The sequence below is a fragment of the uncultured Ruminococcus sp. genome, from assembly GCF_937915125.1.
Taxonomy (GTDB): domain Bacteria; phylum Bacillota; class Clostridia; order Oscillospirales; family Ruminococcaceae; genus Ruminococcus_C.
Map to the genome: position 1 here is coordinate 1 of NZ_CALDMP010000034.1, position 55,472 is coordinate 55,472.

General features: G+C 51.4%; 52 protein-coding genes. 2 read left to right on the forward strand and 50 right to left on the reverse strand.

Annotated elements, in window-relative coordinates; all coding sequences use genetic code 11:
* Window positions 1-201 precede the first annotated feature (201 nt).
* Entirely contained in the window at window positions 202-1,860 is a 1,659-nt protein-coding gene (locus tag Q0418_RS03785) for an RNA polymerase sigma factor (RefSeq protein ID WP_298482371.1), read from the forward strand.
* 76 nt (window positions 1,861-1,936) lie between these two features.
* Here the strand turns inward: Q0418_RS03785 and gpmI are convergent, their stop codons facing one another.
* The 7 genes from gpmI to Q0418_RS03820 all read right to left on the reverse strand — a co-directional run bounded on the left by gpmI (window position 1,937) and on the right by Q0418_RS03820 (window position 11,664).
* The gene (gpmI, locus tag Q0418_RS03790; protein WP_298482372.1) at window positions 1,937-3,454 is read right to left on the reverse strand and encodes a 2,3-bisphosphoglycerate-independent phosphoglycerate mutase; all 1,518 of its coding nucleotides are present in this window, start codon (window positions 3,452-3,454) and stop codon (window positions 1,937-1,939) included.
* Between the two features lie 85 nt (window positions 3,455-3,539).
* Window positions 3,540-4,307 (reverse strand): triose-phosphate isomerase, encoded by a 768-nt coding sequence (tpiA, locus tag Q0418_RS03795; protein WP_295215380.1) that lies wholly within the window; start codon window positions 4,305-4,307, stop codon window positions 3,540-3,542.
* A 23-nt stretch (window positions 4,308-4,330) separates the two neighbouring features.
* On the reverse strand, window positions 4,331-4,540 hold the full coding sequence (locus tag Q0418_RS03800; protein ID WP_298482374.1) for a hypothetical protein: 210 nt from the start codon (window positions 4,538-4,540) through the stop codon (window positions 4,331-4,333).
* A 79-nt stretch (window positions 4,541-4,619) separates the two neighbouring features.
* Window positions 4,620-5,834, reverse strand: coding sequence for a phosphoglycerate kinase (gene pgk, locus Q0418_RS03805; RefSeq protein WP_298482376.1), 1,215 nt, complete (start codon window positions 5,832-5,834; stop codon window positions 4,620-4,622).
* Window positions 5,835-6,022: 188 nt separating this feature from the next.
* Window positions 6,023-8,863, reverse strand: a complete 2,841-nt coding sequence (gene uvrA / locus Q0418_RS03810; protein ID WP_298482378.1) for an excinuclease ABC subunit UvrA — start codon at window positions 8,861-8,863, stop codon at window positions 6,023-6,025.
* A gap of 3 nt (window positions 8,864-8,866) precedes the next feature.
* On the reverse strand, window positions 8,867-10,831 hold the full coding sequence (gene uvrB, locus Q0418_RS03815) for an excinuclease ABC subunit UvrB (RefSeq protein WP_298482380.1): 1,965 nt from the start codon (window positions 10,829-10,831) through the stop codon (window positions 8,867-8,869).
* Between the two features lie 56 nt (window positions 10,832-10,887).
* Window positions 10,888-11,664, reverse strand: coding sequence for a RadC family protein (locus Q0418_RS03820; RefSeq protein ID WP_298482382.1), 777 nt, complete (start codon window positions 11,662-11,664; stop codon window positions 10,888-10,890).
* A 115-nt stretch (window positions 11,665-11,779) separates the two neighbouring features.
* Between Q0418_RS03820 and Q0418_RS03825 the strand changes: the two genes are divergently transcribed.
* On the forward strand, window positions 11,780-12,760 hold the full coding sequence (locus tag Q0418_RS03825) for an RluA family pseudouridine synthase (protein WP_298482384.1): 981 nt from the start codon (window positions 11,780-11,782) through the stop codon (window positions 12,758-12,760).
* A gap of 50 nt (window positions 12,761-12,810) precedes the next feature.
* On the opposite strand, the gene gatB is transcribed toward Q0418_RS03825, so the two are convergent.
* The 43 genes from gatB to mutL form a co-directional block, all read right to left on the reverse strand.
* Window positions 12,811-14,247: an Asp-tRNA(Asn)/Glu-tRNA(Gln) amidotransferase subunit GatB gene (gene gatB / locus Q0418_RS03830; protein WP_298482386.1), complete on the reverse strand. Its 1,437-nt coding sequence runs from the start codon at window positions 14,245-14,247 to the stop codon at window positions 12,811-12,813.
* Window positions 14,248-14,264: 17 nt separating this feature from the next.
* Window positions 14,265-15,725 (reverse strand): Asp-tRNA(Asn)/Glu-tRNA(Gln) amidotransferase subunit GatA, encoded by a 1,461-nt coding sequence (gene gatA, locus Q0418_RS03835; RefSeq protein WP_298482388.1) that lies wholly within the window; start codon window positions 15,723-15,725, stop codon window positions 14,265-14,267.
* 15 nt (window positions 15,726-15,740) lie between these two features.
* Window positions 15,741-16,010 carry an Asp-tRNA(Asn)/Glu-tRNA(Gln) amidotransferase subunit GatC gene (gene gatC, locus Q0418_RS03840; protein WP_298482390.1) on the reverse strand — a complete coding sequence of 90 codons (270 nt, stop codon included), beginning with the start codon at window positions 16,008-16,010 and terminating at the stop codon, window positions 15,741-15,743.
* The gene (ligA, locus tag Q0418_RS03845; protein ID WP_298482392.1) at window positions 16,000-18,009 is read right to left on the reverse strand and encodes an NAD-dependent DNA ligase LigA; all 2,010 of its coding nucleotides are present in this window, start codon (window positions 18,007-18,009) and stop codon (window positions 16,000-16,002) included. The genes gatC and ligA overlap by 11 nt, the downstream gene beginning before the upstream one ends.
* 126 nt (window positions 18,010-18,135) lie before the next feature.
* Window positions 18,136-18,783, reverse strand: coding sequence for a sporulation protein YunB (gene yunB, locus Q0418_RS03850; RefSeq protein ID WP_298482394.1), 648 nt, complete (start codon window positions 18,781-18,783; stop codon window positions 18,136-18,138).
* 222 nt (window positions 18,784-19,005) lie between these two features.
* Entirely contained in the window at window positions 19,006-19,767 is a 762-nt protein-coding gene (locus tag Q0418_RS03855) for a hypothetical protein (protein ID WP_298482396.1), read from the reverse strand.
* A gap of 106 nt (window positions 19,768-19,873) precedes the next feature.
* On the reverse strand, window positions 19,874-20,299 hold the full coding sequence (locus tag Q0418_RS03860) for a hypothetical protein (protein ID WP_298482398.1): 426 nt from the start codon (window positions 20,297-20,299) through the stop codon (window positions 19,874-19,876).
* Window positions 20,300-20,318: 19 nt separating this feature from the next.
* On the reverse strand, window positions 20,319-20,666 hold the full coding sequence (gene hisE, locus Q0418_RS03865; protein ID WP_298482400.1) for a phosphoribosyl-ATP diphosphatase: 348 nt from the start codon (window positions 20,664-20,666) through the stop codon (window positions 20,319-20,321).
* Window positions 20,663-21,013 (reverse strand): phosphoribosyl-AMP cyclohydrolase, encoded by a 351-nt coding sequence (gene hisI / locus Q0418_RS03870; RefSeq protein ID WP_298482402.1) that lies wholly within the window; start codon window positions 21,011-21,013, stop codon window positions 20,663-20,665. Before hisI ends, hisE begins: the two co-directional genes overlap by 4 nt.
* Before the next feature lie 51 nt (window positions 21,014-21,064).
* Window positions 21,065-21,820, reverse strand: a complete 756-nt coding sequence (hisF, locus tag Q0418_RS03875) for an imidazole glycerol phosphate synthase subunit HisF (RefSeq protein WP_298482404.1) — start codon at window positions 21,818-21,820, stop codon at window positions 21,065-21,067.
* Window position 21,821: 1 nt separating this feature from the next.
* Window positions 21,822-22,553, reverse strand: a complete 732-nt coding sequence (gene hisA / locus Q0418_RS03880) for a 1-(5-phosphoribosyl)-5-[(5-phosphoribosylamino)methylideneamino]imidazole-4-carboxamide isomerase (RefSeq protein ID WP_298482405.1) — start codon at window positions 22,551-22,553, stop codon at window positions 21,822-21,824.
* Complete coding sequence (gene hisH, locus Q0418_RS03885) at window positions 22,550-23,158, reverse strand: imidazole glycerol phosphate synthase subunit HisH (protein WP_298482408.1); 609 nt, start codon at window positions 23,156-23,158, stop codon at window positions 22,550-22,552. The genes hisA and hisH overlap by 4 nt, the downstream gene beginning before the upstream one ends.
* Window positions 23,159-23,740: an imidazoleglycerol-phosphate dehydratase HisB gene (hisB, locus tag Q0418_RS03890; RefSeq protein ID WP_298482410.1), complete on the reverse strand. Its 582-nt coding sequence runs from the start codon at window positions 23,738-23,740 to the stop codon at window positions 23,159-23,161.
* 37 nt (window positions 23,741-23,777) lie between these two features.
* On the reverse strand, window positions 23,778-24,032 hold the full coding sequence (locus Q0418_RS03895) for a hypothetical protein (RefSeq protein WP_298482412.1): 255 nt from the start codon (window positions 24,030-24,032) through the stop codon (window positions 23,778-23,780).
* Window positions 24,029-25,330, reverse strand: coding sequence for a histidinol dehydrogenase (gene hisD, locus Q0418_RS03900; protein ID WP_298482481.1), 1,302 nt, complete (start codon window positions 25,328-25,330; stop codon window positions 24,029-24,031). The genes Q0418_RS03895 and hisD overlap by 4 nt, the downstream gene beginning before the upstream one ends.
* 5 nt (window positions 25,331-25,335) lie before the next feature.
* Entirely contained in the window at window positions 25,336-25,971 is a 636-nt protein-coding gene (gene hisG / locus Q0418_RS03905) for an ATP phosphoribosyltransferase (RefSeq protein ID WP_298482413.1), read from the reverse strand.
* Window positions 25,972-27,162 carry an ATP phosphoribosyltransferase regulatory subunit gene (hisZ, locus tag Q0418_RS03910; RefSeq protein ID WP_298482415.1) on the reverse strand — a complete coding sequence of 397 codons (1,191 nt, stop codon included), beginning with the start codon at window positions 27,160-27,162 and terminating at the stop codon, window positions 25,972-25,974.
* 78 nt (window positions 27,163-27,240) lie between these two features.
* Window positions 27,241-31,581 (reverse strand): PolC-type DNA polymerase III, encoded by a 4,341-nt coding sequence (locus Q0418_RS03915; RefSeq protein WP_298482417.1) that lies wholly within the window; start codon window positions 31,579-31,581, stop codon window positions 27,241-27,243.
* Window positions 31,582-31,601: 20 nt separating this feature from the next.
* Window positions 31,602-32,639 (reverse strand): flavodoxin-dependent (E)-4-hydroxy-3-methylbut-2-enyl-diphosphate synthase, encoded by a 1,038-nt coding sequence (gene ispG / locus Q0418_RS03920; RefSeq protein ID WP_298482419.1) that lies wholly within the window; start codon window positions 32,637-32,639, stop codon window positions 31,602-31,604.
* Window positions 32,640-32,679: 40 nt separating this feature from the next.
* Window positions 32,680-33,747, reverse strand: a complete 1,068-nt coding sequence (gene rseP, locus Q0418_RS03925; protein WP_298482438.1) for an RIP metalloprotease RseP — start codon at window positions 33,745-33,747, stop codon at window positions 32,680-32,682.
* Between the two features lie 18 nt (window positions 33,748-33,765).
* Entirely contained in the window at window positions 33,766-34,914 is a 1,149-nt protein-coding gene (locus Q0418_RS03930) for a 1-deoxy-D-xylulose-5-phosphate reductoisomerase (protein ID WP_298482440.1), read from the reverse strand.
* A gap of 102 nt (window positions 34,915-35,016) precedes the next feature.
* Complete coding sequence (locus Q0418_RS03935; protein ID WP_298482442.1) at window positions 35,017-35,832, reverse strand: phosphatidate cytidylyltransferase; 816 nt, start codon at window positions 35,830-35,832, stop codon at window positions 35,017-35,019.
* 2 nt (window positions 35,833-35,834) lie between these two features.
* Entirely contained in the window at window positions 35,835-36,596 is a 762-nt protein-coding gene (gene uppS / locus Q0418_RS03940; RefSeq protein WP_298482443.1) for a polyprenyl diphosphate synthase, read from the reverse strand.
* A gap of 38 nt (window positions 36,597-36,634) precedes the next feature.
* Entirely contained in the window at window positions 36,635-37,189 is a 555-nt protein-coding gene (gene frr / locus Q0418_RS03945; RefSeq protein WP_298482445.1) for a ribosome recycling factor, read from the reverse strand.
* A gap of 62 nt (window positions 37,190-37,251) precedes the next feature.
* Window positions 37,252-37,983: a UMP kinase gene (pyrH, locus tag Q0418_RS03950; RefSeq protein ID WP_298482447.1), complete on the reverse strand. Its 732-nt coding sequence runs from the start codon at window positions 37,981-37,983 to the stop codon at window positions 37,252-37,254.
* Between the two features lie 222 nt (window positions 37,984-38,205).
* Complete coding sequence (tsf, locus tag Q0418_RS03955; protein ID WP_298482449.1) at window positions 38,206-39,129, reverse strand: translation elongation factor Ts; 924 nt, start codon at window positions 39,127-39,129, stop codon at window positions 38,206-38,208.
* 102 nt (window positions 39,130-39,231) lie between these two features.
* Entirely contained in the window at window positions 39,232-39,975 is a 744-nt protein-coding gene (rpsB, locus tag Q0418_RS03960; RefSeq protein ID WP_298482451.1) for a 30S ribosomal protein S2, read from the reverse strand.
* A gap of 171 nt (window positions 39,976-40,146) precedes the next feature.
* Entirely contained in the window at window positions 40,147-40,425 is a 279-nt protein-coding gene (locus Q0418_RS03965; protein ID WP_298482453.1) for a YlmC/YmxH family sporulation protein, read from the reverse strand.
* 45 nt (window positions 40,426-40,470) lie between these two features.
* Window positions 40,471-41,031, reverse strand: coding sequence for a putative ABC transporter permease (locus Q0418_RS03970; protein ID WP_298482456.1), 561 nt, complete (start codon window positions 41,029-41,031; stop codon window positions 40,471-40,473).
* An 88-nt stretch (window positions 41,032-41,119) separates the two neighbouring features.
* Window positions 41,120-42,070, reverse strand: coding sequence for a transketolase family protein (locus tag Q0418_RS03975; RefSeq protein ID WP_298482458.1), 951 nt, complete (start codon window positions 42,068-42,070; stop codon window positions 41,120-41,122).
* Window positions 42,071-42,073: 3 nt separating this feature from the next.
* A complete protein-coding gene (locus Q0418_RS03980) occupies window positions 42,074-42,913 on the reverse strand; it encodes a transketolase (protein ID WP_298482460.1) in 840 nt (279 codons plus the stop codon).
* Between the two features lie 49 nt (window positions 42,914-42,962).
* Window positions 42,963-43,781, reverse strand: a complete 819-nt coding sequence (locus tag Q0418_RS03985) for an HAD family hydrolase (RefSeq protein ID WP_298482462.1) — start codon at window positions 43,779-43,781, stop codon at window positions 42,963-42,965.
* 14 nt (window positions 43,782-43,795) lie between these two features.
* The gene (locus Q0418_RS03990; RefSeq protein WP_298482463.1) at window positions 43,796-44,710 is read right to left on the reverse strand and encodes an RluA family pseudouridine synthase; all 915 of its coding nucleotides are present in this window, start codon (window positions 44,708-44,710) and stop codon (window positions 43,796-43,798) included.
* Window positions 44,703-45,230: a signal peptidase II gene (lspA, locus tag Q0418_RS03995; protein WP_298482465.1), complete on the reverse strand. Its 528-nt coding sequence runs from the start codon at window positions 45,228-45,230 to the stop codon at window positions 44,703-44,705. Before lspA ends, Q0418_RS03990 begins: the two co-directional genes overlap by 8 nt.
* A gap of 17 nt (window positions 45,231-45,247) precedes the next feature.
* Entirely contained in the window at window positions 45,248-48,028 is a 2,781-nt protein-coding gene (gene ileS, locus Q0418_RS04000; RefSeq protein WP_298482467.1) for an isoleucine--tRNA ligase, read from the reverse strand.
* A gap of 51 nt (window positions 48,029-48,079) precedes the next feature.
* Window positions 48,080-48,724 (reverse strand): DivIVA domain-containing protein, encoded by a 645-nt coding sequence (locus Q0418_RS04005; RefSeq protein WP_298482469.1) that lies wholly within the window; start codon window positions 48,722-48,724, stop codon window positions 48,080-48,082.
* A 13-nt stretch (window positions 48,725-48,737) separates the two neighbouring features.
* A complete protein-coding gene (locus tag Q0418_RS04010; RefSeq protein WP_298482471.1) occupies window positions 48,738-49,499 on the reverse strand; it encodes an RNA-binding protein in 762 nt (253 codons plus the stop codon).
* A gap of 20 nt (window positions 49,500-49,519) precedes the next feature.
* Window positions 49,520-50,008: a cell division protein SepF gene (locus tag Q0418_RS04015; RefSeq protein WP_298482473.1), complete on the reverse strand. Its 489-nt coding sequence runs from the start codon at window positions 50,006-50,008 to the stop codon at window positions 49,520-49,522.
* Between the two features lie 104 nt (window positions 50,009-50,112).
* Window positions 50,113-50,814, reverse strand: a complete 702-nt coding sequence (locus Q0418_RS04020; protein ID WP_317336639.1) for a YggS family pyridoxal phosphate-dependent enzyme — start codon at window positions 50,812-50,814, stop codon at window positions 50,113-50,115.
* Window positions 50,798-52,078: an HlyD family efflux transporter periplasmic adaptor subunit gene (locus Q0418_RS04025; protein WP_298482475.1), complete on the reverse strand. Its 1,281-nt coding sequence runs from the start codon at window positions 52,076-52,078 to the stop codon at window positions 50,798-50,800. The genes Q0418_RS04020 and Q0418_RS04025 overlap by 17 nt, the downstream gene beginning before the upstream one ends.
* A 20-nt stretch (window positions 52,079-52,098) precedes the next feature.
* A complete protein-coding gene (gene hfq / locus Q0418_RS04030) occupies window positions 52,099-52,338 on the reverse strand; it encodes an RNA chaperone Hfq (protein WP_298482476.1) in 240 nt (79 codons plus the stop codon).
* 57 nt (window positions 52,339-52,395) lie between these two features.
* Window positions 52,396-53,361, reverse strand: coding sequence for a tRNA (adenosine(37)-N6)-dimethylallyltransferase MiaA (gene miaA, locus Q0418_RS04035; protein WP_298482478.1), 966 nt, complete (start codon window positions 53,359-53,361; stop codon window positions 52,396-52,398).
* A 3-nt stretch (window positions 53,362-53,364) separates the two neighbouring features.
* Window positions 53,365-55,347: a DNA mismatch repair endonuclease MutL gene (mutL, locus tag Q0418_RS04040; protein WP_298482480.1), complete on the reverse strand. Its 1,983-nt coding sequence runs from the start codon at window positions 55,345-55,347 to the stop codon at window positions 53,365-53,367.
* Window positions 55,348-55,472: the final 125 nt, after the last annotated feature.

Genomic DNA, 55,472 nt, shown 5'->3' on the forward strand with positions numbered 1-55,472 from the left:
CGCAAAATATGCAAGCATATGACGTGCAAAGCCGTCAGGCGCTCTTTGTGCGGTGCTGCCTTAAATCAGAGCACTCTACAGGACGTATTCCCAAATATGGATACGTCCTGTTTTGGTTTATCTCAAACTTTGAAATATCACCCAACCATTTCCCCATCCCTCTCACTATATAGACAGAAAACGCATCCGGAGGCTTTTCCTATGGACAAAGTACAAGCAGACCGACTGATCCTGCAATACCAGACTCGCATTTTCGGCTTTGCCATGTCGAAGCTGCGCAGCTACACCGAAGCAGAAGAACTTGCCGCCGATATTGTCAGTGAGGTATACCGTTCTTTTCTCACTGCAGAGCAGATCACCAATCCGGACGGCTATGTCTATCGCATTGCTTGCAATGTCTATGCAAGGCTTATCCGACAGCTGACACATGTCAGCACAGTTGACATTTCTGATATGGTACTCCCCTGCCACGATGATACACAGGAGCATCTGGAACAGAACGAAACGATTCAGCAGCTCCGCCGGGAAATCTGTTTTCTCTCTGACCGGCAGCGCACTATTGTCTATTTGCACTACTACAAGAAAAAGACAGCAGCGGAAATAGCGGCAACATTAGGGATCTCTCCCGGCACGGTAAAATGGCATCTGTCGGACGCAAGAACCACGCTAAAGGAGGATTTGGTTATGACACAACAAACAACCGACCTGACCGTCAACCCCATCCGTTTTACTTCCACGGGGCACAATGGCTCTGCCGGTACAACCGGTGATACCCAGGATATGTTTGACACCAGACTCAAGCAGAATATTGCCTGGTGCTGTTACTTCACACCTCACACTGTAGAAGAAATTGCACGAGCCCTCAATGTGCCGTCTGTCTATATTGCAGACAATGTACAGGAGCTGGAAGAGTACGGCTATCTCGACCGCATAGACAAGAGCAAGAATCCGAAGTTCCGTACCAATATGGTAATTTATGACGATCGGATTCCGGATAAAACGCAATCCCTTTGCTTAGAGGCGGCAAAAAAGCTCTGTGATGATCTGTACCCGGCAATCTTCCATGCCTTTGACCATGCAGAGGATAACTGGGGCTTTGCCTGTGATGACAATGACAAGAACTTTATGAAGTACACCCTTGTGATGCTGTGTACACGGTATCTTTTTGACCACGGTGATTTCCAAAAATGGCAGAAGTTTTATCAGACCTATTCTGTCAAACGACCGGACGGCGGTGATTTCATTGCCCATGCAAATGTTTCTGACGACTGTCATATGACAATCGAGCCATCAGAATTCACAAATCCTTATGATAAATACCCCTATGTCATCTGCGGCTATATGCAACGATATGATACAAATAGTGATATGCTGAATGAACAGGTCAACTGTCGCTTTGCAGATCGTCTGGTGGACTGGCGTGACAATTGCTCTGAGGATTGGGAATCGCTGTACCGCTACATCAAAAACCAGAACAACAAGTCAGTCCTGACACCAGAAGAATACAAACGACTTTGTGACAAGGGCTATCTGGCAGATGACAATGTACAGGTGATGACATATGTTTGCAACGAAAAACCAACCTGGAATCACATCATACAACTGCTCCACACAAAATGCCATGTACCAGAATCTATCCGGAGTTTTAGCAAAGCATTTGATGCAAAGAAATATGCGATGCAAAAGGAACATCATCCCAAACATATTCAACCGATTATTCATCAATATTGCACGGAAGCACTAGGCAACGCCGAAATCATTCCCTATGTCATTGAGGAAATGCTTCACCGCGGTATGCTCCAGCCCCTGACGGCGGTACAGAAAAAGGCGGTATTCAGTATTCTCATTTATCAAAAGTAAAATCGATATATAGAATGCAAAAAACCTGCGAGGGAACAATTTCCCTTGCAGGTTTTCTCATATGATGTTATATCAATTATGCAAACAGGCTCTTACCAGTCATTTCAGCCGGCTGTGGCAGTTCCATTGCTTCCAGCATAGTCGGTGCAATATCTGCCAGCACGCCGCCTTCACGAAGAGGCTTGTCCATACCCACTACCACAAACGGTACTGGGTTTGTGGTGTGTGCCGTAAACGGCGAGCCGTCCTGTTCATACATCTTGTCTGCATTGCCGTGGTCAGCGGTAATGAATGCCACGCCGCCCTTTGCCAGGATGGCATCTACCATGCGTCCTACGCAAGTATCCACAGCCTCTACCGCAGCCTTTGCTGCATCGAAAATACCTGTGTGCCCTACCATGTCGCAGTTTGCATAGTTCAGGATAATGGCGTCATACTTGTCGCTTTCGATGGCTTCAACCACCTTGTCAGTTACCTCATAAGCGCTCATTTCGGGCTTCAGGTCAAAGGTCGGTACATCCGGACTCTGTACCAGAATACGGTCTTCGCCCGCAAAGGTTTTTTCTTCGCCACCGTTGAAGAAGAAGGTCACGTGGGCATACTTCTGTGTTTCCGCAATACGCAGCTGTGTCTTGCCGCACTTGCTTACATATTCGCCAAATGTCATGTGCAGTTCTTCCGGCGGATAAGCTACAGAAACATTGGGCATCGAAGCATCATACTGTGCCATGCAGACAAACTGTACCGGGAAGAAACCATTTCTGCGCTCAAAACCGTTAAATTCCGGATCTACAAAGCAGCGTGTCAGCTGTCTTGCACGGTCAGGACGGAAGTTAAAGAAGATCATGCTGTCTCCCGGCTTTACCGTACCATCCTGATCCAGGACTGTGGGCAGCATAAATTCATCGGTAACATCCTTGGCATAGCTGTCCTCAATTGCCTGTACCGGGTCAGCCTGGGTCTGTACACCCTCACCGTAAACCATGGCTGCATATGCCTTTTCCACGCGATCCCATGCATTGTCACGATCCATTGCATAGTAACGGCCGGAAATGGTAGCCACCTTACCTACGCCGATCTCCTGCATCTTTGCAGCTGCTTCCTTCATGAAGCCAGCGGCAGATGCCGGCGGCTCGTCACGACCGTCCAGGAATGCGTGTACATATACCTTGGACAGACCCTTTTTCTTTGCCATTTCCAGCAGGCCATACAGGTGAGACATATGGCTGTGCACGCCGCCCGGGGACAGCAGCCCCATCAGATGCAGAGCAGTTCCCTTTTCCTTGCAGGCATCCATTGCCGCAGAAAGCGCCGGATTGGAGAAGAAAGTACCGTCCTCGATGTCCTTTGTGATCTTCACCAGCATCTGGTAAACAATCCGTCCGGCACCGATGTTTGTATGACCAACCTCAGAGTTACCCATCTGTCCGTCCGGCAGACCCACATCCAGACCGCTTGCACCGATCAGGGTGTGTGGTCCCTTCATATATTCATCCAAATGGGGCTTTTTGGCTGCACGAATGGCATTGCCGTAATCGTCCTTGTTATAGCCGAAGCCGTCCATAATAATCAGAGCCACAGGTTTTTTACTCATGTGCATTCGTTCCTTTCCAAAGATGGGCAGCCATTCTCAGACTGCCCATGGTTGATTTTTTCAGACAAAGCTTAACCGATTAAGCTTACTTGGAAGCCTCAGCCAGCAGTACGCCGAACTTTTCTGCTACCAGAGAAGCACCGCCGATCAGACCGCCGTCGATATCTTCCTTTGCCAGCAGTTCTGCGCAGTTCTTCTCGTTCATGGAGCCGCCGTACTGGATGGTCATGCCGTCTGCAATTGCCTTGTCGTACAGAGAAGCAACTGTTGCACGGATGAAGGAGCAAACCTCCTGTGCCTGTTCTGCAGTAGCAGTCTTGCCAGTACCGATTGCCCATACCGGCTCGTAAGCGATGACAATGTTCTGTACCTGTTCAGCAGACAAGCCGTGCAGTGCAACCTTTACTTGCTTTGCAACAACTTCTTCTGTGATACCCAGCTCACGCTCTGCCAGAGTCTCGCCAACGCACAGAATGACAGTCATGCCAGCTTCAATTGCAGCAGTCGTACGCTTGTTGACAGTCTCATCGGTTTCGCCGAAATACTGTCTGCGCTCGGAGTGACCAACGATAACATACTTTACACCCATTTCGGTCAGCATGTCTGCGGAGATCTCGCCGGTGAAAGCACCGCTCTTCTCGAAGTGTACGTTCTCAGCGCCAACCTCAATATTGGTACCCTCTGTCAGTGCCAGAGCAGTTTCCAGGTTGGTGAACGGTACGCAGATGATCACGCCGCAGGTCTTGTCAGCTGCGATGGGCTTCAGAGCCTCAATTAGTTCCTTGGCTTCCTTGCGGTTCTTATTCATCTTCCAGTTGCCGGCAATAATTGCCTTTCTCAGTTCCTTATTCATTGCAAATTCCTCGTTTCTATGGATTATTTCCCATCTTCAGATTTAGAGATATAGTCTCCCTCTTCATGAGACTCTTTATTGTAGCTGCCGTTATGGCTGCCGATGACAATGCCTTTTGAGAAAGGCATGAGGAGCATTCCTACAGCGAAACCACACAGAGCACCCAGTGCAAATACTGTGACTGGATTCTGCGCAGCCTGTTCAACTGTCTTTTTCAACTCACACTTTTTCATTACGTCCATATCCTTTCTCAAAACAGCACAAACGGAGGAATGCTGATCACGCAGCACCCTCCCGTCTGTTTCTTTTCCATTAGTTCTTGTCAGCGATTGCAGCTACGCCCGGCAGTACCTTGCCTTCCAGATATTCCAGAGAAGCACCGCCGCCAGTGGAGATGTGGCTCATCTTGTCAGCAAAGCCCAGCTGCATAACTGCTGCTGCGGAGTCGCCGCCGCCGATAATGGTGGTTGCGTCTGTATCTGCCAGAGCCTGTGCCACTGCGATAGTACCCTTGCTCAGGATCGGGTTTTCGAATACGCCCATAGGTCCGTTCCATACAACAGTCTTTGCAGTCTTGACAGCATCTGCAAACAGAGCCTGTGTCTTTTCGCCGATGTCCAGACCCATCTTCTCAGCCGGGATTGCGTGAGAATCAAATGTCTCAACAGCGATTTCTGCATCAATGGGATCCGGGAATGCAGCAGCAGTTACGGTATCTACTGGCAGAAGCAGAGTCTTACCGTTTGCCTTTGCCTTTTCCAGCATTTCCTTGCAGTAGTCGATTTTTGTATCGTCAACCAGAGAAGTACCAACCTCATAGCCCTGTGCCTTCAGGAAGGTATAAGCCATACCGCCGCCGATGATCAGTGTGTCACACTTTTCCAGCAGGTTGGAGATAACATTCAGCTTGTCTGCAACTTTTGCGCCGCCCAGAATTGCAACGAAAGGACGAACCGGATCCTCAACAGCGTTGCCCAGGAACTGGATCTCCTTCTGCATCAGGTAACCAACAGCAGTTTCCTTCACATACTCAGTAACACCAACTGTGGAGCAGTGTGCTCTGTGTGCGCTGCCGAATGCATCCATAACAAATACATCTGCGATAGAAGCCAGATCCTTGCTGAAATCTTCGATGTTCTTTGTCTCTTCCTTGCGGAAACGAGTATTCTCCAGAACGATGATCTCGCCGTCCTGCATCTTGTCTACTGCTGCCTTTACAGTATCGTCTACAACAACATCAGACGGAACGAAAGTTACCTTTGCGGAAACCAGCTCTGCCAGACGTGCAGCAGCTGCCTTCAGAGAGAACTTCTCCTCCGGACCGTTCTTCGGCTTGCCCAGGTGAGAGCAAAGAATTACCTTGCCGCCGTCAGCCACCAGCTTGTTGATGGTGGGCAGTGCAGCCTGGATACGGTTGTCGTTGGTGATCACGCCGTCCTTCATCGGTACGTTGAAGTCCACACGAACCAGCACACGCTTGCCCTTTACATTCATGTCGTCTACAGATACTTTGTTTAACCCTGCCATATCATTGACATCCTTTCGTTAAATAGAAATTAACATATTGCTGGGAGATCCTGGTATATCCGCAGGTACACCCCATACAAGTCTATTATACACGATTTCACATAATTTTGCAAGCTTTTCGAAGAGATTTTCCGAAAAATCCATAATTTTATTTTCAGGTGCTCTGTTTTTATCAGAAAACACCATTTTCATCCAATATCTGCTAGCTGTTCCAGGTACGGCTTCAGATATTTTCCCGTATAGGACGCCGGACAAGCAGCCACCTGTTCCGGGGTACCACTGACGACCACTGTGCCGCCCCGGTCACCGCCCTCAGGACCCAGGTCTATGATCCAGTCTGCCACCTTGATCACATTCAGATTATGCTCAATGACCACCACGGTATTTCCCGTATCCGTGAGCCGCTGGAGTACCTCCACCAGCCGATGGACATCCGCCGTATGCAGACCTGTGGTAGGCTCGTCCAGAATATAGATGGTTTTCCCCGTGGGACGCTTGGACAATTCGGTGGCAAGCTTCACACGCTGTGCCTCACCGCCGGAAAGGGTCGTTGCAGGCTGTCCGATCTTCAGATAGCCGAGCCCCACTTCCTGCAAAGTTTTCAGCTTTCGTGCAATTTTCGGATGATTTTCAAAAAAGACCACGCCCTCGTCCACAGTCATTTCCAGCACATCATAGATGGACTTGTCACGGTATTTTACCGCCAGCGTTTCCCGGTTATAGCGTCTCCCCTTGCAGACCTCGCAGGGCACATAGACATCGGGCAGGAAGTGCATCTCAATACGCAGAATGCCATCGCCCTGGCACGCTTCACAGCGACCGCCCTTGATATTGAAGGAAAAGCGCCCGGCAGTATACCCTTTCGCCTTGGCATCGTTAGTTCGGGAGAATAATTCCCGGATGTCCGTAAATACACCGGTATAAGTCGCCGGGTTGGAACGTGGGGTACGCCCGATGGGGGACTGGTCGATATCAATGACCTTGTCCAGGAATTCTACCCCATCCATACTGTCGAAGTCCCCATGTCTGGTACGTGCACGATTGAGCTTTGCCGCCAGATATTTGTGAATGATCTCGTTGACCAACGAGGATTTCCCAGAACCGGACACGCCTGTCACACAGGTAAATGCCCCCAGCGGAATCTGCACATCAATATTTTTCAGATTGTGTTCCCTTGCGCCGTGCACCGTCAGGAAATGACCGTTTCCGGGACGGCGTTCCAGCGGCAGCGGAATCCGTCTTTTGCCGCTGAGATACTGCCCAGTAATGGACTTTTCACAGGTAAGAAGTCCCTTGACATCGCCGGAATAAACCACATTACCGCCGTTGACACCAGCACCGGGTCCGATGTCCACTACATAATCTGCGGCAAGAATGGTATCATCATCATGCTCCACCACGATCAGAGTATTCCCCAGATCTCTCAGGCGTTTCAACGTTGCGATCAGCTTATCATTGTCACGCTGATGCAGTCCGATGCTTGGTTCATCCAGAATATACAGCACGCCCATGAGATAGGAACCGATTTGTGTGGCAAGGCGGATACGCTGGCTTTCCCCGCCGGAAAGTGTCCCCGCATTACGGGACAAGGTCAGATATTCCAGACCCACATTTTTCAGGAATCCCAGGCGTTCCCGGATTTCCTTGATGATACGCTCTGCAATGAACTGTTCCCGCTCTGTCAGCTGTAATTGTTCCAGAAATTCCAGTGCGCCTGTAACGGACAATTCTGTCAGTTCAATGATATTCTTGCCACCCACAGTCACCGCAAGGATCTCCGGTTTCAGGCGCTTTCCATGGCAGACCGGACATGCCACATCGTTCATAACAGCGCTGATGTCCTCTTTCGCCCACTCGCCGCCCTCACGGAATCGGCGCTCCAGATTATGAATAACACCTTCAAAAGGCGCACGATACCCTTCACTTCTCCCGTTTGCTGTGGTACGGTGCAGAAAAAGCGCCTTTTCACCTGTTCCATACAAAAACAAGTTTAACTGTTCTTCCGTCAGTTCCTTTACCGGAACATCCAACGGAACACCATACTCCTGGGATATTGCCGTGTAATACATAGTTGCAATAGAAGTTTCATCCAGGCTGTTCCACCCGGAAGCTTTAATGGCACCTTGTCGGATACTCAGATCCCGGTTCGGCACCACCAGTTTCGGGTCGATCTCCTGAAATACGCCCAAACCCGTACAGTGGGGACATGCGCCAAAGGGATTGTTGAATGAAAACATCCGGGGTGTCAGTTCCTCCACGGAAACGCCGTGCTCCGGGCAGGCGTAGCTCTGGGAAAACAGCATTTCCTCTCCGCCGATGACATCCACGACCACCAGACCGCCTGTCAGTGCCAGAACTGTTTCCAGGCTGTCCGTCAGACGGGTACGAATGGTAGGCTTTACCACCAGACGATCTACTATAATTTCAATGGTATGCTTTTTGTTTTTATCCAGAGTGATCTGTTCCGACAGGTCATACTGACTACCGTCCACCCTGACACGAACATAGCCGGATTTTTTGGCATTTTCCAGTGCCTTGACATGCTGTCCCTTTTTTCCCCGGACAATGGGTGCCAGCAATTGGATCCGTGCGCCTTCTTCCAGCGCCAGAACACGATCCACGATCTCATCCACAGACTGCTGTTTGATCTCCCTGCCGCAAACCGGACAATGGGGAATACCGATGCGGGCATAGAGCAGGCGCAGGTAGTCATAGATTTCTGTGACAGTACCTACAGTAGAACGTGGATTTTTCGAGGTGGTTTTCTGATCGATGGATATTGCCGGGGACAGTCCTTCGATGCTGTCCACATCCGGCTTTTCCATCTGTCCCAGAAATTGCCGGGCATAAGAAGAAAGACTCTCCATATACCGCCGCTGTCCATCTGCAAAAATGGTATCGAAAGCCAGAGAAGATTTTCCCGAGCCAGACAAACCGGTCATCACTACCAGCTTGTCTCTGGGCAGTTCTACATCAATACTATTGAGGTTATTGGCACGTGCGCCACGCACCACGATTTTATCTAACATAGATCACTTTTCCTCCTCCAGCGCCTTGATCTTATCCCGCAGATACGCCGCATGTTCGAATTCCAGCAGCTTTGCCGCCTCTTTCATCTGCGCCTTCAGCTGATCAATCAGTGCCTGTTTTTCCTTGCCCTTTAGTTTCTTTCCAGTCGTCTTCTTCTCCACTTCCGCCTTGGACGTGATCTCAATGACGTCACGTACATCCTTCTGAATGGTCTTTGGAATAATGCCGTGGGCTTCATTATACGCCATCTGCTTGGCACGACGGCGCTCCGTTTCCGTAATGGCACGTTCCATGGAGCCGGTGACTTCATCGGCGTACATAATTACCTGTCCATGGGCATTCCGGGCAGCACGACCGATGGTCTGTATCATGGAAGTCTCACTGCGCAGGAATCCCTCCTTGTCCGCATCGAGAATTGCCACGAGAGATACTTCCGGAATATCCAGACCCTCACGCAGCAGGTTGATACCCACCAGCACATCGAATTCGCCCAGACGCAGATCCCGTATGATTTCCATACGTTCAACCGTATCAATATCATGATGCAGATAGCGCACACGGACGCCCATGCGTTCCAGATATGCTGTCAAATCCTCTGCCATTTTCTTAGTCAATGTGGTGACAAGAACACGCTCGTTTTTCTCCGCACGGATATTGATCTCCGAAAAGAGATCTTCGATCTGTCCCTCCACCGGCTTCACAATGATTTCCGGATCCACCAGACCAGTGGGACGTATCACCTGTTCTACAGTCTGCACAGAATGTTCCTTTTCAAAGGGACCCGGTGTGGCACTGACATAGATTGCCTGGTTCACATGACCATAAAATTCATCGAAATTCAGCGGACGGTTATCAAAGGCACTGGGCAGACGGAATCCATAATCCACCAGCGTCTGCTTACGTGCCCGATCTCCGGCATACATTGCACGCACCTGGGGCAATGTTACATGACTTTCGTCCACTACCAGCAGAAAATCCTCCGGAAAATGATCTAATAGAGTATAGGGCACACTCCCCGGAGGTCTGCCGGAGAGAACACGGGAATAGTTTTCGATGCCACTGCAAAAGCCGATCTCCTCCAGCATCTCCATGTCATACTGCGTCCGCTGCTGAATGCGCTGTGCTTCGATGAGCTTGTGATTGGCGGTGAACCACGCCACACGCTCCACCATTTCCCGGCGAATCTCCTGCACGGCTTTGGTCATCTTTTCGCTGCCTACGACATAGTGGGATGCCGGCATAATTGCCGCATACTGCATGGTCGCAGTGATCTCCCCGGTGACAACGTTGATCTCGCAGATACGGTCGATCTCATCGCCGAAATACTCCACCCGGATTGCCCTGTCCGTAGAAGATGCCGGGAAAATTTCCACCACATCCCCACGTACCCGAAACTTGTTGCGGACAAAGTTGATGTCGTTCCGTTCATACTGAATTGCCACTAGCTCATCGATCAGCTGTTCCCGGGATTTTTCCATTCCCGGACGAATGGATACCATCATGGAACGGTATTCCTCCGGACTGCCCAGAGAGTAGATACAGGATACACTTGCAACGATAATAACATCCCGGCGTTCTGCCAGTGCCGCTGTAGCACTATGGCGCATTTTATCGATCTCATCGTTAATGGACGAATCCTTTTCAATATAGCTGTCTGTGCTGGGAATATACGCTTCCGGCTGATAATAGTCATAGTAGGACACAAAATATTCTACCGCATTTTCCGGGAAAAATTCCCGGAATTCCGAGCAGAGCTGTGCCGCCAGGATCTTATTGTGCGCCAGAACCAGCGTTGGCTTATTGACCTGGGCAATGACATTGGCGATGGTATAGGTCTTACCGGAACCGGTCACGCCCAGCAATGTCTGTTCATGATCGCCGTCCCTGATTCCCTGCACCAGCTTTTCGATTGCCTCCGGCTGATCGCCGGTAGGTGCAAAGGGTGCATGTAATTCAAAATGATCCATGACAATTCCTCCCGAAACCTATAGAACCGATTCAGTAAAAGTTACTAAACAGACTCTTACGATTCTGACCAGCCCATGACCTGCCGCATGGAAATGGTATCCCCACGCTTTCCGACCACAATATGATCCAGCAGCTGTATCTGCATACTATCCAGAATCCGGCGGAGCTGCTGGGTAGCAAAGAGATCTGCATCTGAGAATTCTGCCCCCGCATTGGGATGATTATGCGCCAGAACCACTCTGGAACTGCGCATCCGGATGGCACATTCTACGATCCGGTGGACATCCAGCATGGTACTTTGCGTCGTTCCCTTGGATACGGTTTCACAGTGGAGCAGCTGCAAAGATTCGTTGAGACAGACCAGCAGTACACGTTCTTCCGTATGGCAGGAAAGCTGGGCTTTCACATAATCGCAAAGCTTCTGCACAGAATCCAGAATCGTATGCTCCCGCATCTTGTCCAGCTGATACTGCTGACAAACCTGTGGTATCAGCTTCAGAAATACTGCTGTATATTCACTGATGCCCTTGATTTGTTTCAAGTCCTGAATATCTGCATCAAATACGCCGGAAAGGGAATGGAATTCCTGTATCAGCTCATGGGCAATGGGATTGGTATTTTTCTGCGGCAGTGCGTAGAACAGCAGCAGTTCCAGGATCTCATGAGGCTGAAAATCCTCCAGACCACTTTTCTGGAACCTTGCCCGCATCCGTTCCCGATGTCCATAGTGGCTGTGCTTTGGCTTGGAAACAGACCTCGTCTCCTCCGGCATGTCCTGATGCTTGTCCGCACCAGCCGTATCCGGATCCGGTTTCTTTTTTGGCTGTCCCATGGAAATCCCTCCCGTCAAAAGCACAAAAACACTTTTCTTTTTAGTAAAAATGTGATATACTGATAATAGATCAAGAAAAGGAGTGCTGCCGCACAATGCAGCAGCAATATGGAAAATGAAAGAGTTTTACATTCAGGAAAATGACAGCGGTCAGAGACTCGACCGATTCTTGCAGAAGATCCTGCCCCAGCTTCCCAAAAGTCTGTGCTGCAAATGGATCCGCACCAAGCATATCAAAGTGAACCGCAAACGCTGTACCCCGGATCAGCGGCTTTGTATCGGTGATACCGTACAGCTTTTTGTCAGCGACACCTATTTCGAAGCAGAACAACCTGCCGCCAAAGCAAAAGCACCGGAATTCCTGCAGGCGCCGGACAAGCTAGACATTCTCTTTGAAAATGACCAGATTCTCTTGGTTTGTAAGCCCGTGGGACTTGTGGTACACTGCGACAACCGTCAGGTACCTGATACGCTGATCAACCGGGTACTCCATTATCTCTACCGTACCGGTGCCTATGACCCGGAGCAGGAACAAAGCTTCACCCCGGCACTGTGCAACCGGCTCGACCGGAACACCGGTGGCATTGTCATTGCAGCCAAAACCGCAGCGGCACTGCGTGAAGTAAATCGTCTCATCCGGGAAAACCGCATTCACAAGACATACCTCTGTGTTACTGTGGGCACACCGAAACTGCATGATGCAACGCTCCGTGCATGGCACAAGAAATCCGAAAGCCACAATACGGTCACTGTCCGTGACACGAAAGCGGACGGCTTTCAGGAGATCATCACTGCCTATCACGTCATTGCATCTAACCCACGCCATGCCCTGCTGTCCGTCGATCTGATCACCGGGAGAACCCACCAGATCCGTGCCCATCTAGCACACATCGGCACGCCCATTCTCGGCGATACCAAATACGGTAACATGAAAGAAAACCGCAGTACACACTGCAAATACCAGCGTCTGTGGGCATATCAGCTGACCTTTTCCACCGATGCCGGAACTTGTCTCGCCGATTTGGACGGTCTGACTGTCCGGACGGAGCTGCCTGCATTTGTGAAGCAGGAATTTCCGCAGGCGGTTTTATCATAACATATAAAATGTGACAGCTGTATGTCACATAAAAAATTATATATCCAGAATTATTCTGACAGCATCCGGGTAACGATCTCCTTGACGATACCCGGATTTGCTTTACCCTTGGATGCCTTCATACACTGACCTACCAGATAGCCCAGTGCATTGGTCTTGCCGTTCTTATAGTCGTTGACGGACTTTTCATTCTGTGCCAGAACATCCTTTGCCAGCTGTTCCAGGAAGCCGGTATCCGAATTCTGCTTCATGCCCTTTTCTTCGATCACGGCAATGGGATCCTTGTCCTCTTCTACGATCACGGCAAATACCTTTTTCGCAGAGGAATTGGAAATAACGCCCTTTTCTACCTGTTCGATCAGTGCAGTCAGATGCTCCGGCGTCAGTGCAGTCTCCTCAATGGTCTTGCCGGTTTCGTTGGTATACTTGGCAATATCCGAGAGAATCCAGTTGCTGATGCTCTTGGGTTTGCAGGTTCCCAGTGCCACGCAGGCGTCAAACAGCGTAGAACGGGAAATATCCTCCGCAATGAGTGTGGCATCTGTCTGGGACAGACCAAAGTCAAAGACATACCGCTGAAGCTTCACATTGGGCAGTTCCGGAATGCTTTCCTTCAGTGCCTGGATTTTCTCCTCCGGTACAACAATGGTCAGCAGATCCGGCTCCGGGAAATAGCGGTAATCCTGGGCATCTTCCTTGGAACGCATGACAATGCTCATACCCTTGGCATCATCCCAGCGGCGTGTCTCCTGTACAACGGTACCGCCTGCCTCCAGCAATTCCATCTGCCGCTTTGCCTCATACTCAATACCACGAACAGCTGCACTGAAGCTGTTGACATTCTTCATCTCACAGCGTGTACCGAACTCTGTGGCACCTTTTTCCCGGACGGAAACGTTGACATCACAGCGAATGGAACCCTCCTGCATCTTACAGTCTGAAATGTTCAGGTACTGCAAAATGGATTTGATGGTTTCCAGATATGCCTTTGCTTCGGCACTGCTGCGGATATCCGGCTCAGAAACGATCTCGATCAGCGGTACACCGCAGCGGTTCAGGTCAACCAGAGAACCAGAGAAGGATTCATCATGGAGCAGCTTTCCGGCATCTTCCTCGATATGGATACGAGTTACGCCGATACGCTTCATCTGTCCCTCCACCATAACATCCAGATAGCCCTTTCCGCAAAGAGGCACCTCTGCCTGAGAGATCTGATATGCCTTGGGCAGATCCGGGTAGAAATAGTTCTTTCTGTCCTGCTTGCAGACACCGTTGATTTCACAGTGCATGGCATGTCCCATCTTGATGGCATACTCCACTACCTTTTCATTCAGGGTAGGCAGTGTACCCGGCATACCCATACAGATCGGGCAGACCTGGGTATTGACCTCCAGACCAAAGGCGTTGCGGCAGTTGCAATAAATCTTCGACTTTGTATTCAATTCAGCGTGGACTTCCAGTCCCACGACCATTTCGTAATCTTTCATGGGTTCGCTCCTCCTGCTCAAAAGGTTTCTGGGATTACCTGAAATCCGCCTACCAGCTGTTCATAGCCATATGCGGCATTCAGGATCGTCTGCTCTGCAAACTTGTTGCCGATCAGCTGCATACCCAGCGGCAGACCGTCAGATGACTTGCCGCAGGGTACGCTGACAGCCGGCAGTCCTGCAATGTTAACAGTAACAGTGCATACGTCGCTGTAGTACATTTTCAGCGGATCGTTGATATTCTCGCCGATGCGGAATGCGGCTGAGGGTGCTGTCGGTGTGAGAATGACATCGCAGTTCTGGAATGCCTGTGCAAATTCCTGTCCGATACGGCGCTGCACCAGCTTTGCCTTTTTGTAGTATGCATCATAGAAACCGGAACTTAGCACAAATGTTCCCAGCATGATACGGCGCTTTACCTCATCACCGAATCCCTCGCTTCTGGTCTTTTCATACATATCTGTCAGTCCGTCATATTCTGCTGTACGATAGCCGTACTTCACGCCGTCAAACCGTGCCAGGTTAGAGGATGCCTCCGCAGATGCAATGATGTAGTAGGTGTTGATGGCATATTCCGTGCTGGGCAGGGAGATTTCCTTGACAACTGCGCCGTTCTGTTCCAGCAGCTTGATGGCAGCAAAAACTGCCTCCTTGACATTGGCGTCAATACCATCTCCGAAATATTCCTTGGGTACACCGATGCGCAGTCCCTGCACATTGCCGTTCAGATTGTCGTACAGGTTGGTGTAGGTGCGATAAGCCGAGGTGGCATCCATCTTGTCATGTCCCTGAATGAGACTCTGGAGCATTGCCACATCCTTGACGGATTTTCCGAAGGGGCCGATCTGATCCAGAGAGGATGCAAATGCCACCAGACCATACCGGGATACACTGCCGTAGGTAGGCTTCAGACCAACCACACCGCACAGAGATGCCGGCTGACGAATGGAACCACCCGTATCGGAGCCCAAGGTCAGAATGGCTTCTCCTGCTGCCACAGCTGCTGCGCTGCCGCCGGAGGAACCGCCCGGTACACAGTCCGGATTATGGGGATTGTGTGTCTTGTGGAAATAGGATGTCTCTGTAGAGGAACCCATGGCGAACTCGTCCATGTTCATCTTTCCTGTGATCACCATATTTGCCTTGCGTACTGGCTGCATCACAGTGGCATCAAAGGGCGGCACATAATTCTCCAGCATACGGGAAGAACAGGTGGTGCGGATACCCTTTGTAGAGATATTATCTTTAATACCGATAGGAATACCTGCCAGAGGATGCAGTTCTTCTCCTGCGGCACGGGCAGCATCCACTGCCTTTGCCTGTTCCAGACAGTCCTCGCAGCGTGTGACATATGCCCCTACTGTCGGCTCTTTGGTATCGATCTGTGCCAGAACATCCTGTGTCAGTTCCACGGCGCTGCATTCTTTCTTTTGCAGCATGGCAGACAGTTCGGCGGCATTTTTTTCAAACAGCTTCATGATCTCGTTTCCTCCTTATTCTACCGTTTTGGGTACGACCAGACAGCCGGACTGTACTTCCGGTGCATTTGCCAGCATTTCTTCCCGGCGGAATTTGTGCTCCACAGCTTCGTCCTCACGCAGACACATGGCATTCTCTGCGTCCAGCGTCAGCTCGTCCTCCACATCCGGCAGACGATCTACCATATCCACAATGGCAGCCATATCGGTTTCGAATTTCTCCATCTTGTCCGGCTCGATACGGAGTCGGGACAGCTTTGCAATATGTGCAATATCAATTTTCATTTATATCAATCCTTTCTTGGATTTTGTTACGGAATTCCTCTTCGCTAAGCACCGGAATGCCCAGCTCGTTTGCCTTGTCCAGCTTACTGCCGGCAGCTTCTCCGGCGACAACAAAGGAAGTCTTTTTGGAGACGCTGCCGCTGACCTTCCCCCCATAGCGCAGGATGAGTTCCTTTGCCTCACTGCGCTTCATGGTTGAAAGCGTACCTGTCAGCACAAAAGTCATGCCGACAAAACGTGTATCCTCCACAGTGGTGCCGTGATAGGTCATATTACAGCCAGCCTCACGGAGATGGTCGATCAGCTGACGCATATGGGGTTCTGCCAGTGCAGTGACTACACTCTCTGCCATGGTTGCACCGAAACCGTCGATCTCCTGGATTTCCTCCGCCGTTGCCGCCAGCAGTGCATCCATGGTGGAAAACCGTTCGCAGAGCAGTTTTGCTGCACGGGAACCGATTCCCCGGATTCCCAGGGCAAAGATCAGACGATCCAGAGAGTTCTCCCTGGATGCATCAATGGCACGTACCATATTATCTGCGGACTTTTCCGCAAAGCGTTCCAGTCCGGTCAGGTCTGCCTGAGTCAGATGATACAAGTCTGCTACGGAGCGCACCAGTCCCTCTTCCTGAAGTGCCGCCAGATTCTGGGGTCCTAAGCCGTCAATATTCATGGCATCCTTGGAGACAAAGTGAATCATACGCTTCATGAGCTGCGCCGGGCAGTCCGGATTGGGACAGCGCAGAGCTGCTTCATCGGCATCACGCACTGCCGGTGTGTCGCAGACAGGACATGTCTCCGGCAGGACATAGGGGCTGGAATCGGCAGCATGTGCCGCAACCCGCAGTACCTCCGGAATGATCTCTCCGGCTTTTCGCACCACAATGGTATCCCCCAGACGGATGTCCCGTTCTGTGATAAAGTCCTGGTTATGCAGCGTCGCACGTGCCACCTCTGTCCCGGCAAGCTGTACCGGGTCGAAGATCGCTACCGGCGTAATGACACCGGTTCTGCCGACACTCAGAAGAATGTCACACAGCGTGGTCTCCTTTTCCTCCGGCGGGAACTTGAATGCCGCTGCCCATTTGGGCACTTTGGAAGTTGCACCCATTTCCTCCCGCTGTGCAAAGGAATCCACCTTTACAACAACGCCGTCTGTATCATAGGCATAGCCGCCTCTTTCCTCGCCGATGGCAGCGATCCTGTCACGTATCTCCTCTGCTGTATGGCATTTGCCACTGTGAGGAATCACCGTGGGAAAGCCCAGGGATTCCAGATATTCCAGCGATTCCAGATGAGAACGGAGCGTAATGCCCTCGACCTGCTGAATATTAAAAATCCAGATATCCAGACTGCGTGAGGCAGTGACAGCGGCATTTTTTTGCCGCAGAGAGCCGGATGCTGCATTCCGGGGATTCTTTGCCGGAGTCTCACCGTTCAGTTCCTGCTGTTCCACAAGTGCGGCAAAGCTTTTGCGTGACATATACACCTCGCCGCGCACTTCCAGAAATGCCGGCGCATTGGTGAGCTGCTGGGGAATATTCGAAATGGTGCGCAGATTTGCCGTCACATCCTCCCCCACAAAGCCGTCTCCACGGGTGGAACCACGTGTCAGCACGCCGTTCACATATTCCAGCGACACCGACAAGCCGTCGATCTTCGGCTCCACAATAAACTCCGGCTCTTGCAGCTGTTCCTGACAGCGGCGGACAAATGCATCCATCTCCTCGTAGGAAAATACATCCTGCAAGCTCATCATCTGCACGGCATGGGGCACTTTTTCAAAAGTACGGGATGCCGTTCCGCCCACATGCTTTGTGGGAGAATCCCCTGTGGCATACTGGGGAAACTGCTGCTCCAGGGTCTCCAGTTCCCGCATGAGCATATCATACTCATAGTCGGAAACGGTGGGATTTTCCTGCATATAGTATTGCTCGTTATACTGTTCCAGCAGCTGCCGCAGCTCTGACATCCGCTGTTTTGCTGTCATTTCATCCATGTTTTGGTTCTCCTTGCTGTGATGTGGCATTGATGCCAGCACACTTTTCTATTATACCACAAACCTGCGGCATATGCTAGACCTTTTACAATTTTTTCATGGTTTTTTCGCCGGAAATGCAGTTTTTTACGTTCCGCCGAATTCCAGATAGGACTCGGGAACACTTCCCACAATAACCGTTTCTGTAATCAGGCAGGAATAATGCACCTGAGCAGTGGTCTGGGAAAAGGGAATTGCCGCCTGTATTTCCGCTGTCACCTCGGCACGGATGGTGTGACAGGTCTGGTTCACGCCAGCGGATTCCAGAGCGCTGATCAGCTTCACCGAAGCATTTCCAATCGGCATGAGACGCACGGAAACATGCGGTCCACGTCCGGCGAATAGCCATACACCAGTTGCCGTGCCGAGAGAGACTTCCAAGGTGACATCCCGGCAAGCGTCCAGTCTGTCCTGCACCTTTGTCAGCATTGCCGACTGCATGGCATTGACATTTTGCGTCATCGTCTCCACTGCCGTCACATTCCCGGAGCTATCATAGACCAGCGTTGCAAAATCACTGTAGCTGTAGGATTCCTCAGCCAGCACTTCCGCAATGCTATCTGCCATGAATCTGGATGCAAACTGCTGTGTTTCGCTTTCGCAGACAGCGCAGAGATTGGGACGAATGGCACGGTCTGTACGTATCAGCAGAGTGACCAGCAAAGAGGCGGCGATACCAAAAATCAGCAGCGAACGCAGTCTGGCACGCCGTTTGACGTAGACTTGTTTCCGCATCCGCGATCTTCCTCCCTTAGAGCCTGTTTAGCATCTTTTCTCACGTATCTTTTTGGCGAATTTTGTTGCTTTCTGCGTTGCAAATTCTTGCCGGGCGAAAGCCCGCCTGCGAATTTCCGCCTTGAAACCCACTAAAATTCTCTCAGAAATCCACGCAGAAAAAGTTACTAAACAGACTCTTAACAGCAGAACGGGCGACAATTTAGCCGCCCGTTTTCCGTATTACGATGTAGTGTTTTCGGATGCATCAAATTCCTCTGCACAGCCACAGGTTTCCTCTTTGGCTGCACACGGCAGGGAGCCTGGTGTGAATTCCTCTGCCGGAAAACGGATCTTGTCAAACACTGCACACGGAGACTCGGTATCCGAATGACATTCTTTCGTCGGAATCGTATACTCATAGGTGGGAACAAGTATGGTCACCGGACGGAACAATTCCACCACTGAGAACAGCCCCAGAGTCATAATGACAGAACGTACCGGCGGCGCATCCTCCGCTACACAAACAGATGCAATGCGTGCTTCCAATGCAATAGGCTCCACCACCTGCACTGCCGCTGTCGGCAGATTGATGGTCTCGCAGCAGGCATCGGTCTCTCCCAGCTTTTCACCGTTGCTGAAAAATGTCTTGGTATTGCTCTCGCCGCCGTAAAGGATCACATTTTTGCTGGCATAGGCAGTACCCGTCAGCAGAACCGGACTGCTGCAGGAACGTTCATACGCAAGCAGTTCTACCCGGAACGTATAGGTCAGATCAATGGAATAAAACCCTCGATTGAACGGAACCGGCTCAATATTCATGCAGATATCGGTCACCCGGACGCAACGGCTCTTGACCACGTTGATATTGCACGGCAGCTCTCCGCAGATCTGGATCCGCACATTGGAAAAACAATCCCGGTCGCTGCAGCTATCAAATACACGATTTACCTTAATGGGCACAGTATCTGCGCACTGCTCCGGCGTGGGACGGCACTTACTCATAGAAAAACCTCCTCAAACTGTTCTGCGCCCGTCAGTTTCCTGACAGATGCTTCTCTACAGTGTATTCAGAGGTTTGCGGAATTGTGCCTGCATGGGGAAAAAATTCTTACCACCACTCCGTATCGCTTTCCTGATTCATGGCATCCAATCGTTCCGCCTCCGCCTGTGCTTCGGGAGAAATTTCCCGTTTCGGGGTATAGTTCTTATGAATATTGGACTGATTTATGCCATTTCGCCGGAGCATACCGTCAATGCTGTCATACATGACCGGACGGCGGCTTTGTTCTTCTTCCAGCTGTTCCATTTTTTTCAGAACTTTATCTCGCCGAATCATATCCAGAACAAACAGTATGATGATACCTACCGCAATTACAATAAAAGCGGCAATTCCAAGCCATCCGGGTAACTCGATATCCGTATATTTCACCAGAATTTTCATGCCGACTTTCATAACAACGAAAAGCAGCAAGAGAATCGGATACTTTTTCAATTGTTCTTTTCCTTGACGATGATGTTCCTCAATTGTTGGCATTCTTTTTTCTCCGGATAAATCAAGAGTTATGATCTACGTTTTTAAAAGTTTTCAGATTGCCGATCTTCCAGCTGCGCTCTTCCAGCACTTCCTCCACCTCAGACCAAGGCAGATTCTGCTGTGCACAGAGTACCATCAGGTGATACATCAGGTCGGCGATCTCATTTTTCAGTTCTTCGTTATCGTTGTTCTTGGCAGCGATAATCGTCTCAGAGCACTCCTCGCCGCACTTTTTCAGGATCTTGTCCTGTCCCTTGGAAAACAGATAGCAGGTGTAGGATTTCTGGGATTCTACATCTACCTCGCCGCTTTCATACATCGCCTTGCGGCTCATAACTACCTCGTATAATTCCTGTAATGCGTTCATTTTTCTTTATCCTCTCTGTAAATTTCATTGAAAAAGCAGCTGTATGAACCGGTGTGACATGCTGCGCCGGTCTGCTTTACGTTCAGCAGCAATGTGTCGTCGTCACAGTCGCTGTAAATAGAAACCACCTTCTGCAAATGTCCGCTGGTTGCACCCTTGTTCCACAGCTCCTGCCGGGAACGGCTCCAATACCAGGTATAGCCAGTTTCCAGTGTCTTGCGCAGGCTTTCTTCATTCATATACGCCAGCATCAAGACAGTTTTTGTATCCACATCAAAAGCAATCGCCGGAATTAGTTCTGATTTGGCGAAGTATTTTTCCAGATGGTCGATGTCAATCTTTACCATTCATTTCACCTCGTTTGTCTTTCGGTCTCCGTTTACACATATCGTTTTCTGTTACCGCATGGGAATGCCCTTTGCCCGGCAATCCGCCTTGACTTCCTGCACGGTCAGTTCCCGGAAATGAAACAGGGATGCTGCCAATGCCGCAGAGCATCCGGTTTCCAGAAATGCATCCGCAAAATCGGACAGCTTTCCGGCACCGCCACTGGCAATGACCGGTATTTGCACAGCATCGCAGACTGCTTTCAGCATGGGCAGATCAAAGCCGCCGCGGACGCCGTCTGTATCGATGGAGTTCAGGCAGATCTCCCCTGCCCCCAGCTGTTCACACTGTTTCACCCAGTCGATGAGATCCAGATGCATATCCACTCTGCCGCCGTTGATGTATACTGTCCACTTGTTATCCGCCACCTTTTTGGCATCCACGCCTACGCAGATACACTGACAGCCAAAAATATCGGCGCCGTCCTTGATAAGCTGAGGATTCTGCACTGCCTGGGAATTGACAGATACCTTGTCCGCACCGGCACGAAGGGTTTCCCGGATATCGTCCACGGTCTTGATACCGCCGCCTACAGTCAGGGGAACGAATACCTTTTTGGCAGTTTCCCTTACCACATCCAGCATGACACCTCTACCCTCATAGGAAGCCGTAATATCATAGAACACGATCTCGTCAGCACCCTGGAGATTGTATTCATAGGCGCATTCCACCGGGTCACCCACTTCTTTGACGCCCTCAAAGTTGACACCCTTGACGACCTTGCCATTCCGCACGTCCAGACATGGGATAATTCGTTTTGCCAGCATATTACACCGCTCCTTCCGCCAACGCAATGGCATCTCTCAGATCCAATGTGCCCTTATAGATAGATTTGCCGCAGATGGTACCATACAGTCCCAGTTCCTTGCACTTGCGGATATCCTCGATGGTATGTACACCGCCGCTGGCAATGATACTGCACTTCCCCTCCGTTGCCTGATACAGATCGGACAGCTGGTCAATATTCACACCGGAAAGGGTGCCGTCCTTGGCAATATCCGTCACAATGAAATACTGCACGCCCACTGCCATCATTTCCTTGGTCAGAGTGATATAGTCCACATCCGACTCCTCCAGCCAGCCCTCTGTGGCGACCATGCCGTTTTTGGCGTCGATACCCACGGCAATATGCCGGCTGCCGAACTGCTTCACCGCATCCTGCACCAGCTTCGGATTTTTCAGTGCAACAGAGCCGAGAATCACACGCTCCACGCCGCTGTCCAGATATTCCGCAATGGTTTCCAGATTACGGATGCCGCCGCCCACTTCCACTTTCAGTCTGGTTTTTGCAGCAACGTCCTTATAGATCTTCTGATTGACCGGTCTGCCCTCTTTGGCGCCGTCCAGATCTACCATATGAATCCAGGATGCACCGGCAGCTTCGAAACCCTTTGCCGTTTCCATGTAATCCGCAGCAACCTTTTCCACTGTGGAAAAGTCCCCCTTGAACAGGCGGACGCAGTTGCCGTCCTTGATATCAATTGCAGGTAAAATAATCATCCCATCAGCCCTCCGAAGTTACGCAGAATCTGCAAGCCGGTCTCGCCGCTCTTTTCCGGATGGAACTGTGCGCCGTAGACAGTCTTTCCGTCATAGACCATTGCCGGAATCTTTGCATCGCCGTATTCCACATACGCTGCCAGATAATCCTCCGGCGTATGTGCCTGGTAGGAGTGCACGAAGTAGACATACGCCTCCTCCGGCAGGTTCCGGAGAATGGGGCAGTCATTCTGCATTTCCAGCTTATTCCATCCCATATGGGGAATGACCATTCCCGGTGCAACAATTTTTTCCACGCTGCCGGGCACCAGTCCCAGACCGTCGCACTCCTCGAATTCGTAACCTTTTTCAAAAATCAGCTGCATACCAAGGCAGATACCGAGGAACGGCTTTTTATGGGATTCCTCCCGGATGACTTCCGTCAGTCCCCGATCATGCAGCATCTGCATAGCGCTGGGAAATGCCCCTACACCCGGCAGGATAATGCCGTCCGCCTTACGGATCACTTCGGGATCCGAAGTCAGTTCTCCGGGCAGTCCCAGAAAATCCAGGGCATTTTTCACGCTGAAAATATTACCTGCGCCGTAATCCACAATTGCGATCATTTACAGCACTCCTTTCGTTGACAAGGTTTTTCCGGCTTCCAGAGGTGTCACTGCCGTTTTCAGAGCATGGGCAACCGCCTTGAACGCCGCTTCGCATTTATGATGGTCGTTGGAACCATACAGCATGTTCACATGGAGGGTAATTCCGGCATTGAATGCAAAGGCACGGAAAAATTCCTCTGTGAGACATGCATCATACTGTCCGATCATGGCATTGGTGAATGTCCCCTGGAACACCAGAAACGGACGGTTGCTGATGTCCAGACTGCAAAACGCCAGAGCTTCATCCATGGGAATATAGGCACTGCCATAGCGTGTGATGCCGGACTTATTCCCCAGGGCTTCGCCCAGCGCCTTGCCCAGAACGATGCCCGTATCCTCTACCGTGTGGTGTCCATCCACGTGGAGATCACCTTTGACGGATATGTCCATGCTGATGCCGCTGTGCACGGAAAGTGCTGTGAGCATATGGTCAAAAAAACCGATGCCCGTGCAAATGTTGGCGGTGCCCTGGTTGTCCAATGTCACTTTTACCTGGATGTCTGTTTCTTTTGTCGTGCGTGTGAGCTGCGCTTGTCGCATTGCGGTACCTCCTTATAATTCTCTCCAAACTTCAATATCAATTTCTGATAAACTCAAGGATAAAATCCCTGTTGAATTGATAATTCACAGCTTTGCCGATCAATTCCTCTGTCTGTTCTGGCGAAAGACGCATATCCGAATTTCTGAATTTTAAGCTGTTCGCATAGACATAAAATCCATCCCATGTACCTTTCCGGCACATAAATTCGCCGGAACCAACTACTACCTCGCCATCCTCAAAAAGAAAAAAGATTTCACTGGAAGTTCCGAGAATTTTTACGATTGCATTCACGATTCCTTTTCGTCTTCAAATCTCACCGTAATGGCATTCGCATGCGCCGTCAGCCCTTCCTTATTGGCAATGAGCACAATATCCTCCTTCGCCGCTTCCAGAGCATCCTTGGTATAATAGGTATAGCTGGAACGCTTGGTAAAGCTCTGGACGCCCAGGGGCGAGAAGAACCGTGCCGTACCGCTGGTGGGCAGCACGTGGTTGGGACCTGCGTAATAATCCCCCAAGGGCTCGGATGCATACGGTCCCAGAAAGACAGAACCGGCGTTATCCAATGCGCCCAACAGCTCTAAGGGGTTCTCCATGTGAACTTCCAGGTGCTCCGGTGCAATACGATTTGCCAGAGCCGTTGCCTCTTCCCGGCTGTCACACAGCAGAAATGCACCGTACTCGTTCATGGACTTTTCGATGATCTCTTTCCGGGAGAGATACTGCACCTGACGGTTGACTTCCTGCTGCACTTTCTCCGCCAGTTCTGCGCTGGTAGTCACCAGAATGGAGGACGCCAGTACATCGTGCTCCGCCTGAGACATGAGGTCAGCTGCCACGAATTTGGGATCCGCTGTCTCGTCTGCCATGACCAGAACCTCGCTGGGGCCTGCGATCATGTCGATATCCACAACGCCGTACAGCAGCTTCTTCGCCGTTGCCACGTAGATATTGCCGGGGCCTACGATCTTGTCCACCTTCGGGATCTCCTCTGTGCCGTATGCCAGCGCTGCAATTGCCTGAGCACCGCCGGACAGGAATACACGGTCTACGCCGCAGAGCCCCGCAGCTACCAGAATATCCGGATTCGGTGTACCATCCTTACAGGGCGGTGTTACCATGATAATTTCCTTGACGCCTGCGATCTTCGCCGGTACTGCATTCATGATCACGCTGGAGGGATATGCCGCCGTGCCGCCCGGTACGTACAAGCCTACCCGTGCCAGCCCACGGACACGCTGTCCCATAATGACACCGTTGGGCAGTGCATTCACAAAGCCCTGCTGTACCTGACGCTGGTGGAAATCCCGGACGTTTTCAATGGCATTCAGCATGGCATCCACAAATGCCGGGTCTGCCTCTGTCATGGCATCGTTGATCACATCTCTCGGCACCTCATAATACTGGGGCAGACTGCCGTCAAATTTGAGGGTATAATTCTTGACAGCTTCGTCACCGCCAGCCTTTACGGTACGGATGATCTCGCTGACTGTTTCTGTCACACGCTGGTTGGTTTCGCCGGAACGGGTGTCCAGGCTGGTGAAAAATGCTTCACGCTCCTGCACATCGCTGGCGTTAATGGTTTTCATCGTAATCATTTCTGCAATGCCTCCTCGATCTGCTGGATCAGCGCTTCAATTTCCGTCTGACGCAGTTTCAGGCTGACGGTATTGGCAATGAGCCGTGCCGAAATGGGCACAACATCCTCGACCACTTCCAGCCCGTTTTCCCGCAGGGTCACGCCTGTCTCCACAATGTCCACGATACCGTCTGCCAGTCCCAGCAGCGGTGCAAGCTCAACAGAGCCTTCGATCTTGACAATGTCCACGTCCATGCCCTTGCTCTCAAAAAAGCGGCGTGCCACATTGGGATACTTTGTGGCAATGCACTTCACGCCGAAGCCGCTGTAAAAATCCGTTCCCTTCTTTGCCGCAAGTGCAAACTTGCACTTGCCGAAGCCCAGGTCAACCAGTTCAAAGAACTTGCCCTGCATTTCAATAATGGTATCTTTTCCCACGACACCCATGTCGCACACGCCGTGCTCCACATATGTAATGACATCGTTTGCCTTTGCCAGAACAACTTCCAGATTCGCATCGGGAATGGGCAGGATCAGCCGGCGTCCCTTTTCCCGGACAGCCGTGCAGTCAAACCCCAAGCTTTCCAACAGACCAACGGTATCCTTTTCCAGTCTGCCCTTTGTCAACGCCATTCTCAAGGGTTTTGCCATTTATTCCACCTCCGTAATTTCTTCATCCACAATGACAACTCTGCCAATTCTGCGGTCTTTTGCGTATTCCCGTACCAGGTCGATGGAATCGAAAAATGCATACTCCACGATCTGCCCCTTGGCACGCAGTTCCTGGGAAACTGTCACCGCTTTCATCTCATAGCCCGGTGCAGCATAGATCACAGCATCTGCCGGCTGCACTGCTACATCCTTGTTCTTCCGCAGGATATTGGAAACGGCATCCACATTCACTGCAAAGCCCGTTGCCGGAATATCATAGCCGAAATCAGACAGCAGCTTGTTATATCTGCCGCCGGAGAGTACCTCTTCGCCATAGCCCTCCAGATAGCCCTTGATGATTACACCTGTGTAATAATCCGCATTGTTGACCATACCCAGATCTACAGTCAGTCTGCCTGCGCCGATCACTTCCGAAAGATCCTCGTACAGCTTACGCAGATCCATGAGGATCTCGTCAATGCGCTGGTTGGAGTACAGCTGAGATGCCTTCTCGAATACTTCCTCTCCCCCGAACAGTGCCGGCAGCTTTTTCAGTGCCGCTGCTGCTCTGGAATCTCCCATGGTATCCAGCACATCGTTCAACGCCGGGTAGTTCTTCGTCTCAATGAGATAGCGGATATTTTCCCGCTCTTCCGGTGTGGCATTCAGCTCCCGCATCAGTTCCTTGAATACTCCGGCATCGCCCAGCTCCAGAGAAAAGCTGCCGTCGCTGCACGCAGAAAGTACCTCGATAGCGGTAGTGATCATTTCCACATCTGCCATATAGGATGCAGAGCCGAGCAGTTCGATACCAGTCTGCGTGATCTCATCGCTGCGGCCTTTCAGTGCCGGCTCGAAACGGTATACACTCTGATTATAATACAAACGCAGGGGCAGTGAAGCATCCCGGAGACGTGTGGCAACGACACGTGCAATGGGCATAGTGGACTCCGGACGCAGCACCAGCAGACGTCCCTTGCTGTCTGTCATTTTATACAGCCGTTCCTGGGGATAATGACCGGATTCTGACTGGAATACATCAAAGAATTCCAGTCCCGGCGTTGTCAGCTCCGAATAGCCCTTGCTGCGGAAAATGGCGTGCAGCTTATGCTCTGTCTCACGGCGCACCAGGCATTCTTCAAACAAAAAGTCCTTTGTCCCCTCCGGCGTGATCAAATCATATTTTCTCATAGGTTCCTCCTTAACGCTTTATCATGCTAACACAGTACTATAGTACCACAGAAAAATACATCTGTCAAGATTCTGTCCTCAAAAGAGCATCATCTGGCTGGATTTCGGCAAATCGCCCAAAGCGTTCATCTGTTCCAGGGTTTCGATTATGGTTTTTGACGCACCGCTCTGTGCCTGGAATTCTTCAATGGAAATAAAGTTCCGCTTCTGTGCCGTTTCATAGAGATTATGTGCCGCAGAAACGCCGATGCCGGGAATGGCACTGAACGGGATGCGGACTTTATTCTCCTCCACCAGATAGCGGTCAGCGTGGGACTTGTACAGATCAATGGGCAGGAATTCGCAGCCCCGACTGAGCATTTCATTGACAATGAGCAGCGTATCCAGCAGGTCGCTTTCCTTTTTGGAACGGTCGTTGCCCTTTTCCTTCAGTTCCTCGATCTTGGCACGGACAGCGTCCTTTCCCTGCAGTGCCAGAACCGGATCGAAGTCATCTCCTCGCGTACTGAAATACACTGCATAATACGCCAGCGGATAATAGAGCTTGAACCAGCCCAGCTTGATTGCCGCCGTAACATATGCCGCCGCATGGGCTTTCGGGAACATGTACTTGATCTTCAGGCAGCTGTCAATATACCACTGGGGTACATTATGATCCTTGAGCATCTGCACACGTTCCGGGGTAAAGGTTTTTGGTGCCTTGCCCTTACGGGTATCCTCCATGATCTGAAACGCCTGCTTCGGCTCAACGCCTTTGTGGAGCAGGTAGGTCATGATACTGTCACGTGTTCCGATAACGTCCGAAATGGTACAAGTTCCATTGTCAATGAGGTCTTTCGCATTGCCCAGCCATACATCCGTACCATGGGACAGACCGGAGACCTGCAAAAAGTCGCTGAATTTTTTGGGTTTGGAATCCAGCAGCATTTGAATGGTAAAACCGGTTCCCATTTCCGGGATGCCAAGACTTCCCGTCTGGCAGTAGATTTCCTCCGGCGTCACGCCCAGCACAGACGCATCCGTGCACATCTGAATGACCTTGGGATCTGTGGTGGGTACATCGTGAATGGAAATTCCCGTGGCATCCTCCAGGTGCTTATACATGGTAGGCACCACGTGACCCAGTTCGTCCAGCTTCAGAATAGTATCATGGAGCGAATGGAAGTCGAAGTGGGTCGTCAGAATATCCGACTCGGCATCATCTGCCGGATGCTGCACCGGCGTGAAGTCGTATACATCATAGTCACTTGGTACAACGACCATACCGCCGGGATGCTGACCGGTCGTTCGCTTGATACCAGTACAGCCGATGGAAAGCCGGTTGATCTCCGTGGGGCTGCATTGTATTCCCCGTTCCTCCAGGTATTTCTTCACATAACCATAGGCAGTTTTGTCTGCAACGGCGGCAATGGTTCCCGCCTTGAACACGTTATCCCGTCCGAACAGCTCTTCTGTATAGCGATGGGCTGAGGACTGGTATTCGCCGGAGAAGTTCAGGTCAATATCCGGCGCCTTGTCGCCATCGAAGCCCAGGAAGGTCTCGAAGGGAATATCATGTCCGTCACGGTTCATTTCCGCACCGCATTCCGGACAGGTTTTCGGCGGCAGGTCGAAGCCGGAGCCGACACTGCCGTCTGTGATAAATTCACTGTGTTTGCACTTGGGACAGACATAATGGGGTGCCAGAGGATTTACCTCTGAGATACCCGCCATGGATGCCACAAAGGAAGAGCCGACGGAACCACGGGAACCAACCTGATAGCCGTGATCCACGCTGTCCCATACCAGCTTTTGGGCGATGATATACAGTACGGAGAAGCCGTGCTTGATAATGGAAGAAAGCTCACGATCCAGGCGCTTTTCTACAAGCTCCGGCATCGGATCACCGTAGATTTCCTTTGCCTTTGTGGTAGTGATACGCACCAGATCTTCCTCAGCACCGTCGATGGTGGGCGTAAAGGTTCCCTTGGGGAACGGACGAATCTTTTCGATCTGATCGGCAATGGCATTGGTATTGGTCACAACGATCTCGTATGCCTTTTCCTTTCCCAGGTAGGAGAATTCCTCCAGCATTTCCTCTGTGGTGCGAAGATAAAGGGGTGGCTGATTTCTGGCATCCTCAAAGCCTTGTCCGGCTTGCAGGATCTCACGGTAAATGGCGTCCTCCCGATCCATGAAATGCACGTCACAGGTTGCGCAGACAGGGATTCCCAGTTCGTCACCCAGTGCAACGATACGCTTGTTGTACTCCTGCAACTCCTCCACATTGGCTGCCATACCATTGCGAATCATAAAGGCGTTGTTTCCCACAGGCTGGATTTCCAGATAATCGTAGAATTTCGCCAGCTTTACCAATTCCTCATGGGACTTTTCCTCTACCATTGCCTGGAACAGCTCGCCGGCTTCGCAGGCACTGCCGAAAATCAGACCTTCCCGGTGCTGCATGAGCACCGACTTGGGGATGAGAGGCTTACGGTAAAAGCACTCAATATGTCCATGGGAGATCAGCTTGTAGAGATTTTTCAGACCCACATGATTGCGTACCAGAATGATCTGGTGATAGGATTTCAGCTTCTTCACATCGATTTCCTGGGTCTTGGTGTTCAGGTCGGAGAGCATGGTCGCCCCCTTGGTTTGCACCAATCGTGTTACCAGTTCGATATAGATCTTCGCCAGCATCTGCGCATCATCCGATGCCCGGTGATGGTCGAATTTCCCCAGCTTCAATGCCTTTGCCACGCCGTCCAGCTTATGGCGGTACAAGGTCGGCAGCATACACTTACAGAGTACCAGCGTATCCAGTGTGGCGAACTCAAATGTGATATTATGCCGTTTGCAGACATTGCGCACAAAGGTCGTATCAAACCGGGCATTATGTGCCGCCAGAACGGGATGATCGCCGCAGAATTCCATGAATTTCCGTATTGCTTCTGCTTCCTTGGGCGCATCTGCTACCATAGCATCTGTAATGCCGGTCAGTTCCACGACTTTCGGCGGAATGGAGCGTTCCGGGTTGACCATGATGTTAAAGGTATCCACCACCTGCATCCCGCGCATCCGCACGGCGCCGATCTCTGTGAGACGATCCTGGGATGTGCTAAGACCAGTGGTCTCCACATCGAAAATAATGATCTCGTCCTGTAGTGTCCGGTCGCCCGGATCATCCACTACAAGCTGACGGTTCAGGTCATTGACAACATAGGCTTCGCAGCCGAAGATCACCTTGAAGTCCTTGTCCTTAAAGCCGTCCCATGTGGACATTGCCTCCGGAAATGCCTGTGCGATACCGTGGTCTGTAATGGCAATGGCTGGATGTCCCCAGTCATGGGCACGCTGCACAAGCTTTTCGCAAGGTGTCACGCCGTCCATCTGAGACATATTGGTATGGCAGTGCAGCTCCACACGTTTTTTCGGTGCTTCGTCCATTTTACGCTGCCGCTTTACCATGACAATAGATTCCGGCTTCAGTACATCCTCCCGGGCGAATTCGTCATAGGAAATTCTGCCCAGTATCAGAAGTGTGCTGCCCTTTTTGATCTCGCCATAGGGCAGTTCGGAGATACTCTTTGTGGTATCGAATACCTTGACGAGAACAGAATAGCTGCCGTCTGTGATCTGATAGGTCAATATGGTGCGTTCGCCCCGTACCTCACGGGATTCCATGGCAAAGACATCGCCCATGACGATGATACGCTGATTCTGTACCTCCACAGCCTCCCGGATGGGCATGGGAATATCCCGGATGGGTCTGCCCTTGATGAGCACAGCGCTTCCGGGAATCACGCCCGGAATATCCTCATTCATGGCAACGCTCTGCGCCGTAGGCTTAGGCGGTTTTCCACCGCCTGCCGAAGCTGCCGGTGCCGGCGTCGGTGCCTGGAGCTGTTCCGCATGCTTCGGCAGTTCCTGTTCTGCCTTTGCGATCATCGCCTGAAATTCATCCTCTGTGACGCTGGCAGTGCCATGAAATTCCACCCGGATCTTCCGGGAGAACAGCTGCTCCATCAAGCCGGAGAAATACTCCGCCACGTGGTATTTTTCCAGAATTTCAAAGCCGCCGTTATGCAGCTGGATCTCCAGCTTGTCATCCTCAAATGTGACATCTGCTCCGTCAATGAATCCATTGACAACCGTCATTTCCCGTTTGAGTAAAATGACCAGATCCGGGAAATACGCCATGGAAAACAGCTCCGGCGCATACCGGGGATGCAGCCGCACAGCGTGGATCTCCAAGCGAATCTCCAGTTCATGCTCCAGTGACAGCAGATCCTGCACCGGAACCAGATGGGGAAATGCAATATAAAACGAAATTTTCGTCAGGTTTTCCGAATAGGTCATACGTTTCAGAATGCCGTCCTGTACAGACTGCGGCATCACCGGGACATATTCCTCCAGAAACGCTGCGAAATTCAAATCCATATGTTCCACTCCTACTGCTCTTACAGTTTTTCGATCTCAGCCATAAGCTCCGGCACAATGTCCTCTTCCGGCACTTTGCGCAGAACTGTTCCCTTCCGGAACAGCACAGCACAGCCATCACCGCCGGCAATGCCGATATCTGCTTCTCTTGCTTCACCGGGACCATTGACAACACAGCCCATAACAGCCACCTTGATATCCTTCTGGACATGCTCCAGCGCTGCTTCCACTTCCTTCGCAGTTTTCACCAGATCAATCCGTGTTCTGCCGCAGGTGGGACAGGATACGATCTGAGGGCCGCCTCGTTTGCCGATACATTTCAGAATATCCCGTGCGGCACGTATCTCCTGCACCGGGTCTTCCGTCAGGGAGACACGAATGGTTTCGCCGATGCCGTCATGGATCAGGGCACCGATACCAATGGCAGACTTGATGAGTCCCATGCGTTCTGTTCCGGCTTCGGTTACGCCCAGATGCAGCGGATAATCACACTGTTCGGCACAGAGACGGTATGCGTCGATCATGGTATTGACATCGGAGGATTTCATGGAAATGACAATGTTGTCAAAGTCACATGCCTCCAGCATCCGCACATGTCCCATGGCACTCTCCACCAGTGCTTCTGCCGTAGGTGCACCGTATTTGGCGAGGATCTCCTTTTCCAGAGAGCCGGAATTGACACCGATTCGGATAGGAATATGCTTTTCCTGACACACACGTACAACGGCACGCACCCGATCCATACCACCGATATTCCCCGGGTTGATGCGAATCTTGTCAATACCGGCAGCAGCTGCCTCCAGTGCCAGGCGGTAGTCAAAATGGATATCTGCCACCAGCGGAATGGAGATCTTCTCCTTGATTGCCGGAATCAACGCAATGGCATCCTTGTCGGGAATGGCAGCCCGGACGATCTCACAGCCTGCCTGTTCCAGTGCCACAGCCTGTGCCACGCTGCCCGGAATATCATCCGAACGGGTATTCAGCATGGATTGTATGTAAATATGGGTTCCGTCCAGCTTGCAGTTGCCGACGGAAACGGGTCTAACTTTTCTCATAGGCTTAACTCCATATCATAATTTATTGAAAAATCATCATTTACTGAAAAAACCGGCTGACATCCTGCACTGTTACCAGGATCATCAGCAAAAACAATGCTGCCATACCGATAAAATGCACCATGGCTTCCCGTTCCTTAGGAATGGGTTTCCGGCGGATTGCCTCCACCAGCAGGAACACAAAGCGGCTGCCATCCAGTCCCGGAATGGGAAGTAGATTGAACACACCCACATTCACAGTAATAAAAATAGTCAGATTCAAGACAGACTGTACCCGTTCCAGAATATTTTCCCCGGTAGACGCCGCCTGTTCAATGACACTGACAGTACCCACAGGGCCAGAGAGATCCTGTAGACTGTACTTGCCGCTGACCAGTTCAATGAGAGACATCCAGATGAGCTTTGCAGTCGCTACCGTATCCTTCGCCGCATAAGAGACAATCGTCACCGGATTCTTGGACTTTCCCTGCACAGCAAAATCCAGCAGACCTTCTGTATTATCGTTGTGGAATGTCACCGAATCAATGGTGATCTTCTCCCCGTCACGCTTTACGGTCACGGAAAAAGAATCTGCATCCGTGGTCTGCAATTTGTAGATCAGGTCGGTGGTAGAAAAAATGTGGCTACCGTCAATGGCGATGATCTTGTCGCCTACCTGCAATCCGGAGCGTTCGCTTTCTGCCGCAGTAACGGTCTCGCCGGTAGTCGCATCCGTGGTCTGGGCAAACTGCGCAATGACCGTAGAGGGCACCTTTTCACTGGTGCACAGCAGCACAGCGATCAGCAGGAATCCCAGGATGATATTCATTATGGCACCGGCAAGAACAACGGTCATTCTACGCCAGACTGCCTTTTTCTCAAAGGCATTGGGGTTGTCGCTGGATTTGTCCTCCCCTTCCATGGAGCAGAAGCCTCCGATGGGAAAGAGCCGCAGGGAATATTCTGTCTCGCCCTTTTGAAAATGGAGAATACGTGGTCCCATGCCAATGGCGAACTGATTCACCTGGATCTTGTGCAGCTTTGCCACAATAAAATGTCCGAATTCGTGAATGCCGATGATCATGCCGAAAATAACAACGGCAATGAGAAGTGTTACGATATGCTGCATAGGTGCATGTATCCTTTCTTACTGCAAAATTGAAGTTCTTACGAATTCCCTTGCACGTGCATCTGCACGCATCACATCCTCATAGCAGGTGATCTCCGTCTGTGGAATGGTATCCATAGCACGCTGTGCCAGGGCACCGATCTCCAGAAATCCGATTTTCCCCTTTAAGAAAGCAGCAACAGCTTCTTCATTTGCCCCGTTGACAACGCACGGCGCAGTACCGCCCCGTGTGATTGCCGTAATTGCTGTTTGCAGACATGTAAATGTTTCCAGATCCGGCTTTTCAAAGGTCAGTGTGCCATAGTCCGTCAGCGACAGCGGCCGGGTCGGACAAGGCATCCGGTCGGGATAAAGCAGCGCATACTGGATCGGAATCTTCATATCCGGTACGCCCATTTGCGCAATGATGGAATAGTCCTGATACTCCACTGCCGAATGCACCACGCTTTGACGATGCACCACCACCTCGATTTGTTCCGGCGTCAGGTCAAACAGCCACTTTGCCTCGATGAATTCCAGCCCCTTGTTCATGAGCGTAGAAGAATCCACTGTGATCTTGCTTCCCATGCTCCAGTTTGGATGGTTCAAGGCATCTGCCACAGTGACATGCTCCAGTTCAGCACGTGTCTTTCCGAAGAACGGGCCGCCGGATGCAGTCAGAATAATTTTCCGCAGCTGATCCCGACGGTTTCCCTGCAAGCACTGGAAAATCGCAGAGTGCTCGCTGTCCACCGGATAGATCGCCACGCCTTTTTTCGCCGCCTGATCCATGACCAGCGAACCGCCGGCAACCAGGGTCTCCTTATTGGCAAGGGCAATGTCCAATCCGGCGGAAATGGCGGTCAGTGTAGGCAGCAGTCCCACCATGCCTACCACGGAATTGAGCAGCATATCTGCCGCCGTATCCGCAGCAATTTCACACAAGCCGTCCATACCGCAGAGCACCTGCACTGCCAGATCCGACAGCCGTTCCTTCAGCTCATGATATTTCGTTTCATCATAAATACAAACCTTTTTGGGACGCAGTTCCCGTGTCTGCCGTTCCAGCAGGTCAATGTTCCGGTTGGCAGCAAGGGCGTGGATCCGCATGTCATGTGCCTTTGCCACTTCCAACGCCTGGGTCCCGATGGATCCCGTGGACCCTAAAATTGAGATACACTTTCCCATTGATGACGACTCCTTTTTCGTGCAGTGATACTGCCCTATAGTACACACACGATGCAGAGCGCAAACTGCCCTGCATCGTGTGCTTCATCCATAATCAAACAATTATCCATAAAAGATCGGACACATACACTCCAGTGCATAAAACGCCGGAATGGTAAACAAAACGCTGTCAAAACGATCCATAACGCCGCCGTGTCCTGGCATAATATTGCCGAAATCCTTGATTCCCTGCTGCCGCTTCAATACAGAAGCACTCAGATCACCCAGCACGCTGATCACGGCACATACCACCGCTGTAAAGATCAGCCACAGGTAATGCACATGAGCATGGGTGATGAGGCTATAGATCAGGGCGAATACGATCATGACCACAATATCCACCACGATACCGCCGAAAAATCCCTCTACGGTTTTCTTGGGGCTGATCTCGGGACAGAGCTTATGCTTTCCGAAAAACGTACCTGCAAAGTAAGCGCCGGTATCTGCGATCCAGGCGGAACACAGTGCCAGAATAACGCAGGCAAGACCATACTGGCTGCCCAGCAGCAGCGCATTCAGCATATTCAGCGAGCCAGCCACCAGCAGGGTCACGGCTGCAATGAACAGGATCTCCTGATATTTCACATGCTTATGCAGTAGCACCAATTCCACAAACATGGCAATGATACAAAGAAATGTCACTGCAATCATGGCGGATATGTTTCCATAATACTGCAAAAACGGCAGTGCAGCACCGTACACCAGTCCAGCACCCATAGAAATACGGCAGTGGAGACATTTTCCGGCACGGTACAGTTCAAACAGGGCAATACAAATCAGTGCAGCAATGGCAAGGGGAAAGACAAATGTCTTGTGCAGAACCAGAACCAGAATTGCCAGAAAGCCCCCTACTACGCCGGAGATAATACGAATTTTCATGGTCATATGCCTCCAAATCGTCTGCCGCGCTGTGCATAGTCCACCAGTGCCTTATTCAGTTCGTTCCGGTTGAAGTCCGGCCAGAGCACATCGGTGAAATAGTACTCCGCATAGGCGCACTGCCAGATGAGATAATTGGACAGCCGCAGCTCGCCGCTGGGACGGATCAACAAGTCCACGTCCGGCAGTCCGGCGGTGTATAAATTGTCCGCAATGGTCTGCTCTGTGATGGCAGAGGGATCCAATTCCCCAGCCGACACCTGCTGTGCAATACACTGGGTGGCATGTCGGATCTCATCTCTGCCGCCGTAGTTGATGGCAAGAATCAGATTCATCTTTTCGAAATCCTTGGAATCCTCTTCCAGTTCCTGCATCCGCTTTTGCAGCCGATCCTGCAATCTGCTGCGGTCACCTACGAAGATCATACGTACACGCCGTTCCAGATACTGATCCGCTTCGCAGAGATAATCCCAGAACAGATCCATAATGGCATCTACTTCGTCCTGAGGACGTTTCCAGTTTTCCGTGGAAAATACATAGAAAGAAGCATTCCGCAAGCCGATATCCCGGCAGTACAGGGACAGATCCTTGAAGTTCTTAGCGCCTTCCCTATGTCCGAATTTTCTGGGCATACCACGCTTGGTTGCCCAGCGTCCGTTTCCGTCCATAATAAATCCCACATGCTGGGGCAGTACCTCTGGCAATGCAATGGCGGAATCTGTCTGGGTTTGTGCATTCTTTTTACTAAAAAACGGCAATGCCATGCAGTTCAACTCCTATCCGATATCCGAGCCTATCCCGATCAGATGCTCATGATCTCCTTATCCTTGTCAGCAACCATCTTATCCACTTCTGTGCAGTACTTATCTGTCAGATTCTGGATCTTCTTTTCGCCGTCCTTTACTTCGTCCTCAGTCAGCTCAGACGCCTTTTTCTTCGCCTTCAGCTTTTCCATGGTATCACGGCGCACATTGCGGACAGCAACCTTGGTATCCTCACCGATCTTTTTGATGCTCTTGCAGAGTTCCTTACGGCGATCCTCTGTCAGCTGGGGGAACACCAGACGGAGCACCTTGCCGTCATTGGTGGGCGTGATTCCCACATCAGAAGCCAGGATTGCCTTTTCGATGGCTTTCAGGGTAGTCGCATCCCACGGCTGGATCACCAGAATGCGTGCCTCTGATACAGAGACAGCAGCCATTTGCTGGATGGGTGTGGGTACACCATAATAATCCACCATGACCTTATCCAGCACAGCCGGATTGGCACGACCTGCACGAATGGTCGTAAACTCGTGTTCCAGACGGCCGATGGACTTTTTCATCTTTTCCTCAGTTTCCTTCAACAGTTCTTTCATAGCTCATTTCCCCGGGGTCACCGGGACTCCTTTCCATACATTTTACTTGCAAGACAATGTGATTATGCGTTTTCGTCTGTACTTTCGCTTTCGGCAACAACAGTTCCCACGTCCTTGCCCATAACAGCGTCATAGATATTATCCGGGCGGCTCAGATCAAATACCAGCATAGGCATTTCGTTATCCCGGCACATAGAAGCAGCGGTGCTGTCCATGACCTGGAGTGCGCTGCCCAGTACATCGCTGAATGTCAGGCGGTCATAACGTACAGCATCCTCATACTTGTGGGGATCCTTGTTATACACGCCGTCCACCATGGTAGCTTTCAGCAGGATATCCGCTTCAATTTCCACGGCACGCAAGGTCGCTGCCGTGTCTGTCGAAAAGAACGGGCTTCCGGTGCCGCATCCGAAGATGACAACTCTGCCCTTATTCAGATGCGAAATGGCACGATTGCGGATATACGGCTCAGCAATCTGCTGCATACTGATGGCGGTCTGTACGCGGACATCCACGCCGAGAGATTCCAGCAGGTCTGCAACGGCAAGTGCATTCATGGTCGTTGCCAGCATGCCAATATGGTCTGCACGGGTACGATCCATATTCTGACTGGAACGTCCGCGCCAGAAATTGCCGCCGCCTACAACGATTCCCATCTGTACGCCGGCATCCACACACTTCTTGATGCTCTGGCAGATCGGCAGCATAGTTTCAGTATCCAATCCGGTTTTTTTCGGGCCGGCAAGCGCTTCGCCGCTCAGTTTCAGAAGAACCCTTTTGTATTTTGGTTTCATACTTCCTATTCCTTTCGTATATGTCTCTTGTGCGGATCTTCCAATGGCAGATCCATATGATCCGGGAAGTGCTGCTGCAACACAGCGCACAGACTTCCTGTACTTATTTTACACTATTTTTCGTGAAATGTAAAGTGATTTATAGGAAAAAATCAAAAAAAGAGCATGGCAACCGCCACGCTCCTTTTTTTCGGCAAAATCGCCTTATGAAATACGATTTGTTTACTTGATCATGCTTGCAATTTCTTCTGCAAAGTTGTCAGCCTTCTTCTCGATGCCCTCGCCACGCTCGAAACGAACGAACTGTGTGATCTCGATGGTAGTGCCAGCTTCCTTTGCAACGCTGTTGACATATTCCTGAACAGAAAGCTTGTTTTCCTTAACAAAGCTCTGCTCCAGCAGGCAGTTTTCTTCGTAGTACTTGCCGACCTTACCAGCAGCGATCTTTTCCTTTACCTGATCCGGCTTGTTTGCCATCTTCGGATCCTCAGCCATCTGAGCCAGGATGATCTTCTTCTCTTCATCCAGAACAGAAGCCGGAACATCTTCACGCTTCAGATACGGCGGATTCATAGCAGCAACCTGCAGTGCGCAATCCTTTGCAGCAGTCAGAACCTGTGCAGTTGCGCCTGCCGGAGAAGCAGCCTGTACCAGAACACCGATCTGGCCATTGCCGTGTACATAAGGAACCAGAATGCCTTCCAGACGAGTGAAGCGGCGGATCTGGAGATTCTCACGGATCTTCAGGAATACTTCCTGCAGTGCCTCTTCAACGGTAATAGTGCCGCCGGAGATTACAGTTGCCTTCAGTGCTTCAACATCAGCCGGATTCTTTTCAATAATGGTGTCTGCAACCTTGTCTACAAATGCCTTGAAATCAGCAGTATCAGCAGCAAAGTCTGTTTCAGAGTTGATTTCAACAACGCAGCCAACAGTGTTGTCTGCATTTACCTTTGCAATAACCTTGCCTTCTGCAGCAACACGGCCAGCCTTCTTTGCCTGGGTAGCCAGTCCCTTTTCACGCAGCAGCTCAATTGCCTTTTCAACATCGCCGTCTGCTTCCGTCAGAGCCTTCTTGCAGTCCATCATGCCTACACCAGTGGACTTACGCAGTTCATTGACATCTTTTGCTGTAAAATTAGCCATTGGATGATTCCTCCTCAAATTATATCTGCGATACTTTCAAAAAACCCGAATATGATTTGCGAAAACCAGCACATATCCGGGTCATGAATCCATTTATTTCGCTTATTCAGCAGCTGCCTCAGCTGTCTCAGCCTCAGCCGCCTCTGCCTCTGCAGCAGCATCTGCGCCCTGACGGCCTTCGATGATTGCATCAGCCATTACGCCAGCGATGAGCTTTACGGCACGGATCGCATCATCGTTGCCCGGGATCACATAATCGATCTCGTCCGGATCGCAGTTGGTATCTACGATAGCAACGATCGGGATGTTCAGCTTCTTTGCCTCAGCAACAGCAATACGCTCCTTGCGGGGGTCAACGATGAACAGTGCACCCGGCAGCTTCTTCATGTCCTTGATACCGCCCAGGAACTTTTCCAGCTTCTCAATTTCGAGCTGCAGCTTGCCAACTTCCTTCTTCGGCAGCAGATCAAATGTGCCGTCTGTCTCCATTTCGTGGAGCTGTTCCAGACGCTTGATTCTTCTCTGAATGGTGGTAAAGTTCGTCATCATACCGCCCAGCCAACGTGCGTTTACATAGTAAGCACCTGCACGTGTAGCTTCTTCCTTGATGGATTCGCCAGCCTGCTTCTTGGTGCCGACAAACAGTACGGATTCACCCTGTGCAGCCAGGTCACGAACGAACATATAAGCTTCGTCCAGCTTCTTTACGGTCTTCTGCAGATCGATAATATAGATACCGTTCCGCTCGGTGAAAATGTACGGAGCCATTTTCGGGTTCCATCTTCTGGTCTGGTGACCAAAGTGTACGCCAGCTTCCAGGAGCTGCTTCATTGATACTACGCCCATTGTGTAGTCCTCCTAATATATTGGTTTTGCTTCCTCCGCATTTCCTATAGAATGCACAACTCTGCCGATATGCAAAGCACCGGCACATTCCAGGACATGCGTGCGAACTGCCTTTTTATTATACCAAAAAAGGTCGGTTCTGGCAAGGTTTCTGTATGAAAAATATTCCCGTTAATTTCTCTTGATTTTTGTGCATGTTGTACAATCTTCAGAATCCCCCAGTGCCACCAGAATGGTATCCTTTCCGATGAGATGAATCTGGCGGAAGCCGATGACGCAGTTTTCCCTTGGCCCGAACAGACCCAGTATCCTCGGTCTGCCGTACAGGATCAGGGCTGTCACCGCTGCGGTTTCCGCATCCAGTTCCAGATCATCCACCCGTCCCAGATTTTCCCCGTTGACCACATTGATGACATCCTTGCTGCGCAGTTCCTCCAGCGTACAGACCATTCCAATCACCTCTGTGAGAGATTATGCGCAGTTTCCCGGAATCTTTCATGCGAAGATACGATACAGCAGCGTTGCAATCAGATCAATGCCAAACACCGCTGCCGCAATACCGCTCACCCAGTTCAGCACCCGCTTGGACATCAGCCCGGTCAACTTTGCAAACAGCGGGCGCAGCAGATACAGGAATAGTACGCCACCAATGCCAAAGCGGACAGACGGTGAAAGGGCAACGCGTGCCTGGAAGTTAATAGCATAATCCGCATAGGTCTGCCACGGCCAGCTGCCGGTCGTCCATTCCAATAAGTAGCTTGCGGCAAGTTCGATGAGGGTTGCTACCACACCGCAGCCTATAAATACAGCAATTGGACGGAGCCAGCGGACGCTCCATTTCAGTTCCATCTCCATCAACTTCCCGAAGCACAGAAAAAATGCCAGCATCCCCACACCGTACACCGGGCAGTAGGGACCGAACAACACACCACGGTTGCTGAATCCCCAGTGATACACCACGACTTCCAGAAATACCTCATAGCACCAGCCAATGATTGCCGCCATGAGAAAATAGAGAAACAATTTCTGGACTGTTTCAAAGTTCAGTTTTTTCATTGTAACACCTCTTCTGTCAGAAACGGCAGGCATTTTCAAACTGGAAACGCCTGCCGTTTTTTTTAGAACAATCAATAATCTGATAGAATTACTTCTTTTCTGCAACTGCTTTCTTTGCCACAGTCGCAATGTTATCCGCACACAGACCGAACTCCTTAAGGAGATCCACAGCCGGGCCGGAATGACCATATTCATCGTTAACGCCGATGCGTACTACCGGAACGGGACAGCAGGAAGTTACCGCTTCTGCCACTGCACTGCCCAGACCACCGATAATGCTGTGCTCTTCCACAGTCACCAGCAGACCAGTTTCCTCAGCTGCCTTGCAGATCAGGTCAGTATCCAGAGGCTTGATGGTGTGGATATTCAACACACGTGCATGGATGCCCTCAGCCTCCAGCTGCTGCGCAGCCTGCATTGCTTCGGAAACCATAAGACCAGTTGCTACCAATGTCAGGTCACTGCCCTCACGGAGTGTCAGACCCTTGCCGATGGTGAACTTGTAAGTTGCCGGATCGTTGAAGATCGGTGCAGCCAGTCTGCCGAAACGCAGATAGACCGGACCTTCGTGCTGGATGGCAGCCTCAACAGCAGCCTTTGCCTCGACATCATCTGCCGGGTTGAGGATGGTCATGCCTGGAATGGTACGCATCAGGGCAATATCCTCGTTACACTGGTGGGTCGCACCGTCCTCACCTACGGAAATACCAGCATGGGTTGCGCCGATCTTCACATTCAGGTGGGGATACCCAATGGAATTGCGGACAATTTCAAATGCTCTGCCAGCGGCGAACATGGCAAATGTGCTGGCAAAGGGGATCTTTCCAGCAGTTGCCAGACCGGCAGCTACGCCCATCATATTGGCTTCGGCAATACCGCAGTCGAAGAAACGCTCCGGATATGCCTTCTTAAAGATGCCGGTTTTTGTAGCGGCAGCAAGGTCAGCGTCTAATACTACCAGATCCGGGTACTTTTCCGCCAGGTCACGCAATGCTTCGCCATAGCTTTCTCTTGTTGCTTTCTTCTGAACCTCTGCCATCGTTTAACCCTCCAGTTCCATCAGCTGTGCAGAAAGCTCTGCCATTGCCTGTTCATATTCTGCCTGATTCGGTGCCTTGCCGTGCCAGCCGACCTGGTTTTCCATAAAGGATACGCCCTTACCCTTGACACTCTTCTGAATGATGGCAACCGGCTTTCCAACGACAGACTCCGCCTCCTGGATTGCTGCTTCGATGGAATCAAAATCATGTGCGTCCATACGAATCACATGCCAGCCGAATGCCTCGAATTTCTCCGGAATCGGCTCCGGCGAGCAGACATCGGTGATCTTGCCGTCGATCTGCAAACCGTTGTTGTCCACAATGGCAACCAGAGAATCCAGCTGATAATGTGCTGCGAACATGGCTGCCTCCCAGACCTGTCCCTCTTCGATCTCACCGTCGCCCAGAATAGTATACACCTTATAAGCCGCATTGTCCATCTTCGCTGCCAATGCCATACCGCAGGCCGCAGAGATACCCTGCCCCAGAGAACCGCTGGACATATCCACACCTGGGATATGAATGCAGGGATGTCCCTGCAGCAGTGCGCCGATGTGACGCAGGGACTTCAGCTCTTCCTTGGGGAAAAAGCCACGCTCTGCCAGTGTGGAATACAGTGCCGGTGCGCAGTGTCCCTTGGACAACACCAGACGGTCACGGTCTGCCATATCGGGATTTTTCGGGTCAACGTGCATTTTTGCAAAATAAAGATAGGTCAGTGTGTCACAGATCGAGAGGGAGCCGCCCGGATGACCGGATTTTGCGTTGTAGGTACCCTCAACAACACCCATTCGAATGCGGCAAGCTGTTGCCTGCAGCTGTTTTTTGGTCATTTCATCCATTCTATGAACCTCCAATGATTTTGATATGGAACCTTGCGATGATGCAAAGTTATTCGGAAGATCCGCATAAAATATGATCGATCAGCTCTGCAATTGCATGTGTTTCACAGGAATTTTCAAGCTGAATATCCACAATTTCTTTCACACAGGGCTGTGCGTTGGACGGACAGGCGCTGAGATCCGCTTCCTGCAGCATTTCCAGATCGTTATCGAAATCCCCGGCTGCCACGATACGCAGCTCCGGCATAGCGCACAGTGTCCGGTATTTCCGCAGTGCACTTCCCTTTGTGGTGCCCTTGGGCAGCATTTCGTAAAAGCGTGCCTCAGACTGCACAAAATCCGCACAGTCCCAGCCCTGCGCCTGGAAAAATGCGACCAGATCGGGCATTCGTTCCGGTGCAATGGCAAAGAGTACCTTGAGCCATCCCCCTGCCGGGATTTCCTCTGGCATCATGAGGATAGGTTCCACCTGGCATATCTCCAGATGCTCCTTTTCATATACTGTCATGCGAGACACATATGTACCGTCCTCCCGGAGAATCTCCGCTGAAACATCCGGGAATGCATCCAGCACTATCCGTGTGATCTGAACTGCATCCGGCGGCAATGTCACTGTATCCAGCATGTTCCCGGATACCGGGTCGTATATCGCCGCACCGTTGAAGAGAATGACCGGCATATCCGGCTGCAGCTTCTGCAAATACCGCTGTGACGCCTGCAATGTCCGTCCTGTGGCAATGGCAAATCTGCCGCCTTTCTGCCGGAATTCCGTAATGGATGCAAGATCTGCCGGGGTGATTTCCTTACTGGCAGGCAACAGTGTTCCGTCCAGATCTGTCAGCAGCAGAGTGTTCTCCAGTGTTTCCATAGGCACGCTCCTTTTCAGGATTTCAATTTCCGAAGTACTTTTTCAAAATAGTCCGGCAAGGGACATTCGAATTCCAGATATGCGCCGGTAGTCGGATGGAGAAATCCGATCTTTGCGGCGTGGAGACACTGCCCCTCGATGCCGGGAAACGCCTTTCCATAGACATCATCCCCCAGAACCGGATGCCCCATATATGCCAGATGTACACGTATCTGGTGGGTACGTCCCGTCTCCAGCCGCAGCCGCAGATGGGTGGCACGCTGATATTCTGTCAATACTTCATAATGTGTCACAGCCGGCTTGGAATTCTTCTCGGTCACGCACATTTTTTTCCGGTCAACTGGATGGCGTCCGATAGGCGCCGAAATCGTTCCCGCAGGCTCCCGGAAATGTCCCATTGCCACTGCCTGGTATTCCCGTGTAAAGGTATGCGCCTGAATCTGCTCTGACAATGCCTGATGGGCAATATCGTTTTTTGCCACCATGAGCAAGCCGCTGGTGAAGCGGTCGATACGGTGCACGATACCCGGTCGAATCACGCCGTTGATGCCGGAAAGCCGGTCGCCGCAGTGATAGAGCAAGGCGTGCACCAATGTTCCCGTGGCATGTCCCGGTGCAGGATGCACCACCATACCCTTGGGCTTATTCACCACCAGCACATCATCATCTTCGTAGACAATATCCAGGGGAATATTTTCTGGCTCCAGGGAAAGCGGTTCCGGTTCGGGCAGCACGATCTCCACCACATCACCGCTGCGCTGGCGGTAATTCTTCGGTACAGGCTTTCCGTTTACGGTAATATGCCCTTGCTCCATGCGGGATTGCAGCAGAGAACGTGTCAGGGAAACTGACTCCTGGGCAGCCAGCCATTTGTCCAGCCGTTCCCCTGCCATTTCCGGCGGGATTTGCAGGGTCATCTTCTCAGGCATCCTCCGACTCCTTTTCGACAGTCCCGGAAACAGTGCCCTCTTTCCCCTGCTTTTCCAGCTTCGGGTCGATCAGGAAGAAGTACAGGGCAAAGAGAATCACGCCGATGACAACGCAGCAGTCTGCGAAGTTGAAAACAGCAAAGTGAAACAGCTTGACGTCCAGATAATCCACCACAAGTCCGCCCCGGAAGATCCGGTCAATGAGATTTCCGATGCCGCCGCCGATGATCAATGTCAGGCTTGCCGTCAGGAGCTTCGACTGCTTTCCCCGATGAATGAGCCAGTAGATACAAACCCCCATCAGGGCAGACGTCAACACAATGAGCAGCCAGCGCATTCCCGAAAAGCTGCTGAACACGGCGCCGTCATTTTCCAGATAGCGCAGTCCCAGAATCTCCGTGTCACCGAAATGCAGAAACTGCATCTCTCCCACAGGCTTCAATTCCAGGATTGCCCAGTATTTTATCAGCTGATCAATGACAGTCAGCAAAATAATTCCAATCAATGCAACGATCAGCACAAATGATTCCTTTCCCGTCAGGACTCCGATACAACCGAAGCGCAGCGTGCGCAAAGGGTCGGATGTGCGGCATTTTTGCCCACACTGTCCAGATACATCCAGCAGCGCTCGCACTTTTCTCCGGATGCACGTTCTACTGTATAAGCTGTCTCACCGGCATCTGCCTTAACTACGCTGACAGAAGAAACAATCAGCACCTTGGCAAGCACATCGGCTGCCTCAGACAGAATTGCATACTGGGCATCATCTGCAACGGAAATGGTCACAGCTGCTTCCAGAGACTTGCCGATGAGCTTTTCGTTACGCTTTTCCTCCAGCACCTTGTTGACTTCCATACGGGTCTGGTAGATCAGCTCCCACTTTGCCAGGAATGCTGCATCCTCAGTGATACCGCTTGCCTTGGGCATTTCGTTCAGGAATACGCTCTTGGCATCATCCTCCGCAGAATGGGGCAGATAGGACCAGATCTCCTCTGCCGTAAAGGAGAGGATGGGTGCGATCAGACGTGTGATGGCACTCAGGATACGGTACATGGCAGTCTGTGCCGCACGGCGTTCTACAGAATGCTCTGCCTCGCAGTACAGGCGATCCTTGATGATATCCAGATAGAAGTTGGACAGGTCTGTGGTGCAGTAATTATGAATGGCGTGGAATACCACATGGAAATCAAAGGATTCATAGCCCTCATGCACCTTTTCAATAACACTGTCCAGACGCATCAGTGCCCAGCGATCCAGTTCCAGCAGCTGGTCATCGGATACGCTGTCACGATCCGGGTGGAAGCCGTCACCGTTGCCCAGGTTACCCAGGATATAACGGGCAGTATTGCGGATCTTCTTGTATGCATCCGACAGCTGTCCCAGAATCTCCTTGGAGATACGGATGTCGGAGTGATAATCAGAGGAAGCCACCCACAGACGCAGGATATCTGCGCCGTACTGCTTCACGATCTCATCGGGCATAATGCCGTTGCCCAGAGACTTGGACATCTTTCTGCCCTCGCCGTCAACTACCCAACCGTGGGTGCAGACAGCCTTATAGGGTGCCGTGCCCTTATATACCACAGAAGTCAGCAGAGAGGACTGGAACCAGCCGCGATACTGGTCAGCGCCTTCCAGATACAGGTCAGCCGGCCACTGCAGGCAGTCGTACTGTTCCATAACAGCCGAGTGGGAAACACCGCTGTCGAACCATACGTCCATGATATCGAATTCCTTGGTGAACTCCTTGCAGCCGCATTCGCACTGTACTTCCGGAGACAGGAATTCCGACAGTTCCTTTGTCCACCATGCGTCAGCGCCTTCCTTCCGGAACAGGTTCGCAATGTCACGGATGGTAGTATCGTTGACGATGGGCTTCTTGCAGTCCTTACAGTAAATAATCGGAATCGGTACGCCCCAGGTACGCTGACGGGAAATACACCAGTCACTGCGGTCACGTACCATTCCCTTGATACGATCCTCGCCCCATTCCGGAATCCAGCGGACGTTTTCGATTGCCTGGATGGCTTCATCCTTAAAGCCGTTTACGGAGCAGAACCACTGTTCCGTTGCACGGTAAATAATGGGCTGGTGGCAGCGCCAGCAGTGGGGATACTGGTGGACGATCTTTTCCGTTGCCAGCATTGCGCCCAGCTCAGTCAGCTTCGCTGCAATCGCCTTGTTGGCTTCGTCCGTATCCATTCCCGCAAATTCGCCGGCTTCTTCCGTCTGACGTCCCTTGTCGTCTACGCAGACGAGAATGCCGATGTCGTCGTAATTCTTGCAGACCTCAAAGTCCTCTACGCCGTAGCCCGGTGCGGTGTGTACGCAGCCAGTACCGCTTTCCAGCGTAACATGGTCGCCTACGATCACCGGAGAAAGACGGTCGTACAGCGGATGCTTTGTCTTGATATGCTCCAGCTCACTGCCCAGGAATGTGCCTACCATCTCGTATTCGGTGATACCAGCTGCCTTCATGGTAGCAGAAACCAGTTCTGTTGCCATGCAGTAGTATTCCTCACCCACCTTCACCAGTGTATACTCATAGGACGGGCCAACGCAGATCGCCAGGTTACCCGGAATCGTCCATGTGGTGGTTGTCCAGATGACGAAATATACCTGTTCCTTGGCGATACCCAGATTCGTGAACAGACCCTTGTCGTCTGTCACCTGGAATTTCACATAGATGGAGTAGCAGGGATCGTTCTCATACTCGATCTCCGCCTCTGCCAGAGCGGTATTGCAGTCCGGGCACCAGTAAACGGGCTTCAGCCCCTTGTACATGTAGCCGCGCTTTGCCATTTCGCCGAATACTTCCACCTGACGTGCTTCATACTCCGGCTTCAGGGTAAGATACGGATCGCAGTAATGTCCCAGACTGCCCAGCCGCTTGAACTGTGCCATCTGATTCTTGACATGGGTCATGGCAAAATCCTTGCAGTGCTTGCGCAGCTCAACCGGTGAAATCGAACCATTTTCCACGCCGATGGACTTCATGGCTTTCAGCTCGATAGGCAGACCGTGTGTATCCCAGCCCGGCACATAGGGTGCGCAGAAGCCGCTCATATTCTTATACTTGATAATGAAATCCTTAAGCGTCTTGTTGAGCGCCGTACCCAGGTGGATCTCACCGTTGGCATAAGGCGGACCGTCATGGAGAATATAGCGGGGTTTTCCCTCGTTCTTGGCGATCATTGCCTCATACAGGTTCTCGTCCTCCCATTTCTGCAAGGTATCCGGTTCCCGTTTCGGCAGATTTCCACGCATGGGAAAATCTGTTTTCGGCAAATTGATGGTAGTATTATAATCCTGTGACATAGCTTGATCCGGCTTTTCCCCGCAGGCAAAAAGCCGCTCCTTTCCCTGAAATTAGTCTTTGTCCTGCAGATCTCCGAACCGGGAGTCATATGCGCCCTGGATGGTCTTTGCAGAAAACTGTGCAGAAGCAAACGGATCCGATGCAGACGGTGCTGACAGATCTTCCTCCGGGATCTTCGGTGCTTCTGCCTCTTCTGACACGCCGAAGGTATCGTCATCCTCTTCCGGCATTGCAGAGAGCATATTCAGATGCTCCTTATACATATCGAAGAGTGCCTTTTTAAAGTCAGCAACCTGCTTCTTGGCAGCAGCCAGTTTCTTGTGCGCCTCTTCAATTTCCGCTTCGTTCTTTTCGATGAGTGCGTCATGCTGTACGGTCACTTCATCCATCATTGCGTCTGCCTTTTCCTTTGCCTTTGCAATGATCTCCTCTGCCTGTGCATTTGCATCGGCAATGATCCGGTGACCTTCCTTCTGTGCACCGAGCAGCGCATCCTTCAGCGCATCCTCGTCACGCATGTATTCCCGCACCTTATCCGCCAGGACCTGAATCTTATTATTGCTGTCCTCCAGCTCCCGCTGTGCGATCTCGACTTCTTCCTCCAGTTTGTTCAGGAATTCGTCGATATCCTCCTGCTTATATCCAAAAGCAGCCTTTTCGAACCGAAGTTCATGGATTTCACTTGCGCTAATCATAAGGTATCTCCTCTCACTGATATTTTTGTATCGTTATATGATATCTCCCCTTCCGGGTGGTGCCGTCCACGGATTCCAGCAGGAATTTGCCGTATCCCCGGACAGAAAACACATCCCCGATCTGCATGGATGCAGAAGGAGTCTCAATCGCTGTATGACGGCAGGTCAGCTTTCCCTGTCGGATGAGCTGCACTGCCTTCTCCCGGCTCAGGCGTGTGACAAAAGCCACCACCGCATCTGCACGCAGCGATGCCACTGTCCCATTCAGGGTCAGAAACGCCGTATTCGCCGACAAACAGACCGGTGCATCTACCGCTACGCTGACGCCGATTTTTCCCACTTGATGCACCTCCTGCACAATGACAGGGGCGACATGGGCACACACAAACGCCTGGGTCATGCGGGCGTCGATGAGGATATCCCCCACCATATCCCGTTCCAGGTCGCACGCCATAAAAGCACCCAGAAAGTCACGATGCTCCGGCGGTTTTGCTGCCCGGTAGGAAAAGGTCAGACATTGTATGGGAAATTGTTCCCGTGTCACCGGGATCCACTCCGGCGTAAAGCAGAGCATGACACGCCGGGCGTGTTCCACACCGCCCCACATGGTGCATGTGACGCCGGCGGCATGGGCAATGGCTTCTGCCATGACGCCGTCCTCCTGAGGCACAAAGTCCGTGAAGTAGGGACGGCTGTCCCGGTCACAGCGTGCCGCCAGGTCGCTCCAGTGGGCTTTCATGAGCTGTACAGGGTCAGAGCCTTTGCGATCTGACATACCCATACTTGTCCGGGGAATTAAACCAGACCGCTGTCCTGAAGCTCGCCCACGATGCTGTCGCCGTCAAAGCCGACGTTCTGGGGAATGATCAGGAATGTCTGATTGGCAATGGGCTTGATTCTGCCGTGCATGGAATATGCTGCGCCCACAACAAAGTCGATGATCCGGCGCTTTTCGTCATCATTGATAGCCTCCAGGTTCAGGACGACTGTCTTATTCTGCATCAGATAATCAGCCACCTTCTTGGAATCGGAGGTGTATGCAGTTGCCTTTACCAGTACCACCTGGAACTGTGCTGTTGCCTTGATGGTAGCATAGCGCTCGTTTCTGCGCTCACGTCCCTCGTCATAGGACGGTGTCGGTCTGGAATAGCCTGCGGATGCAGACGAAGCAGCAGAAGCCGCACCTGCGGAAGACTCCTCCTCCGGTGCAGTGATATTGGGGGTCTCCGGTTCGTTCTCATCTGCCGGCATAAAAAAATCTTTCAGACTGTCTAATACGTTCATAATACTCTCCATTCTCCGCACAACTTGATATTACAGACAGCACCGTGGAGCGTGCGGTTACGATGTGTCCCTTTCATCTCACACATTAGGATGGCGGATGTCATTTACTGATATTTTCTCGCCCCGAACAAGGCAGAGCCTATGCGGACGAGGGTAGAACCATAACGAATGGCGGCGGCATAATCCCCCGACATTCCCATGGACAAGATGTCCATATCTATATTATCCATTTTTTTGGATGAAATGTCAAGATAAAGTTGCTGCATTTGGCAAAGAAATTTTTCATTTTCCCCTGCCGGCGGGATGGTCATGAGCCCTCGTACATGTACATAGGACAATTGTCCTATCTCCGACAACAAATCTTCCAGCTGTTCCGGTGAAACGCCGCTTTTGGATTCTTCTCCGCCCACGTTCACCTCAATGAGGATATCCTGTACCTTGCCCACACGTGCCGCATGGCGGTCGATTTCCGCAGCAAGGCGGAGGCTGTCTACGGAATGGATCAGCGTCATATCCTCGATAATATATTTCACCTTATTGGTCTGGAGATGCCCGATGAAGTGCACCTCTGCTTCCGGCAGGTAAAATTCTTTTTTGGACAAAAATTCCTGGACACGGTTTTCACCCAGTGTCCGGATGCCACAGCCGATGGCATGATTCACTGCCTCAGGTGCAACGGTTTTTGTGACTGCCATGAGGGTGATCTCCTCAGAGGGCTTGCGGTATTTCGCCTTTGCCTCTTCTATCTCATAGGTGATCCGCCGGTAATTTTCGTCGATATATCCGAAGTTAGTTTCCATTTGCATCAATCCCTTCCACAATGATAGAATCATAGAGCATCAGATAGCCGTCTCCGGCATTCATATCCGAAAGCACGTAATCCTTGCCCTCATAGATCACATCCAGGCGGCGGAACTCAATTTTCTCTCCGTCCTGCACATAGACGCCCCGGCTGTTCACCATCTGGGTGGTCTCCTCGCCAGTCTCTTCGTCTGTGACGGTTTCTTCCACATCCTTGAAGCGGATGGCATCCCGGGGCACCTTGATGCCCTCATATTCTCCCAGGATCATCTCCACATTTTCCGTGCGGTTCTGGACAAAATCCGAGGTCATGGTGTCGCAGTACAGGACAACCATCACTTTGCCGTCCTCGTCTGTGCTGCGCAGTTCCTGGATCGTTGCCTTTGCCTTGGCAGAAGAGGTCAGCAGCTTCAGCGTAACGGTATCCCCTACCTTGTACTTCTGTTCCTTGTTGTCGATAAGTCCGACCATGTACCAGCCGTACTGGGCGATGGATTTTCCGATGACGCCATTGTTCTGCGCCGTTTTTGTATCACCGCTGTTTTTTTCTTCCTGGGTGATCTTCTTGATCTGTTCCGGCGTAATATCAGAAAGTTTCTCAACAGTCAGAGACGACTCCAATCCGTCTGTATAGCTGACGAAGTAGGAAGAATTCTCTGACGTGACAGTCCCCACGGACTGCGTCTGGGCACTTTCCAGGGATTGTATCTGTGCGCTGAGATCGCTGATCTGCTGGGCAAAGGAAACCTCACCCTGACTAACGACGATCTGATAGGTGCTGTATGCCTCCACGAGCTTCTGTTCGGCGGAAGCCATGGCGCTGATATCCGACCGATCCCGATTCTGCACGATCTCCTTATAATACTGGGAAATCTGCCGGGACAGATCAGCAGGCTGAGCTTCCGCCAACGTACCGGGATTGGAGATGCGCTCCAGAACATCCAGCTTTTCCTGCAATGCTGCGATCTGCTGTTTCTGTTCAATGGATCCTTCGTCCGGATAGATCTCCGCAATGACATCGCCCACTGCCACCTTTCCGCCGTCAGGCACCTGATAGCTGACTGCACCGGTACCGCTGTAGGTGAGCACAGTTTCATCCCGGACATAGACGCCCTCAAAGATCTTGGATTCATCCGCAGTCGCCCGGATTGCCGTTTCGGTCTCATAGCTGGTATCCACGAAGTGATAGAAGATCGTACCAATGGTCACAAGGACGGAGGCAGAGAGCAGCACCAGCAAAACGTTATTCATTTTATTGCTGGAGTTCATAGCAGCATTACCTCACAAAATCAAAATTCTTTTTCCTCAGCATCCAGAATGGAAATGGGATGTGCCGGGATGATAGTAGAAATGGCGTGCTTGTACACCAGATTCTGTTTGCCGTCACATTCGAGAATCACAATATAGCTGTCGAATCCCTTGACAGTTCCCTTGAACTGATATCCGTTTGTCAGAAAGATCGTGACGCCGATCCGTTCTTTTCTTGCCTGATTCAGGAACACATCCTGAAGATTCAAAAGTTTATTCATTGCTGAGATCTCCTTTTTTATCAAACATATGCTTTCTCTCTCTGTTTCAACGAAAGCTCACTCTATATTATAGCACATTAAATCGGACTTGGCTATAATTTTTTGACATTTTTCCAGAATTTCTTGTTTCTTGTCAAATTTGTCGATAATTATCCACTGAATTGCACTATTTTTACGAAACCATGTCAACTGCCGTTTGGCGTATCTTCGGGTTTCCTGTTTGATTTTGTCGATACATTCATCAAGGGACATGGTTTTTTCGAAATATGGTATCAATTCCTTATAGCCGATGGCGTGATACGCCGTGCGAAGTGCCTCGTTCTGGTAGACGGCATACGCCTCTTCCACCAGTCCGTTCTGCACCATCTGATCCACCCGTGCATTGATCCGTTCGTACAGCAATCCACGATCTGAAAAGGTAAGTCCGATCTGCAAAGCATGATAGGGACTTGGCAGGCAATGGCTCTCTGCCTTGCATTCCGTAAAGGTCTTTCCCGTGGTCATGCACACTTCCAGAGCACGCACCACCCGCACCAGATTGTTAGGATGTATCTCCGCCGCTGCCTGAGGGTCAAGCTGCGCCAGACGTGCGTGAAGTGCTTCGTTTCCCTGGGCGGATGCATACGCCAGAAGTTCCTGCCGCAGTGCCGGATCCTGTTTCGTAGGGGCAAGCTGGACATTGGACAGCAGCGAGGAGACATAAAGTCCCGTACCGCCCACAATGACAGGCAAATGCTTTCGCCCGTGTATCTCTTCGATGAGGGGCTTTGCCAGTGCCAGATAATCTGCCACGCTGAATGCGGCATCCATGGGCACGCACCCGATCAGATGATGGGGTATCCCCTGCTGTTCCTCCGGCGTCGGCTTTGCAGTGGCAATATCCAGCCCCGCATAGATCTGCATGGAATCCGCAGAGACCACCTCTCCGCCGTACAGCTGGGACAGCATGACGCCAAGGGCTGTTTTCCCGGATGCCGTAGGTCCTACCACAGCCAGTACTGGTATTTTTTCCGATTCTGTCATGGATCACGTCCTCCGGAATTGCTTTTCCAAGTCGTATTTTCGAATGACGAACATCACCGGTCTGCCGTGGGGACAGTGGCGGATCTCCTCGTTTTCCCAGACCTCTTGCGCCAACTTCTGCAATTCCCGGATATCCGTATGATCGCCGGAACGGATCGCCGATTTGCAGGCGATGGAGTGGAGCATATCGTGGAAAGTATGCACCTGGGGATCTGCCTTGCCCAGCGCCAGATTATGGGCAATTTCCGCAATGACCTCATCCAGGTTCAGTTCCAGCACAAAGGACGGCACCGCTGTGGTGATCAGCTGGGGCGGTGTACTGCAATCAAAGGAAAAGCCCATTTCCGCCAGCCGAGGGAGATTTTCCTGCACTGCAGAGAATTCCTGCATGGACAAAAGGGTCTCTGTGGGACGAAGCAGCATCTGGCTGGTCTGCTTTGTTGCACCGGAACGCAGGCGCTCGAAAATCACCCGTTCGTGGGCTGCATGCTTATCGAAGATCAGCAGCTTTTCCTCGTTCTCCGCCTCTGCCAGAATATAGTTCTGGAAGATCTCTCCCAAGACACGGATCCTGCTGTGTTTTTTCTCCGGCGACGGAAGCTGTTCCGGCTGCGGCTGTATCTGCGGAACAGGCTTCGGCTTTGCCGCAAAGGCACGGCTGTCCAGGAACGCATAGCCTTCCACAGAAACCGGGGTCTCTTCCGGCGGTATTGCATCCTCTTCCGGCGCATCCGGCAGCGCTTTCTCCGGTACAATTTCCGGCAGCACTCTCGTTCCCTGCGGAATTGTGACAGCAGTCCTGGCTGCCGTCAGCGGAGAAGCCTTATTGTTTTGCACGGGTTCCGGATGGCGTATCTCCGGCGGCAGGAACACCTCCGGTTCTTCCTCAGGTTTTGGCGGTGACGGCAGTGCCGGCTGGATGAATTCCTGCTGAGGTTCCGTGGGCGCTGTCCAGTCCTTCTGGGGCACACGCTCCATCTGGAAATCGTAGATCAAACCGTTTTGCATGAGGGCATTTTTCACCGCAAAAAACAGGCTGTCCATAACGGCTTTTTCGTTGGAGAACCGTACCTCTGCCTTTGCCGGATGAATATTCACATCCACCTGCGCCGGCGGTACCTGGAGCATCAGCACGCAGGTGGGGAACTTCCCTACCATAATGAGATTCTGATAGGCATTTTCCAGTGCAACGCTGCACTGCTTCGAGCGGACGTATCTGCCGTTGACGAAGAAGTTCTGGAACGTCCGGTTGGAACGGGAATACAAGGGTTTTCCCACGAAACCCCGGACAGTATTCATGCCGTCCGCATAGTCCACCGGGATCATGTCATGGGCAAATTCCTTGCCGCAGATGGCATAAATGGCGGCATAGAGATCGCCACTTCCGTCGGTACGGAATTCCGCCCGATTGTCCCGGATCATCCGGAAGGCGATGTCCGGATGGGACAGCGCGATCTTCTGGACGATCTGGCTGACGGCGTTGGCTTCGGCAACATCCCGTTTCATGAATTTCTGGCGTACCGGCACATTGAAGAACAAGTCCCGGATCAGCAGTGTAGTACCATCGGGACAGCCTGTCTGTTCCGGTTCTCCGGCAACACCGCCCTCGATGGTATAGCTGGTGCCATATTCATCCTCTTTCCGTTTGGTCAGCACCGTGACCTTTGCCACTGCCGCAATGGACGCCAATGCCTCACCCCGGAATCCCAGGGTGAAGATCTGGTCGAGATCCTCTTTTTCCGTGATCTTACTGGTGGCATGGCGGAGAAATGCTGTGGGTACTTCCGACGGTGCCATGCCGCAGCCGTCATCCACAATACGCATATAGGTCGTACCACCGTTTTTGATCTCCACGGTAATATGCTTCGCCCCGGCGTCAATGGCATTTTCCACCACTTCCTTGATGACGGATGCCGGACGCTCAATGACCTCACCGGCAGCGATCAACTCCGAGATCTCTTTCCGCAGCACTGTAATATGCGGCATGACAACACCTTCTTTCCTGGGATATAAATTAAGAGTTAGGAATGATGGTATCTCCTGCGGAGATATATTATGGGCATCTCTAAAAACCCCGAATCCGTCAGATGTGGTGCAGATTTGCGACAGAT

Excerpts from the sequence above, each read along its gene's own strand:
- Q0418_RS03785 (WP_298482371.1), top strand. The coding sequence starts at position 202 with ATGGACAAAGTACAAGCAGACCGACTGATCCTGCAATACCAGACTCGC.
- gpmI (WP_298482372.1), bottom strand. The coding sequence starts at position 3,454 with ATGAGTAAAAAACCTGTGGCTCTGATTATTATGGACGGCTTCGGCTAT.
- tpiA (WP_295215380.1), bottom strand. The coding sequence starts at position 4,307 with ATGAATAAGGAACTGAGAAAGGCAATTATTGCCGGCAACTGGAAGATG.
- Q0418_RS03800 (WP_298482374.1), bottom strand. The coding sequence starts at position 4,540 with ATGAAAAAGTGTGAGTTGAAAAAGACAGTTGAACAGGCTGCGCAGAAT.
- pgk (WP_298482376.1), bottom strand. The coding sequence starts at position 5,834 with ATGGCAGGGTTAAACAAAGTATCTGTAGACGACATGAATGTAAAGGGC.
- uvrA (WP_298482378.1), bottom strand. The coding sequence starts at position 8,863 with ATGTTAGATAAAATCGTGGTGCGTGGCGCACGTGCCAATAACCTCAAT.
- uvrB (WP_298482380.1), bottom strand. The coding sequence starts at position 10,831 with ATGGATCATTTTGAATTACATGCACCCTTTGCACCTACCGGCGATCAG.
- Q0418_RS03820 (WP_298482382.1), bottom strand. The coding sequence starts at position 11,664 with ATGGGACAGCCAAAAAAGAAACCGGATCCGGATACGGCTGGTGCGGAC.
- Q0418_RS03825 (WP_298482384.1), top strand. The coding sequence starts at position 11,780 with ATGAAAGAGTTTTACATTCAGGAAAATGACAGCGGTCAGAGACTCGAC.
- gatB (WP_298482386.1), bottom strand. The coding sequence starts at position 14,247 with ATGAAAGATTACGAAATGGTCGTGGGACTGGAAGTCCACGCTGAATTG.
- gatA (WP_298482388.1), bottom strand. The coding sequence starts at position 15,725 with ATGAAGCTGTTTGAAAAAAATGCCGCCGAACTGTCTGCCATGCTGCAA.
- gatC (WP_298482390.1), bottom strand. The coding sequence starts at position 16,010 with ATGAAAATTGATATTGCACATATTGCAAAGCTGTCCCGACTCCGTATC.
- ligA (WP_298482392.1), bottom strand. The coding sequence starts at position 18,009 with ATGGATGAAATGACAGCAAAACAGCGGATGTCAGAGCTGCGGCAGCTG.
- yunB (WP_298482394.1), bottom strand. The coding sequence starts at position 18,783 with ATGCGGAAACAAGTCTACGTCAAACGGCGTGCCAGACTGCGTTCGCTG.
- Q0418_RS03855 (WP_298482396.1), bottom strand. The coding sequence starts at position 19,767 with ATGAGTAAGTGCCGTCCCACGCCGGAGCAGTGCGCAGATACTGTGCCC.
- Q0418_RS03860 (WP_298482398.1), bottom strand. The coding sequence starts at position 20,299 with ATGCCAACAATTGAGGAACATCATCGTCAAGGAAAAGAACAATTGAAA.
- hisE (WP_298482400.1), bottom strand. The coding sequence starts at position 20,666 with ATGAACGCATTACAGGAATTATACGAGGTAGTTATGAGCCGCAAGGCG.
- hisI (WP_298482402.1), bottom strand. The coding sequence starts at position 21,013 with ATGGTAAAGATTGACATCGACCATCTGGAAAAATACTTCGCCAAATCA.
- hisF (WP_298482404.1), bottom strand. The coding sequence starts at position 21,820 with ATGCTGGCAAAACGAATTATCCCATGTCTGGACGTGCGGAATGGCAAG.
- hisA (WP_298482405.1), bottom strand. The coding sequence starts at position 22,553 with ATGATTATTTTACCTGCAATTGATATCAAGGACGGCAACTGCGTCCGC.
- hisH (WP_298482408.1), bottom strand. The coding sequence starts at position 23,158 with ATGATCGCAATTGTGGATTACGGCGCAGGTAATATTTTCAGCGTGAAA.
- hisB (WP_298482410.1), bottom strand. The coding sequence starts at position 23,740 with ATGCGACAAGCGCAGCTCACACGCACGACAAAAGAAACAGACATCCAG.
- hisD (WP_298482481.1), bottom strand. The coding sequence starts at position 25,330 with ATGAAAACCATTAACGCCAGCGATGTGCAGGAGCGTGAAGCATTTTTC.
- hisG (WP_298482413.1), bottom strand. The coding sequence starts at position 25,971 with ATGGCAAAACCCTTGAGAATGGCGTTGACAAAGGGCAGACTGGAAAAG.
- hisZ (WP_298482415.1), bottom strand. The coding sequence starts at position 27,162 with ATGAGAAAATATGATTTGATCACGCCGGAGGGGACAAAGGACTTTTTG.
- Q0418_RS03915 (WP_298482417.1), bottom strand. The coding sequence starts at position 31,581 with ATGGATTTGAATTTCGCAGCGTTTCTGGAGGAATATGTCCCGGTGATG.
- ispG (WP_298482419.1), bottom strand. The coding sequence starts at position 32,639 with ATGAGAAAAGTTAGACCCGTTTCCGTCGGCAACTGCAAGCTGGACGGA.
- rseP (WP_298482438.1), bottom strand. The coding sequence starts at position 33,747 with ATGCAGCATATCGTAACACTTCTCATTGCCGTTGTTATTTTCGGCATG.
- Q0418_RS03930 (WP_298482440.1), bottom strand. The coding sequence starts at position 34,914 with ATGGGAAAGTGTATCTCAATTTTAGGGTCCACGGGATCCATCGGGACC.
- Q0418_RS03935 (WP_298482442.1), bottom strand. The coding sequence starts at position 35,832 with ATGAAAATTCGTATTATCTCCGGCGTAGTAGGGGGCTTTCTGGCAATT.
- uppS (WP_298482443.1), bottom strand. The coding sequence starts at position 36,596 with ATGGCATTGCCGTTTTTTAGTAAAAAGAATGCACAAACCCAGACAGAT.
- frr (WP_298482445.1), bottom strand. The coding sequence starts at position 37,189 with ATGAAAGAACTGTTGAAGGAAACTGAGGAAAAGATGAAAAAGTCCATC.
- pyrH (WP_298482447.1), bottom strand. The coding sequence starts at position 37,983 with ATGAAACCAAAATACAAAAGGGTTCTTCTGAAACTGAGCGGCGAAGCG.
- tsf (WP_298482449.1), bottom strand. The coding sequence starts at position 39,129 with ATGGCTAATTTTACAGCAAAAGATGTCAATGAACTGCGTAAGTCCACT.
- rpsB (WP_298482451.1), bottom strand. The coding sequence starts at position 39,975 with ATGGGCGTAGTATCAATGAAGCAGCTCCTGGAAGCTGGCGTACACTTT.
- Q0418_RS03965 (WP_298482453.1), bottom strand. The coding sequence starts at position 40,425 with ATGGTCTGTACGCTGGAGGAACTGCGCAGCAAGGATGTCATCAATGTG.
- Q0418_RS03970 (WP_298482456.1), bottom strand. The coding sequence starts at position 41,031 with ATGAAAAAACTGAACTTTGAAACAGTCCAGAAATTGTTTCTCTATTTT.
- Q0418_RS03975 (WP_298482458.1), bottom strand. The coding sequence starts at position 42,070 with ATGGCAGAGGTTCAGAAGAAAGCAACAAGAGAAAGCTATGGCGAAGCA.
- Q0418_RS03980 (WP_298482460.1), bottom strand. The coding sequence starts at position 42,913 with ATGGATGAAATGACCAAAAAACAGCTGCAGGCAACAGCTTGCCGCATT.
- Q0418_RS03985 (WP_298482462.1), bottom strand. The coding sequence starts at position 43,781 with ATGGAAACACTGGAGAACACTCTGCTGCTGACAGATCTGGACGGAACA.
- Q0418_RS03990 (WP_298482463.1), bottom strand. The coding sequence starts at position 44,710 with ATGCCTGAGAAGATGACCCTGCAAATCCCGCCGGAAATGGCAGGGGAA.
- ileS (WP_298482467.1), bottom strand. The coding sequence starts at position 48,028 with ATGTCACAGGATTATAATACTACCATCAATTTGCCGAAAACAGATTTT.
- Q0418_RS04005 (WP_298482469.1), bottom strand. The coding sequence starts at position 48,724 with ATGATTAGCGCAAGTGAAATCCATGAACTTCGGTTCGAAAAGGCTGCT.
- Q0418_RS04010 (WP_298482471.1), bottom strand. The coding sequence starts at position 49,499 with ATGTCAGATCGCAAAGGCTCTGACCCTGTACAGCTCATGAAAGCCCAC.
- Q0418_RS04015 (WP_298482473.1), bottom strand. The coding sequence starts at position 50,008 with ATGAACGTATTAGACAGTCTGAAAGATTTTTTTATGCCGGCAGATGAG.
- Q0418_RS04020 (WP_317336639.1), bottom strand. The coding sequence starts at position 50,814 with ATGCAAATGGAAACTAACTTCGGATATATCGACGAAAATTACCGGCGG.
- Q0418_RS04025 (WP_298482475.1), bottom strand. The coding sequence starts at position 52,078 with ATGAACTCCAGCAATAAAATGAATAACGTTTTGCTGGTGCTGCTCTCT.
- hfq (WP_298482476.1), bottom strand. The coding sequence starts at position 52,338 with ATGAATAAACTTTTGAATCTTCAGGATGTGTTCCTGAATCAGGCAAGA.
- miaA (WP_298482478.1), bottom strand. The coding sequence starts at position 53,361 with ATGACAGAATCGGAAAAAATACCAGTACTGGCTGTGGTAGGACCTACG.
- mutL (WP_298482480.1), bottom strand. The coding sequence starts at position 55,347 with ATGCCGCATATTACAGTGCTGCGGAAAGAGATCTCGGAGTTGATCGCT.